At 35.8% G+C, this 57671-nt stretch carries 49 protein-coding genes (2 of these 49 cut by a window edge); 44 read left to right on the top strand and 5 right to left on the bottom strand.

The features are described 5' to 3' along the window. Nucleotides 1–448 carry the final stretch of a DEAD/DEAH box helicase gene (locus AC4BC4_RS10055; RefSeq protein ID WP_490475601.1) on the top strand. The gene continues 905 nt to the left of window position 1, outside the view, so 448 of the gene's 1353 nt are visible here — the last part of the coding sequence; the start codon falls outside the window, past its left edge; it ends in the stop codon at nt 446–448. A 29-nt stretch (nt 449–477) separates the two neighbouring features. Here AC4BC4_RS10055 and AC4BC4_RS10050 read toward each other — a convergent pair whose 3' ends face one another. Continuing rightward, nucleotides 478–822 (bottom strand): GNAT family N-acetyltransferase, encoded by a 345-nt coding sequence (locus AC4BC4_RS10050; RefSeq protein WP_490475600.1) that lies wholly within the window; start codon nt 820–822, stop codon nt 478–480. Between the two features lie 184 nt (nt 823–1006). On the opposite strand from AC4BC4_RS10050, the gene AC4BC4_RS10045 reads away from it, so the two are divergent. The 15 genes from AC4BC4_RS10045 to AC4BC4_RS09975 all read left to right on the top strand — a co-directional run bounded on the left by AC4BC4_RS10045 (nt 1007) and on the right by AC4BC4_RS09975 (nt 22307). Continuing rightward, nucleotides 1007–2113, top strand: coding sequence for a DUF7278 family profilin-like fold-containing protein (locus AC4BC4_RS10045; RefSeq protein WP_490475599.1), 1107 nt, complete (start codon nt 1007–1009; stop codon nt 2111–2113). Between the two features lie 330 nt (nt 2114–2443). After that, entirely contained in the window at nt 2444–5083 is a 2640-nt protein-coding gene (alaS, locus tag AC4BC4_RS10040; protein ID WP_490475598.1) for an alanine--tRNA ligase, read from the top strand. A 475-nt stretch (nt 5084–5558) separates the two neighbouring features. Further along, nucleotides 5559–7463, top strand: a complete 1905-nt coding sequence (gene glgB, locus AC4BC4_RS10035) for a 1,4-alpha-glucan branching protein GlgB (RefSeq protein ID WP_490475597.1) — start codon at nt 5559–5561, stop codon at nt 7461–7463. Between the two features lie 76 nt (nt 7464–7539). After that, nucleotides 7540–8682, top strand: coding sequence for a glucose-1-phosphate adenylyltransferase (locus AC4BC4_RS10030; RefSeq protein ID WP_490475596.1), 1143 nt, complete (start codon nt 7540–7542; stop codon nt 8680–8682). Beyond that, entirely contained in the window at nt 8672–9823 is a 1152-nt protein-coding gene (gene glgD / locus AC4BC4_RS10025) for a glucose-1-phosphate adenylyltransferase subunit GlgD (protein WP_490475595.1), read from the top strand. The genes AC4BC4_RS10030 and glgD overlap by 11 nt, the downstream gene beginning before the upstream one ends. Continuing rightward, nucleotides 9823–11253 carry a glycogen synthase GlgA gene (gene glgA / locus AC4BC4_RS10020; protein ID WP_490475594.1) on the top strand — a complete coding sequence of 477 codons (1431 nt, stop codon included), beginning with the start codon at nt 9823–9825 and terminating at the stop codon, nt 11251–11253. Before glgD ends, glgA begins: the two co-directional genes overlap by 1 nt. A 364-nt stretch (nt 11254–11617) precedes the next feature. Further along, nucleotides 11618–13537: an endonuclease MutS2 gene (locus AC4BC4_RS10015; RefSeq protein ID WP_490475593.1), complete on the top strand. Its 1920-nt coding sequence runs from the start codon at nt 11618–11620 to the stop codon at nt 13535–13537. Between the two features lie 310 nt (nt 13538–13847). Then, nucleotides 13848–14558, top strand: coding sequence for a tRNA (adenine(22)-N(1))-methyltransferase (locus AC4BC4_RS10010; protein ID WP_438756648.1), 711 nt, complete (start codon nt 13848–13850; stop codon nt 14556–14558). After that, a complete protein-coding gene (locus tag AC4BC4_RS10005) occupies nt 14548–15666 on the top strand; it encodes a Nif3-like dinuclear metal center hexameric protein (protein ID WP_438756647.1) in 1119 nt (372 codons plus the stop codon). Before AC4BC4_RS10010 ends, AC4BC4_RS10005 begins: the two co-directional genes overlap by 11 nt. A 22-nt stretch (nt 15667–15688) precedes the next feature. Then, nucleotides 15689–16918 (top strand): peptidase T, encoded by a 1230-nt coding sequence (gene pepT / locus AC4BC4_RS10000; protein ID WP_490475592.1) that lies wholly within the window; start codon nt 15689–15691, stop codon nt 16916–16918. A 132-nt stretch (nt 16919–17050) separates the two neighbouring features. Continuing rightward, a complete protein-coding gene (locus AC4BC4_RS09995; protein WP_490475591.1) occupies nt 17051–17956 on the top strand; it encodes a diacylglycerol/lipid kinase family protein in 906 nt (301 codons plus the stop codon). Between the two features lie 88 nt (nt 17957–18044). Next, nucleotides 18045–18323 (top strand): DUF1294 domain-containing protein, encoded by a 279-nt coding sequence (locus tag AC4BC4_RS09990; protein WP_490475590.1) that lies wholly within the window; start codon nt 18045–18047, stop codon nt 18321–18323. Nucleotides 18324–18353: 30 nt separating this feature from the next. Continuing rightward, entirely contained in the window at nt 18354–19400 is a 1047-nt protein-coding gene (locus AC4BC4_RS09985; protein WP_490475589.1) for a lysylphosphatidylglycerol synthase transmembrane domain-containing protein, read from the top strand. Between the two features lie 323 nt (nt 19401–19723). Further along, nucleotides 19724–21259: a hypothetical protein gene (locus AC4BC4_RS09980; protein ID WP_490475588.1), complete on the top strand. Its 1536-nt coding sequence runs from the start codon at nt 19724–19726 to the stop codon at nt 21257–21259. Between the two features lie 319 nt (nt 21260–21578). Beyond that, nucleotides 21579–22307 (top strand): YcjF family protein, encoded by a 729-nt coding sequence (locus AC4BC4_RS09975; RefSeq protein ID WP_490475587.1) that lies wholly within the window; start codon nt 21579–21581, stop codon nt 22305–22307. 190 nt (nt 22308–22497) lie between these two features. Here the strand turns inward: AC4BC4_RS09975 and AC4BC4_RS09970 are convergent, their stop codons facing one another. After that, nucleotides 22498–22917 (bottom strand): GNAT family N-acetyltransferase, encoded by a 420-nt coding sequence (locus AC4BC4_RS09970; protein WP_490475586.1) that lies wholly within the window; start codon nt 22915–22917, stop codon nt 22498–22500. Between the two features lie 229 nt (nt 22918–23146). Between AC4BC4_RS09970 and AC4BC4_RS09965 the strand changes: the two genes are divergently transcribed. The 13 genes from AC4BC4_RS09965 (at nt 23147) to AC4BC4_RS09905 (ending at nt 39772) form a co-directional block, all read left to right on the top strand. Continuing rightward, the gene (locus AC4BC4_RS09965) at nt 23147–23467 is read left to right on the top strand and encodes a hypothetical protein (protein ID WP_490475585.1); all 321 of its coding nucleotides are present in this window, start codon (nt 23147–23149) and stop codon (nt 23465–23467) included. A 189-nt stretch (nt 23468–23656) separates the two neighbouring features. Beyond that, nucleotides 23657–24181, top strand: coding sequence for an enhanced serine sensitivity protein SseB C-terminal domain-containing protein (locus AC4BC4_RS09960; protein ID WP_490475584.1), 525 nt, complete (start codon nt 23657–23659; stop codon nt 24179–24181). Between the two features lie 245 nt (nt 24182–24426). Then, nucleotides 24427–27192, top strand: a complete 2766-nt coding sequence (locus AC4BC4_RS09955) for a helicase C-terminal domain-containing protein (protein WP_490475583.1) — start codon at nt 24427–24429, stop codon at nt 27190–27192. A 76-nt stretch (nt 27193–27268) separates the two neighbouring features. Further along, nucleotides 27269–27775, top strand: coding sequence for a cell wall elongation regulator TseB-like domain-containing protein (locus AC4BC4_RS09950; protein WP_490475582.1), 507 nt, complete (start codon nt 27269–27271; stop codon nt 27773–27775). Nucleotides 27776–27916: 141 nt separating this feature from the next. Then, nucleotides 27917–29116, top strand: coding sequence for a pyridoxal phosphate-dependent aminotransferase (locus AC4BC4_RS09945; protein WP_490475581.1), 1200 nt, complete (start codon nt 27917–27919; stop codon nt 29114–29116). A 41-nt stretch (nt 29117–29157) separates the two neighbouring features. Beyond that, nucleotides 29158–30456: an asparagine--tRNA ligase gene (asnS, locus tag AC4BC4_RS09940; protein WP_490475580.1), complete on the top strand. Its 1299-nt coding sequence runs from the start codon at nt 29158–29160 to the stop codon at nt 30454–30456. Between the two features lie 183 nt (nt 30457–30639). Next, nucleotides 30640–31545, top strand: a complete 906-nt coding sequence (locus AC4BC4_RS09935) for a hypothetical protein (protein WP_490475579.1) — start codon at nt 30640–30642, stop codon at nt 31543–31545. A 512-nt stretch (nt 31546–32057) separates the two neighbouring features. Beyond that, a complete protein-coding gene (gene murC / locus AC4BC4_RS09930; RefSeq protein ID WP_438756635.1) occupies nt 32058–33395 on the top strand; it encodes a UDP-N-acetylmuramate--L-alanine ligase in 1338 nt (445 codons plus the stop codon). Between the two features lie 134 nt (nt 33396–33529). Next, the gene (locus tag AC4BC4_RS09925) at nt 33530–34012 is read left to right on the top strand and encodes a MaoC family dehydratase (protein WP_438756634.1); all 483 of its coding nucleotides are present in this window, start codon (nt 33530–33532) and stop codon (nt 34010–34012) included. Continuing rightward, nucleotides 34005–34685 (top strand): Bax inhibitor-1/YccA family protein, encoded by a 681-nt coding sequence (locus tag AC4BC4_RS09920; protein ID WP_490475578.1) that lies wholly within the window; start codon nt 34005–34007, stop codon nt 34683–34685. The genes AC4BC4_RS09925 and AC4BC4_RS09920 overlap by 8 nt, the downstream gene beginning before the upstream one ends. 210 nt (nt 34686–34895) lie before the next feature. Further along, nucleotides 34896–36053, top strand: coding sequence for a bifunctional glutamate N-acetyltransferase/amino-acid acetyltransferase ArgJ (gene argJ, locus AC4BC4_RS09915; protein WP_490475577.1), 1158 nt, complete (start codon nt 34896–34898; stop codon nt 36051–36053). A 240-nt stretch (nt 36054–36293) separates the two neighbouring features. After that, nucleotides 36294–38651 carry an ATP-dependent DNA helicase gene (locus tag AC4BC4_RS09910; RefSeq protein WP_490475576.1) on the top strand — a complete coding sequence of 786 codons (2358 nt, stop codon included), beginning with the start codon at nt 36294–36296 and terminating at the stop codon, nt 38649–38651. 155 nt (nt 38652–38806) lie between these two features. Next, the gene (locus tag AC4BC4_RS09905; RefSeq protein WP_490475575.1) at nt 38807–39772 is read left to right on the top strand and encodes an asparaginase; all 966 of its coding nucleotides are present in this window, start codon (nt 38807–38809) and stop codon (nt 39770–39772) included. A 62-nt stretch (nt 39773–39834) separates the two neighbouring features. On the opposite strand, the gene AC4BC4_RS09900 is transcribed toward AC4BC4_RS09905, so the two are convergent. Next, complete coding sequence (locus tag AC4BC4_RS09900; protein ID WP_490475574.1) at nt 39835–40329, bottom strand: YajQ family cyclic di-GMP-binding protein; 495 nt, start codon at nt 40327–40329, stop codon at nt 39835–39837. Nucleotides 40330–40602: 273 nt separating this feature from the next. On the opposite strand from AC4BC4_RS09900, the gene AC4BC4_RS09895 reads away from it, so the two are divergent. From AC4BC4_RS09895 to AC4BC4_RS09830, 14 genes are all read left to right on the top strand, one after another. Continuing rightward, nucleotides 40603–41538: a YitT family protein gene (locus tag AC4BC4_RS09895; RefSeq protein ID WP_438756628.1), complete on the top strand. Its 936-nt coding sequence runs from the start codon at nt 40603–40605 to the stop codon at nt 41536–41538. A 280-nt stretch (nt 41539–41818) separates the two neighbouring features. After that, nucleotides 41819–43435, top strand: coding sequence for an alpha-glucoside-specific PTS transporter subunit IIBC (locus AC4BC4_RS09890; RefSeq protein WP_490475573.1), 1617 nt, complete (start codon nt 41819–41821; stop codon nt 43433–43435). 21 nt (nt 43436–43456) lie between these two features. Beyond that, nucleotides 43457–44788, top strand: coding sequence for a 6-phospho-alpha-glucosidase (locus AC4BC4_RS09885; protein ID WP_490475572.1), 1332 nt, complete (start codon nt 43457–43459; stop codon nt 44786–44788). Between the two features lie 101 nt (nt 44789–44889). Next, complete coding sequence (locus AC4BC4_RS09880; RefSeq protein ID WP_438756625.1) at nt 44890–45663, top strand: MurR/RpiR family transcriptional regulator; 774 nt, start codon at nt 44890–44892, stop codon at nt 45661–45663. After that, nucleotides 45663–46112 carry a hypothetical protein gene (locus AC4BC4_RS09875; protein ID WP_490475571.1) on the top strand — a complete coding sequence of 150 codons (450 nt, stop codon included), beginning with the start codon at nt 45663–45665 and terminating at the stop codon, nt 46110–46112. The genes AC4BC4_RS09880 and AC4BC4_RS09875 overlap by 1 nt, the downstream gene beginning before the upstream one ends. A 215-nt stretch (nt 46113–46327) precedes the next feature. After that, nucleotides 46328–47194 (top strand): class II fructose-bisphosphate aldolase, encoded by an 867-nt coding sequence (locus AC4BC4_RS09870; RefSeq protein WP_010760933.1) that lies wholly within the window; start codon nt 46328–46330, stop codon nt 47192–47194. A 246-nt stretch (nt 47195–47440) separates the two neighbouring features. Next, nucleotides 47441–48718: a UDP-N-acetylglucosamine 1-carboxyvinyltransferase gene (gene murA / locus AC4BC4_RS09865; RefSeq protein WP_438756623.1), complete on the top strand. Its 1278-nt coding sequence runs from the start codon at nt 47441–47443 to the stop codon at nt 48716–48718. Beyond that, complete coding sequence (rho, locus tag AC4BC4_RS09860) at nt 48715–50007, top strand: transcription termination factor Rho (RefSeq protein ID WP_438756622.1); 1293 nt, start codon at nt 48715–48717, stop codon at nt 50005–50007. Before murA ends, rho begins: the two co-directional genes overlap by 4 nt. Before the next feature lie 98 nt (nt 50008–50105). Beyond that, nucleotides 50106–50375 (top strand): type B 50S ribosomal protein L31, encoded by a 270-nt coding sequence (locus AC4BC4_RS09855; RefSeq protein ID WP_438756621.1) that lies wholly within the window; start codon nt 50106–50108, stop codon nt 50373–50375. A gap of 194 nt (nt 50376–50569) precedes the next feature. Beyond that, complete coding sequence (locus AC4BC4_RS09850; protein WP_490475570.1) at nt 50570–51598, top strand: galactose-1-epimerase; 1029 nt, start codon at nt 50570–50572, stop codon at nt 51596–51598. 57 nt (nt 51599–51655) lie between these two features. Continuing rightward, nucleotides 51656–52531, top strand: coding sequence for a fructokinase ScrK (scrK, locus tag AC4BC4_RS09845; protein ID WP_490475569.1), 876 nt, complete (start codon nt 51656–51658; stop codon nt 52529–52531). Between the two features lie 262 nt (nt 52532–52793). Further along, a complete protein-coding gene (locus AC4BC4_RS09840; RefSeq protein ID WP_490475568.1) occupies nt 52794–53393 on the top strand; it encodes an alpha/beta hydrolase in 600 nt (199 codons plus the stop codon). A 98-nt stretch (nt 53394–53491) separates the two neighbouring features. Beyond that, a complete protein-coding gene (locus AC4BC4_RS09835) occupies nt 53492–53746 on the top strand; it encodes a CsbD family protein (RefSeq protein WP_490475567.1) in 255 nt (84 codons plus the stop codon). Between the two features lie 402 nt (nt 53747–54148). Beyond that, nucleotides 54149–54967: a ZIP family metal transporter gene (locus tag AC4BC4_RS09830; RefSeq protein ID WP_438758807.1), complete on the top strand. Its 819-nt coding sequence runs from the start codon at nt 54149–54151 to the stop codon at nt 54965–54967. A 137-nt stretch (nt 54968–55104) separates the two neighbouring features. On the opposite strand, the gene AC4BC4_RS09825 is transcribed toward AC4BC4_RS09830, so the two are convergent. Next, nucleotides 55105–55563 carry an S-ribosylhomocysteine lyase gene (locus AC4BC4_RS09825; RefSeq protein ID WP_438756617.1) on the bottom strand — a complete coding sequence of 153 codons (459 nt, stop codon included), beginning with the start codon at nt 55561–55563 and terminating at the stop codon, nt 55105–55107. A 92-nt stretch (nt 55564–55655) separates the two neighbouring features. Further along, a complete protein-coding gene (locus AC4BC4_RS09820; protein ID WP_490475566.1) occupies nt 55656–57302 on the bottom strand; it encodes an alpha-keto acid decarboxylase family protein in 1647 nt (548 codons plus the stop codon). A gap of 246 nt (nt 57303–57548) precedes the next feature. On the opposite strand from AC4BC4_RS09820, the gene AC4BC4_RS09815 reads away from it, so the two are divergent. Beyond that, nucleotides 57549–57671, top strand: the beginning of a protein-coding gene (locus AC4BC4_RS09815) for an aspartate-semialdehyde dehydrogenase (RefSeq protein ID WP_490475565.1). Its footprint extends 933 nt past the window's final position; only the first 123 of its 1056 coding nucleotides appear in the window; its start codon is at nt 57549–57551; its stop codon lies beyond the right edge, outside the window.

The following is a 57671-nucleotide window of genomic DNA, read 5'->3' as shown; positions in this document are numbered from 1 at the left end:
AGCTGCTCGCGGTATTGATATTGAAGGTGTTTCTCATGTGATCAATGCAGAAGTGCCAAGTGATCTTGACTTCTTTATTCACCGAGTAGGTAGAACGGGAAGAAATGGGTTAGATGGAACAGCAATCACTTTGTATTCACCAGCAGACGAAGAAGCAATCTCTGAAGTGGAACAATTAGGAATCGAGTTTCATCCAAAAGAGATCAAAAATGGTGAGTTGATCGACACGTATGACCGTAATCGCAGAACCAAGCGTGAAAAATCAAAAGATGCGTTAGAAGATCCAACGCTGATTGGTTTAGTTAAAAAGAAAAAGAAAAAAATCAAACCAGGCTACAAAAAGAAAATCGAATGGGCGATTTCAGCTAGTAATAAGCAAAAACGTAAAGTCGAACGTCGTCAGCAAACTCGGACGGCTAAGAAATCTAAAAAGAATAGTTATAAATAAAACGAAGCAGCAAGATGAATCAACTCATCTTAGCTGCTTAATTTTTTGATCATCTCGACACAAACGATGCCATCTTCCAAGTACTCTTCAGAGTTTACGGAGTAATGTAATGATTTGTAAAAAGGTAAAGCTGTTTTTTCTGCAGAGAGTATACTACATTTATACCCGTCGTTTCGTGCTTGATCTTCTAATAGCAAAAGTAATTTCTTTCCGATCCCTCTATTGCGATAGTCTTTTCGAACACAGAAGCGATCAGGTTGGATCGTACGGTTGTCTTTATTTTGATAACGAATCGTTGCAATTGCTAGTGTCCCTTCATAAGCCACAAAGTAATAACGATCTATAGTATCTAATTTATCAAATTCATCGTGCAATGAGATTTCTTGTTACAATACAAAAACCTCATAACGTAAGGCAAAAGCTGCTGCCTGGTTCCATCGTTCATTCCCAAAATGTATGTGCATTTTGAACCTCCAGATAATTTTCTTAATGAAAGAATCATTCAATGGTATACTTAAGCATAACAGATATTTTTGAAATGCACGAGGAGGGAATAGTGTGGATTTATTTGAACAAGTTGAATGGGCAAATTGGAAAAATTTGAAAGATCCAGAAAAAGAAGTGCTTTTACAGCAATTGTTGATGTATTTTGTGCCACCAACTGTTGAAATTAATACGATTCAATTAGTAAATTTTGAACTGTATGGCATTAAATGTCGCACGTTTGAATTAGAGTTTGATGGTGAATTATTTGTGTTCATTCCTGGAAATAGCGAGGCAATTCTTGGTTGGGATTTAGGCGTAGAAGGACTACGTTCACATGAGCTATTAGGATTTGATGTAGAGGATTTGGAAAAAAACACATTCAAAACGACCTTAACAAATGAAGAAATTTTACCTGTATCTGAATGCTTAGAAGAAGAGCCTCAATATGATTTAACGTCATTAGAGGGAATTTCTGATTACATAAACGAGTATACGACGAATCTAAGAAAAGTTGCAATTCCGGCCATGTTCGTTCAAAAATACGCATTACCAGCTGGAACTGAATTTTTAGGAATATTTGACACGGTAACTGGAATCTTTGAAGGGGAAGTAGAACAATTTTTTCCGTATGAAGAGATCATTTGTGCGCAACTTTTTCCTAAATTATCTGCTGAAGAAAGTTTCACCTGGTCATTTCCAAAATCTTTATTGGTAAAAAATGAATGCTATTTAGAGTTCTTACCTGAATCAGATTATTATTTTGTCTATAGCCATAATGATTTCACGCACGAAGAATTAAAGCTTGCGGTCAAAAGGCAAGGGTTTGATTTGTTATCAGAAGATCAGTGGGAGTTTGCTGTTGGTGGGGGAACCCGTCGCTTATTTCGCTGGGGAAATGAATTGCTGATTCAAGATAATGAATCTGGCCGTCAAATTAAAAGTAAAATGGATGGTGCGAACATGTTTGGTCTAGTGATCGACACCGAACAAAATCATTTTGAGCTGACGAATGATTTGGCAAAAAGTAAATTGATCAATCAACTAGTAGAAAAAGAAACGATAATTGAGAAGATGCTGCCGCTATCCACCTATTTCCATCCAAGGCATATGATTTCAGCAGATCAAAAATTAAGTCCAAAAGAGTATCTCTATCGAAAAGTCATTAAAATTGAAAGTTAATTGAAAGCATTGACTTTTTTTCAATCTTTCCTTATAATTTGTAGGGAAACTAAAGGATATGATTCGATTTAGAGTGTTTACAGAAAGTTCTTCATTGTTGAAAGAAGAATAACACAAAAACGTAATTGCTCCCTTTAAATAAATTTTGGTAGAAATATCAACGCGACTCTGCGTTATGGAGTTTAAGAGGTAATGAACGTATGTCAAGCGACTTCATTGCAAACAAGGTGGTACCGCGATTTGTCGTCCTTGTGTTGCAGTGAATGCCGCTTTTTTTGTTGCACAAAATCGAAAACTCATCACTTATTTTTAGAAAGTAGGAATGAAACAATGAAACAACTATCAAGTAGTCAAGTTCGTCAAATGTATTTAGACTTTTTCAAATCAAAAGGGCATTCTGTGGAGCCAAGTGCTTCTCTAGTACCCGTCAATGACCCAACCTTACTGTGGATCAATTCAGGTGTTGCCACATTGAAAAAATATTTTGATGGGTCAGTTGTTCCTGAAAATCCAAGAATCACAAATGCACAAAAATCGATTCGTACAAATGATATCGAAAATGTTGGGAAAACAGCACGTCACCATACAATGTTTGAAATGTTAGGGAATTTTTCGATCGGTGATTATTTTAAAAATGAAGCAATCCACTGGGCGTGGGAGTTTCTAACCTCTCCTGAATGGATGGCATTTGATCCTGAAAAATTATATGTAACAGTTTACCCAAAAGATACAGAAGCAAAACGTATTTGGCATGAAGAGGTTGGTCTATCAATGGATCATATCATTGATATTGAAGACAACTTCTGGGATATTGGTGCGGGTCCATGTGGTCCAGACTCAGAAATTTTTTATGACCGCGGTGAGTCATTCAACGACGTTGCAGAAGATGATCCAGAAAACTATCCTGGTGGAGAAAATGAACGTTATTTGGAAATTTGGAATTTAGTATTTTCTGAGTTTAACCACCAAGCGGATAATACGTATGAGCCACTGCCTCATAAAAATATTGATACGGGTATGGGCTTGGAGCGTATGGTTTCTATCGTTCAAAATGCTCCAACGAACTTTGAAACAGATTTATTTATGCCGATCATTCATGCAGTAGAAAAATTAAGCGGACAAGTAACATATGGTCAATCACCACAAACCGATATTTCATTTAAAGTCATTGCGGACCATATTCGCGCATTGTCATTTGCAATCGGAGATGGAGCATTACCTTCAAATGAAGGCCGTGGCTACGTATTGCGCCGTTTATTACGTCGTGCGGTTATGCATGGGAAAAAATTAGGAATCAACGAAGCTTTCTTATACAAATTAGTTCCAGTAGTTGGTGATGTGATGGTCAGCTATTACCCAGAAGTATTGCAACAAAAAGAATTTATCGAAAAAGTGGTTCGGACAGAAGAAGAGCGTTTCCACGAAACAATCAATGAAGGATTAGATATTTTAAATGAGTTGATCACGAAAGTAAAAGCAGCTAATGAAGCTACTTTAAATGGTAAAGATATTTTCAAATTATATGATACGTATGGCTTCCCAGTTGAATTAACTGAAGAAGTGGCAGAAGATTCTGGCTTAAAAGTTGATCATGCTGGATTTGAAAAAGAAATGGACGCGCAAAGGGAACGTGCTCGTTCAGCTAGAAGTAAAGCTACCTCAATGGGCGTTCAATCAGCTGTTTTGACGGATATTAAAGTTGACAGTAAATTTGTCGGTTATAGCAAGTTAGAAGCTACAAGTAAACTTTTGATCATTTTAAAAGACGAAGAAATCCTTAATGAACTTTCAGAAGGTACAGCACAATTGATTTTCGCTGAAACACCTTTCTATGCTGAAATGGGCGGACAAGTAGCGGACCATGGAACAATCAAAGATGAAAATGGTACGATCGTAGCTCATGTCGAAAATGTGTTAAAAGCACCAAACGGTCAATTTTTACACACGGCTCAAGTGACTGGAAAATTAGTAGAAGGTGCAACGTATGAGCTTCATGTCGATGAAAAAATGCGTAATCGTATCTTGAAAAATCATACTGCGACTCATTTATTACATCGTGCGCTGAAAGATATTTTAGGCGATCATGCCAATCAAGCTGGTTCATTAGTCGCTCCAGGTCACTTACGTTTTGACTTCACTCATTTTGGTCAAGTCACACCAGAAGAATTAGTTCAAATGGAAGCAATCGTCAATGAAAAAATTTGGGAAGCCATTCCAGTTGAAACAGTCGAAACAGATATCGATACAGCAAAAAATATGGGCGCTATGGCTTTATTTGGTGAAAAATACGGCAAAGAAGTTCGCGTCGTGAATATCGGCGGCTACTCGATCGAACTATGTGGTGGAACGCACGTAACAAATACAGAAGATATTGGGATTTTCAAAATCGTGTCTGAATCCGGGATCGGTGCAGGTGTACGTCGGATTGAAGCTGTTACGAGTAAAGAAGCGTATGAGCTAATGAACGAAGAAGAAAAACAATTAAAAATGATTGCAAGTATTGTTAAATCACCTCAACTAAAAGAAGTTGTGTCAAAAACAGAACAATTGCAACAACAATTACGCGATTTACAAAAGGAAAATGAACAACTGGCTGGAAAATTAGCCAATCAACAAGCTGGAGACATTTTTAAAGACATTAAAGAAATCAATGGCACAACATACATTGCTGCACAGGTAAACGTAAAAGATATGAATCAATTACGTCAGTTAGCAGATCAATGGAAACAAAAAGAATTATCAGATGTTTTAGTGTTAGCAACAGCTCAAGACGAAAAAGTCAGCTTATTAGCAACAATGTCTAAAGCAGCAAATGAAAAAGGTCTGAAAGCAGGCGACTTGATCAAAACAATTGCACCAAAAGTAGGCGGCGGTGGCGGTGGCCGTCCAGATATGGCACAAGCTGGCGGTAAAAATCCAGCTGGTATCAACGATGCTTTGAATGAAGTCGGTAACTGGTTGGCACAATAAGTAAAAATGAAGTTAGACTGATACGTTTAATCCTGAAAATCAGGTAGATATTGTGTAACACCAGTCTTTACATCTTCTGAGGTTACAGTCGTTTCGGGTTTAAGGTAGGAAGCAAAAGTAGATTTTACTTTTGCTTCCTACCTATTTTTTTCGTTTTAAAGGTCTATTTCTTTCTTTTTTTTTATTTTGTTGTTAGATTTAAGAAAGAAACACTCATACTTATTTAATAATCTAGTTTTTTAAGAATGGAATAATGAAGAAAAGTTTTAGTACACGGAAGTAGTAAAGGATATTTATTTTATTAAAAGCTTAAAATTAGTTATAGTTTCAGGAATTTTACTGTATTTTCTTTTGCAATACTCAGAAAGGAAAACTATTTTCTGTAACTTTTTTGCTTATAATAAAATAAATTTATTATTATTTTTAATCATCATTAATAAAAAGTCGTTGAGGTTAAGAGAGTGAGGCTAGATGAATGTCTACTGAAAAAAGCCCGGTGAAGCTGTTTCAAACAGGTGAAAATTTCTATAGCCACCATTATTTTGGCTCTCACCAGACAGTTTGCGAGAATCAAGAAGGCATTATTTTTCGAGTATGGGCGCCAAATGCTGAAAAAATTTGGCTAGTGGGTGATTTTAATCACTGGGATCGTTCGATACCTATGAAAAAGGATGATGAATTTGGTGTCTGGGAAATAGTTACAACAGTACCAAAAGAAGGTGATCTGTATAAATATTTGGTGAAACAGTCAGATGGTAGAGAAATTTTTAAAATCGATCCGTTCGCAGTTTTTTTCGAAAAACGCCCTAATAATGCATCTATACTCTACACTGTACCTGAGAAAAAATGGCGTGATGGGCAATGGCTAGGTCAGAGGAAACGACGGGATCATTTTAAAAAACCACTCAATATATACGAGGTCCATGCAAGTTCTTGGAAATTTGAAGAGGATGGAACACCTTTTACCTTTAAAAAATTGAAAGATGTACTGATTCCATATGTTAAAGAAATGGGGTTTTCCCATATTGAGTTTATGCCTTTGATGGAACATCCTTTAGGCGAATCTTGGGGCTATCAATTGATCGGTTATTTTGCACTATGCTCGTATTATGGAACGCCAGTTGAATTTCAAGATTTTGTAGAAGCTTGTCATTTAAATGATATCGGTGTTTTGATTGATTGGGTGCCAGGTCATTTTTGTATCAATGATGATGCATTAGCTTATTATGATGGAACACCGCAATTTGAATATGATGACCCGATTCGAGCAAAAAATGTTCGTTGGGGAGCGCTTAATTTTGATTTAAGTAAACCACAAGTTCAAAGTTTCTTGATTTCCAGTGCATTCTATTGGATCGATGTATTTCATATCGATGGTATTCGAGTTGATGCTGTTTCGAATATCCTTTATCTTGATTATGATGAAGGACCTTCGCTACTTAACCAAGAAGGAGAAAATCGTGATTGGGAAGGGTTTTACTTTCTACAAAAATTAAATGCTGTTATTAAAAATGTACATCCTGATGTAATCATGATCGCAGAAGAAAGTTCCTCAGAGATTAAAATAACTGGAAGTATTGAAAGTAGTAGTCTAGGGTTCGACTACAAATGGAATTTAGGTTGGATGAATGATACCCTTCGTTTTTATGAAATGGATGCGGCCTTTCGAAAATACAACTTTCACCTCCTTACATTTTCATTTATGTATATGATGAATGAAAATTACATTTTGCCACTCTCTCATGATGAGGTCGTCCATGGAAAGAGAAGTTTAATGCATAAAATGTGGGGAGATCGGTATAAACAATTTGCCCAACTTCGCAATCTGTACATTTACTTGATGACACATCCTGGAAAAAAACTCTTATTTATGGGGAGTGAATGGGGGCAATTTTTGGAGTGGAAGTCTGGGGACAGTTTAGAATGGATTGATCTTGAAGATGAAATGAATTGTGCGATGCAACATTTTACAAAAACGCTCAATAGGTTCTATAAAAATGAAAAAGCATTGTGGGAATTTGATCACCTTGCAGAAACAATTGAAATCATTGACGCTGATAATAAGGAGGAAACAGTTTTAAGTTTTATTCGTAAAGGGAAGGTTAAAAAAGATTTTCTGATCATTATTTTGAATTTTTCACCAGTGGAAAGAAAGAATTTTACGATAGGTGTGCCTTTTCCAGGAACGTATGAAGAAGTGTTGAACACGGAGATGAAAGAATTTGGCGGAACTTGGATCGAACCAAATCAAGTAAGTAAAACAAGTAATAAATCGTTTAAACAATTTGAGTATCAAATCCAGACGATCGTACCGTCTCTTGGAGCGATAATTTTGAAACCAAAACAAATCAATACACGAGTAAAAAAAGTAACGAGATAAATAGATAAAATTCTTGATTTTAAAGGAAAAAATAGGCTTTTTGAAAGGGGGCAGGGTGGATTTCCACCCGTAATAGATGGGAACAGAAATGCTTGCAATGATTTTAGCTGGAGGACAAGGAACACGTCTAGGAAAGCTAACGAAGAATATCGCTAAACCTGCGGTACCTTTTGGTGGTAGATATCGAATTATTGATTTTACACTGAGTAATTGTATTAACTCTGGTATCAAAAAAGTCGGTGTCGTCACACAATATCAACCACTTTCGTTGAATAATCACATTGGAAATGGATCAAGCTGGGGATTAGATGGTATTGATTCTGGTGTGACGATTTTACAACCATATTCCAGTTCGGATGGGGAAAAATGGTTTGAAGGAACTGCTCATGCGATTTATCAAAATATTTCTTATATCGATCAGATGGATCCACAATATGTACTGATTTTATCTGGTGATCATATTTATAAAATGAATTATGAAGCAATGCTTGAAGAACATATTGCCAATAATGCTTCATTGACCGTAGCCGTTCTTGAAGTCCCGCTTAAAGAAGCCTCACGTTTTGGTATTATGAACACTGACGAACATGATCGTATTATTGAGTTTGATGAAAAACCCGCAGAACCCAAGAGCAACTTAGCATCAATGGGGATTTATATATTTAATTGGGGGCGGTTACGAAGCGTATTGCTAAACAATTATTCAAAGGATGGTCAAATGCTTGATTTTGGAAAACATGTGATTCCATCTTATTTGGAAGCAGGCGAAAATGTGTATGCCTATCGCTTTAATGGTTATTGGAAAGATGTTGGTACGATTGATTCGTTATGGGAAGCGAGCATGGAATTTATTAGTCTGGAAAATGAGTTGCATATGCGGGATAAAAGATGGCGTATATTTTCAAAAAACACTATTTCACCGCCACATTTTATTACTGAAACAGCATCTGTTAGTCATTCATTGGTGGTTGATGGCTGTTATGTAGCAGGAACAGTTAAAAACAGTATTCTTTCAACTGGTGTTCAAGTAAAGAAAGGCTCAACGATTGAAAGTAGTGTGATCATGCCGGGAGCTACGATTGGAAAAAATGTCAAAATCAAAAATGCGATTATCGGTGAGAATGCGATCATTGGGGATAATACAGTAGTCTATAAAGAAAATGATATTGAAGTAATCGGTTATTCTGAAGTGATAGGAGGAAAAAGCGATGATGACTAAAAAAATGTGTGCTATTTTAGGCAACGTCTCAAAGTTTAAAGGATTGATACCGTTGACAGAAGAGCGACCATTAGACACTTTACCTTTTGATTGTAAATATCGGTTGATCGATTTTCCTCTTTCAAGTATTGCTAATGCCAATATCAATTCAATTTTTATGGTGTTTAACGAAGGAGAAACGAGATCTGTCTTTGATCATATCGCCGGAGGGAAAGAGTGGAATTTAGATTCTCTGCAAAATAGTTATTTTGTCTATTTCTATCAAGATTTTTTAAAGAAAAAAGCACAAGGATTGCCTTATTACGCTGCGATCATCGATTATCTTGAGAAATCAGAATCTGAGTATACGGTTTTTATGGGCAGTAATATGCTCTGTTCTATTGACCTTCGAGCTGTTTTAAAAACGCATCAAAAACAACAAAACAATATGACTGTGGTATACAAACAGATGGAATCCGAAAAATTATTAGGAAAAAATCGGATCATTCAAGTCAACCAAGTAGGCAATGTCGAAAAAGTTCAAACGTTTGATGAGGTTTTAGAAAAAGAGGACCGATTGAATCTTTCTATGGATATCTTTATTGTTCAAACGGAATGGCTGATCGAGCAATTAACGATCGGTCAGATAAATAATAGCCCAACAAGTCTAATTGAATTTATGGGAGAAAAAATAACGCATACTCAAACGACGGCGTATGAATATAAAGGATATTTAAGTAGCATCAATGATGTTGTTTCTTATTATCAAGCGAATATGGATATGTTAGATGAAAAAAACTTCAATGCATTGATGCATACAAAACAAAAGATTTACACAAAACGTAAAAACGAAGTGCCAACCTATTATTCAGAAAGCTCCAGTGTGAAAAATAGTCAATGTGCAACGGGATGTATCATAGAAGGCAGTTTGGACAACAGTTTAGTCTCAAGGAGAACGACAATCAAACAAGGTGCTAAAGTTAAACAAGCGATTATCATGTCAAATGCGCACATTGAAGAAGATGCAGTGATTGAATACGCTATATTGGATAAAAATGTCACAGTTAAAGCGGGTGTGAAAATTTCTGGAACAGCTCAAAATCCTATCGTAATAAGTAAAAATCATTTAGTGGAAGTAGATGTTATTGGAGGACAGGAATGATGAATGTATTATATGCAGCCGCAGAATGTGCGCCTTTTTTTAAAACAGGTGGTTTAGGTGATGTAGCGGGTGCATTACCCAAAGAGTTAGCTAAAAAAGGAACAAAAATGTCTGTTGTTCTTCCATACTTCACTAAAATGCCTGAAGCGTTTAAAATACAGTGTGAAGACCTGACTGACTTTTATGTAGCAGTTGGGTGGAGACAACAACATTGTGGTATCAAACGTTTCGTTATGAATAATCTAACGTATTATTTTATTGAGAATTCGTATTATTTTGATCGTGAAAATCTATATGGATATGATGATGACGGAGAGCGTTTTGCCTTTTTTTCAATTGCAATCGTTGAGATGTTAGAGAAGATAAACTATATACCCAATCTTATCCATATCAATGATTTTCATACAGCGATGATTCCATTTTTATTGAAGGAAAAATACCAGTGGATTGAAGCATACCAAACGATCAATACGGTTTTGACCATTCATAATATTGAATTTCAAGGGATATATAGTCGAGAATTGTTGCCAGATTATTTTGGAATAGCTTTGGATAATTATAGTGCTGCTTATTTTAGAGAGGATCTCAATTATTTAAAGATGGGTATCTTGTATGCTGATCGGGTAAATACAGTTAGTCCATCCTACTCTGAAGAAATAAAAACACCCGATTTTGGTTTTGGTCTAGATGCTATTTTACGAACTGAGCAAGATAAATTAAGTGGGATTATAAATGGAATTGATTACGATATGAATAATCCGGAGACAGATCAATCGATTCCAGTCAATTTTTCGATAAATGAGCTATCAGGAAAAAAGAAAAACAAACAGGTCTTGCAAGAAAAAATGGGCTTGCCAATTCGTGAAGATGTACCGTTGATAGGAGTCGTTAGTCGTTTGACGGTTCAAAAAGGATTTCCTCTGATGCTAGAAGAATTAGCTAAATTACTGGAAAAAGATGTTCAATTAGTATTACTTGGAACTGGTGATCCTGGAATCGAGAATTCCTTCAACCATTTTTCTCAACAGTACGAGACTAAATTTAAAGCGAATATTACGTTTGACGTTGATTTGGCGCAATTGATTTATGCCGGCTCAGATTTGTTCCTGATGCCGTCTGCAACCGAACCATGTGGATTGTCACAAATGATTGCGATGCGTTATGGGACGTTGCCGATCGTCCATGAAATTGGTGGACTCAAAGATACTGTAACGCCATTCAACCCAGTCACAAAAGAAGGAACGGGCTTTGGTTTTTCTGAGTTTAGTTCATATTATTTACTCTATAGTACTAATATGGCGATCGATCTATATTTTAAGGAACCTAAAACCTGGGAGCATTTGATGAGAACCGCCATGACACAGGATTTTAGCTGGGAAAAATCAAGTCAGTTATACTTGAACCTATATCAAGAGTTGGTACGATTGTAACTGCATTTGTTGACCGATTAAAAAAAATGAAGTATACTCTTAACGAGAAATGAATAACCAAAGAAAGCATAGAGGTGTTTTTGTGAGTGTAAGTATCTAACTAAAGGAAATGAATAGCTGAAGAATAAACAACCATTTTTAGATGGCTTCTTTAGCGTACCTATGTTGATACCTATCTTAACTCATATAAAATCACCTGATAGACTGTAGTATATCTATCTTTATTGATTGATTATTGAGGGATGAAGGGACGCTTCATCCCTTTTTTGTGTTCATTTAATCGATAAAACTATATTCAGTTAGAAGGAAATTCTTTGGCCTATTCAAAAAAGATAGGTATCTCTTAAAAGAGAAGGAGATACTAATGAATCAAGAAACATGTAATAAAACGCAATTTAATACTATCAAAGAAAAACTGATGACATACGCGATCAGTTACTATGGAAAAGAGCGAATCAAAGCATTACAGCCAAGTAGCCAACTAGAGGTGGTCAAGAAACGTTTACAAGAAACCTCAGAAGCAAAAGCGCTGCTCCAAGCGAACTTACATGTCCCCTTTATGGGCTTGAATGCTATCGAGCATCTGACAAAACAAGTAGAAAAAGGATTTATTTTAGAGCCGAATGAGTTAGTCAGCTATGCTGATTTCCTAAGAAGTAGCCGTTTGATTCAGTCATTTATGCAAAAAAATCAATTTATTGCCCCACTTTTAGCTAGATATAGTGATTCATTACAATTATTTTCCACTATTGAAGACGAAATCTATCATGTCATACGCAATAATCAAGTAGAAAATGATGCCAGCCGTGAACTTCGTAAAATTCGTCGGGCTATTCAAGAGTGCGAAAAAGAAATTGAATTGAAATTGAACGCATTTCTTAGAAATGGACAAAATAAACCAAAAATTCAAGAAGCAATGGTTGTTAAGAAAAATGATCGTTATACAATACCGATCAAAGCAGCGTATAAAAATCAAATTGCAGGAATGATCATAGATACTTCATCAAAAGGAACGACTGTTTTTGTTGAACCCGCAACAGTTACGAAATTGAATGATAAATTATATCAGCTGAGAATGGAAGAAGCGACAGAAGTTTATCAGATTTTAGCGACATTGACTGGTTTGATTGCAGAACAAATGACTTCGATCCACTCAAATGTGGAAGTCATTGCACAATACGATATGATAGTCGCTAAAGCGAAATTTAGTCGAGAAATCAATGGAATCGAACCAGAAATCAATCAAGAAGGAATCGTTGAATTTGTCAATGTGAAACATACTTTGTTAGGTGAGTCGGCTGTTCCGTTGAATCTATCATTAGGAAAAGATTACCGTGGCTTGACCATCACTGGACCAAATGCGGGAGGAAAAACGGTCGTGCTAAAAACCGTTGCCCTGATTTCGTTGCAAACGATGATCGGTGTACAAATAATTGCTGATCAAGGCACGAACATTGCCATTTTTGACCAGATTTATGTTGATATTGGGGATCAGCAAAGTATTGAGAATGCGCTAAGTACCTTTTCAGGCCACATGCATAATATTTCTGAGATTCTTGCTAAAACGAAACAAAACAGTTTGATTTTACTAGATGAAATCGGCAGTGGAACAGAACCAAATGAAGGAGCAGCCTTAACAATCGCGATTATGGAGGCTTTCTATAAAAAGGGCAGTATCATTATAACAACGACTCATTATGGAGAAATCAAACGTTTTTCTGAGGAACATGAAGACTTTCTGACCGCAGCAATGGCATTTGATACCGTAAATTTATCACCAAAATATCAACTAATATTAGGTGAAACTGGTGAAAGTAATGCCTTTTGGATTGCAAACAAAATGAACTTAGATCAGCATGTCGTTAAACAGGCCCATAACTATTTACACGAGCGCAACTATTCAACTAAAAAAGAAACTTCTCTTCACAAAGTCAAAAAACAAAAAGAGCAAACTATTTTTCCAAATTATGAAAAAGGGGATCGAGTCTTTTGGACGGAGAAAAAGAAAATTGGCTTAATCTATGCAACGATGGAAATGACAGACGATGTAGTGATTTATGTCGAAAAAGAAAAAATAACCGTTCATAAACGTCAATTAAAATTAGACCGTAGTGCAACTGAGCTATATCCGCCAAATTATGATCTGAATTCTTTATTTGAAGACTATCATGACCGTAAAAAAAATCGTGATCTTGAACGAGGATCAAAAAAGGCGTATAAGAAATTGAAAAAAGAAAGTCAAGAAAGACAAGCTAAAAAAAGTCATAGGATAAGAGTTGAGTAGTTTCGATGAATATAAACATTTTTTTATCGTACAATCATGTGTATGAGTGTGAAACAAAAGCAATCTTTCAGCTTATTTTCAAGCTTAAACGCTTATTTACCAGCCTCATTCTATTAGAATCAGAATGAAAAGCTAACTTTAAAGGGAATTTTTGTATAGTGAATTACTAACAAGCAATCATTTTTCCTGTAAAAGACAGATTATTTGTTTTAAGTCTGCTATTATCAATTTATAAAAAGAAAAAATTCCTTCTTTCAAAGTGTTCATCCCGATTTTTCAATGGTATAATAATGATGGAGGAATATGTCGAATGAATGAAACTCAATTATCAAAACGTCTAGCACGCGTGGGAGAATTAGTCCCTGAACAAAGCCGTTTAGCGGATATCGGTTCTGACCATGCCTATTTACCTGTAGCATTAGTTTTACAAAAGAAACTTGATTTTGCGATAGCAGGAGAAGTCGTAAAGGGTCCTTATGAAGCAGCAAAAAAACAAGTGAAAAAAAATGGTTTGACGGATCAAATCATTGTCCGTTTGGCGGATGGCTTAGATGCCGTAGAAGAAACAGACAAGATCACGGCCATCACGATTTGTGGGATGGGTGGTGTCTTGATACGTGATATTTTAGATGCTGGATGGAACAATCAGCGTCTTCAAGGTAATGAACGCTTAGTTTTACAACCAAATATTGGTGAAAAACCATTGCGTGATTGGTTGACCGTTCATGGTTATACTATTGTTGAAGAAGATATTTTAGAAGAAAATAATAAAATTTATGAAATCATTGTAGCTTCAAGGATTGAAAGTCGAATTGCTTATTCAGAAAAAGAAAGGCTTTTCGGTCCAATTCTAATGAAACAACAATCACCGATTTTTCGTGAAAAATGGCAAGGCGAATTGAAACAACGTGAAACTATTTTAGCTCAATTAGCCAAAGCTACTGGTGATCAACAAGGTAGGATCCAACAAATCGAAAAAGAAATCACTGAAATCAAGGAGGTCTTGTCAAATGAGTCTTGACGGCAACGTATTTATTGAACGCTTTGAAGCTTATTGTCCTCAGTGGTTAGCTGAAGAAGGGGACCCTGTAGGTTTACATGTCGGTACATTGAATAAAAAGTTAAATAGAGTGTTAGTAACATTAGATGTCCGTCCAGAAGTTGTGGCAGAAGCAATCGAAAAGCAAGTTGACTTGATTATTGCCAAACATCCACCAATTTTTCGACCATTGAGACGCTTAGACACGGATGATTTACAAACAAAAATGTACGCTGATTTATTAAAGCATGATATCGCCGTTTTTGCAGCCCATACCAACATGGATATTATTGAGAATGGTCTAAACGATTGGTTTTGTGAACTGTTAGGGATTCAAGATACAACTTATCTGACAAAAACGCATACGATTACTTATAAGAAACTAGCTGTTTTTGTCCCTGTAGATGATGCAGCAACTATGCGCAAAGTACTTGGACAAGCAGGCGCAGGCCACCAAGGAGATTATACGAATACAAGTTATTCATTGATTGGGACAGGCAGATTTACTCCAGGAGCGAATGCTGATCCTACAATAGGGACCATTGGTAAAGAAGAAGTTGTCCAAGAAGCAAAAATCGAAGTGATTTTTCCAGAAACAATCCAAGAAAAAGTCATTCAAGCAATGCTTTCAGCACATCCTTATGAAGAACCAGCCTATGATGTCTATCGAATAGAAAATATCACGAAAGAATATGGTTTGGGAAGGGTTGGTCACTTAAATAAAGCACTTCCTTTAAACGATTTTGTGTCTCAAATCAAAGAAACATTTGATTTGGATGGTTTGCGAATCGTAGCCGCAGACGAGACAAAACCGATTCAACGCGTTGCAATCTGTGGCGGTAGTGGCGAAAAATTTTTCCGTGATGCCATCAAAGCACAAGCAGATGTTTATATCACAGGGGATGTCTATTATCATACCGGACATGATATGCTGACAGAAGGCTTACCAGTGATCGATCCAGGGCATTATATCGAACAATTATGTAAACCCAAGTTGGTCGAGCTATTCAATCAATGGAAAAAAGATTATAATTGGACTATAGAATTTATCGAATCAGAGGTAAATACGAATCCATTTAAATTCAGATAAAGCAGAAAGAAGGAATTCAATGATGTATGAAAATTTATTGCCACGTTTTTTACGTTACGTAAAAACAGAAACACGCTCAAATCCTAAAAGTGAAACGACACCTTCAACGCAAACACAGGTTGCGTTTGCACAAACATTGAAAAAAGAGTTGGAAGAAATTGGCATGAGTGATGTAATCTATAATGAAACAAATGGTTTTGTTATCGCTACTTTGTCAAGTAACGTAGATAAAGAGGTTCGCTCGATCGGATTTATCGCTCATATGGATACAGCTGATTTCAATGCAGTGAATGTCAATCCGCAAATTATCGAAAACTATGATGGTGAATCAACAATCAAATTAGATAAAGAAGGCAAATTCACCCTAAATACAACAGATTTTCCTAATCTGAAAAACTATGCCGATCAAACGTTGATCACGACAGATGGTACAACGCTTTTAGGTGCAGATGATAAATCTGGGATTGCTGAAATCATGACAGCTATGGAAATTTTGATCAAAACGCCATCTATCAAACATGGTACGATTCGTGTCGCTTTTGGTCCTGACGAAGAAATCGGTGTTGGTGCGGATAAATTTGACGTAGAACAATTCAACGTTGATTTTGCTTACACGATGGATGGCGGTCCAGTAGGTGAATTACAATATGAGACGTTTAACGCAGCACAGGCAGAAGTGACGATCCAAGGGAAAAATGTACATCCTGGAACAGCGAAAAACACAATGATCAATGCTGTACAATTGGCAAACGATTTTCATAATCAACTGCCACAAGATGAAGTACCAGAGAAGACAGATGGGTATGAAGGATTTTTCCATTTAGCTCAAATGAGCGGAACACCAGAAGAGGCTCATATGACTTATATTATTCGTGATCACGATCATGAACGATTTGAAGCTAGAAAAGCACTGATTCTCAAAATTCAAGAAATCATCAATCAACCATTTGACCAAGAACGTGTGCAAATCGATTTATTTGATCAATACTACAATATGGGTGAAGTCATTGAAAAAGATATGAGCATTATTGAATTAGCAAAGAATGCAATGATTGAGCTTGAAATTGAACCAGTGATTGAACCTGTACGTGGCGGGACAGATGGTTCTAAGATTTCTTATCTAGGTATTCCAACACCTAATATTTTTGCTGGTGGCGAAAATATGCATGGGCGTTTTGAATTTGTTTCATTACAATCAATGGAAAAAGCAACAGATGTCATTGTAAAAATTGCAGAATCAAATGCTAAGTAACGTTTGTGATTATTTATAATTATAAATGTTGAAAAGGGGAAGTAATGTTACAACTAGTGACTTACTTCCTGTTTTTCTGTCAAGACTGGACGAGCTTGTGTCACTCTTAAATTGGAAGGAAACGTGATCGAAATGGAAAAAGTAATGATTCTTTTTAATCAAACATCTGGTCAGGATAAAGGAAAAGAATTAGCAGAGCAGTTTGTAGAGTATGCAAAAGATCATGGTCAGAGCGACACACAATTTTTATTAGAACAAGTGGGACCTGATTGTGATAGTAAAAAAACAGTTGAAAAAGCAAAGAGTGAAAAGATCGATACGCTGATTTTTATTGGTGGAGACGGCACGATCAATCACAATGTGGAAGATTTCAAAGAAGAGTTGCCTCATTTAAATGTTGGCTTATTACCTGGTGGAACGGTCAATAATATGGCAAAAGTTTTGGGTATTCCAGTGAAATTTGAAGATGCGGCTGCTATTATTTTAGGTGGAGTAACCAAAAAAATAGATTATGGTATGATCAATCAAAAAGTGATCATAAGCACAATGACAATTGGGATTTTAGCAGATACAGCCGCTCGGATCAGTCAAGAAGACAAGCAAAAATATGGGAAACTCATTTTTGTGAAAAATTTCTTCAAATTACTCGCTAAGAAAAAACGCTATCGTTTGGAAATAAAAACGGAAGATGAACAATGGCAAGGAAAAACACAATTGGTCACGGTGACAATGACCAATTCTGTCGGTGGTTATACGAATTTTGATGATTCGGCATCGCCAGATGATGGACTGTTTCATTTAACTATTTTACCTAAGCTAAACTTTTTCAAATTAGCGTTTTATCTTCCTAAAATTATTGTAGGTAAAATCTATGAACTTCCTGATATCAAATATATAACTGCTGCTGAAATAACGATCAAAAGCTTAAATGAAAAAAAAGTGGGGACTCGTGTAGACGGTGATCCTAGTGAGGATCTACCTGTTCAAATGAAAGTCATTAAACATGGTTTGAGTGTTTTTGTACCCGAATCTTATTAGCAATTTTTATTAGATTGCCGAACGAACGTTACATAAGTTAGCCTTTCAAGGTAATCTATTGAAGGTATAAATTTTTGGAGGAAAATGAATGACAGGGTTGTTGAAATATTTACCGTTGGTATATTTGTTGATTGTAAATTTTGTTGAGTTTTTTGTGATGTATCTAGATAAACAGCGAGCTAAAAGAAAAAAATGGCGGGTTCCTGAATTTGATCTTTTATTTATAGGATTGATTGGAGGGGGAATCGGTGGTTTAGTAGCTCAGCAACTTTTTCATCACAAAACAAAAAAATTAAGCTTTTATTTTTTCTTTATCTTTGGTACACTTGTGGCTGTTGCTTTTATTTACTTTAGTTATAAGAGATAATCTTGAATACAAATTTAGTGGGGAGAAACTATGATAAGCAATTCTAAAACAAAAGTTTTTCTTAATATAGGTTTGCTGGCAATTATTATCGGCATAATCATCTACGTGATGGATAATTCACTTAGCGATATTTTTGCCCAATTAATGAATACTAGCTGGATTGTTGTGACATTAGTCGTCTTGTTAGGTATCATTTATCAAATCGTCGAAGGTCGTTCGATCAAAGAGATTGTTTCTCATTTTGAAGAAGACTTCAAAACAAAAGATGGTTTTTTCACATCATGTTATGTTGCCTTTTATCGTGTGATTTCATTTGGAACAGGGACACTGCTTTCTGAAATTTATTTTTATAGAAAAAAAGGTCTTGCGGTTTCTCAAGGTGTTGGCGTGACAGCGTTGCACATGATCATGTATAAACTTGCTGTTATTTTTCTGTCGATACTTGGATTGATTTTTCAGTTTTCTTTATTTTATTCTCATGCGCCAAAAATGATTCCATTTATTTTAGTCGGTGTTATCTTGACATTTGTGATTATTTTTTCACTATTGATTCTTTCAAGTAGTATCAGACTTCAACTGATTTTAATAAAATGGACGAATAAACACTTTAAGCGGAAAAAATTACGAGATTGGGTAGATAAATGCAATCTACAAATTTATTCTTTAAGAGAAACAGTTCAAACGATCACTAAAGACCGTTCAGCCATGATTCGAATTTTTGGCTGGAACGTAGCGAAGTTACTTTTTTGGTATGTGATTCCATATGTGGTATTAGTAGAGAATCATCCGAATATTGATTTTCTTTTGGTCCTTTCTTTTACTAGTTTTGCCGTTATTTTGTCGGGTGTATTTCCGACACCTGCTGGAATTGGTCCATTTGAATTTGTTTATTTATTACTATTTAAACCGTTAGTTGGAACTGTTGATGCAGTGTCATCTTTATTATTATATCGCTTCGGCAGCTTTGTTTTACCCTTTTTGATTGGATTTATTTATGTCTTGATTCAAAAAAGACGAGAGATAAAAGTAGGACTTCATGCTGTTAGAGAAGAGAAAAAAGAAGTAGTGGATAAGTAAAAAAACGTTAATGAACCGTTACTATTCGGATTCCTTAAGGCTAGGGTATAACTCGTAGAGTTATGTCTTAGCCTCTCTTTTTTTACAATTGTTTTTGATTTTATTTTTATATCAAGTGATAAATACAGGCTATTTTATAGGATGATCTTTTAGTTTATAAAGTTCAAAAGTGAAATTTGCCTGATGTTTTTCTTTTAATTTCGTATATTTGTAAAAAAATGAGAACATTTTTTTATTTTTATAGGTATAATAGAGTATGAAGTCTGTTTTTTTTTCTAAAAAGATGATACGATTTACACAGGAAAAAAATTGAGGAAGTGAGAATGATTAGTAAGCGAAAACGTCAATCAGAAAAAGAAGAACGATCAACCTACCTTTGTAAAGAAGTTGATCCCGATTATCTTGGCCGTGAAATTTATGCCGATAATGTAGACACGCCGTATTCATTTTATCTAGTGCGAAAGTTAAACTTAGCAAAAGATTATCAAAACTTAGCTGAAGGAGAAGCGTTTTTTGACGCAATTTGTGATAGCTGGGATGAATCAGAGGAATTTGAAGCTTTAGTCGTTAAAAAGATTTATATGTATGTTGAAACGGAAGTTATGTACTATACATTACTGATGGGAAGCTTTGAACCGACTAGAAGAGATCTTCGCATAAACTTAAAGCAATGGTTTGAGGATATTACTCTTGAAAAAGAGGACCGAGCGCTTGTTTCTCGAGGAGAATCAACATTGGAATCTGAGGAAATACAAGGGATGATGAAGCAAATGCTTGAAACATCCAATGAGATTTTCCGCTTACGCAAAATGATCAGTGATTTAACAGAGACGATCAATCATGGGAAAATCGAAATGTATACACCTAAAAGTAATCCCATCATTTCTAGAAGCATCCAGACGATCCATCTTAAGAGAGCGCAACCTTTAATGGTCGAAGAAGAAAAATCAGAAAAAGCATTCGTTGAGACTTCTGATTTTGATGAAACTGAAACAATAGAAGATGAGCTGGTCGATGAAGCTATGACAGAAGAATCTGTAGAGTCAGAAATGCCAGAAGAAGTCGAAGCAGAAGTAGTCGAAGAAAATGTAGGGGAAGAAACAGAAAAAAAGTCGGAGCACGAATTGGCGAAAAAACCAATTCAAGACGATTTCCAAGCAGAAGAAGAACCTACAATTTTAGCAATCAAAAAGGTAGAAAATAATCTAGAATCAAAAAAAGAACGTTCATCAATCAAGTTAAAACGTAAACAAATCGAGATAGAAAAAGCGACTGAGATCGTTGAACCGGATACGAAGGAAGAAATAGTACCGGAAAATACGAAATCTGAACCTGTAGATCTTACGTTGCTAGTCTTTAAGAAAAGAAAAACAAAAAAAGCGACGCCAAGCAACTGGCCACGATTTTCAAAACAATTAAAAGCTTGTAAAATCTTTGAAGCTCCTGCAAAAGTACCGAATTTTACTAAAAGTGAGATGGAGAACTTAGAAGATGAGATCTATTTGTGTTTTATGAATAAACGTATGCGATTAGGGAGTAAAAAGGCCGCAGTTCAAAAGAAAAGCGTTTTACGGTCTGATCTACTTGCACAAATCAGTCAAGCAGAATATTTAAATTATTCATGGGGGCAAGTATTAAGACAACGAAAAGAAGATGTCTTGATTTGCGGTCGTTTAAGTTGCGGTGGATTAGTCTCTTCCTTAGATGAGTTCCTGCAGGAAATGCGGGAAATTGCATACAGCCGTTCGTTATTCGGCAAAAAAGTCCGTTGCTCGGTTGATTTACTGCGCCGTTTAGAAGGGTATATTTTAATGGATCAATATATGCAAAATCTAAGCTTAATGCCAGTTGAGAACTAATTAGAAGTAACAAAAAAATGCTATATTTTACCAGACTGATACGAAACGTAAATCGTTTTGTCTCAGTCTATTTTTTATAGTCTAATTGAAAACAATTTGAGAAATGATGCTACACAACAGTCAATACAATTAAGAGTAAGAAAAACTTTAATAAAATAAAATAGGATAGTATTAGTTCATTATCTACTGGTTATTTATCCTGTATTCTCGTTTGAAAAGTGATGTCCTTTGGTTAAATAAGATTTTTCATGTATGATAAAACGAAAGAATAATAATTAAAACAATTGCAAGATATACATAGCTTATGGAGGGAATACACATGAAAAAAATTTTCAGAAAGAAAGCTGCGGACAAAAAGAAATCAGATCTAAAAAAAGCAATCAAAAGCGAGCAACAAAAAGAAAGTAAACGGTCAATTACAGCAAATAAAGCAGAAGAAAAAGAATTTGACTCTTTTTTTTCTGAAGTCATAAAAAAATTCCCGAAAAAAACATCTTCAATTATTCTTAGTAGTTATGGGAAATCAAAAGAGCAAGCGGAAAAAGTCTTAGCTAAAAGTAAACGCCAATTTGATGGTATATTTGATGAATTTTTAGAAGGTGTAGATGAAGATACACGAAAAAAGTGTCACCAAACGGTTCATGCGGCATCCTTAACTGCCGCAATAGTAGGGTGTTCACCAATCCCTTTTTCAGATGCTCTTTTACTTGTCCCGATTCAATTGACAATGATGGCTCGTTTACATAAACTATTTGGGCAATCATGGTCTGAAAGCATGGGGAAAAGTGTTGGAAAAGAAATTGTGGTTGTTGGCTTAGGGAAAAGTGCCGTTGGTAATATCATCAAATTTCTTCCAGGTATAGGAACAGTTGCCGGTGCTGCAATCAATGCTAGTGTTGCCAGTACCATTACAGAGACTCTTGGCTGGGTAACTGTAAAAATGTTGAACGATGGAGAAGATATTTTCGAGCAGACAATGTCTTTTAAAGGTCAATTTCAAACACTATTCAATATGGTACAACAGTCTAGTAAACATTCAAAAAAATAGTAAGAATCCTATAACTGTTGAAATGGGTTGGTAAATTAGTTTCTCGGAGTTAAAGGCTTCTGTTCCAAGCTCATTTTTTTCAGACTGCTTTTCGTAGTATGATGGTACCGGTGAAATTTAAATTGTCTATACTAAAATGTGAGCATAGTAAGTTTTAGTTTATTTCTTATTCAGTATTGGCTGCTCTTAGTTAAACAGTCCAATCTGAAGGGGAAGGATTTTTGGGTAATTTTACATAACCCCTGGGATCATGGCAAAAGCCCAATTTACTATAATAATCTTTAGCCAATTCAGAAGCAAGTAAAACGATATGTATCTCTGTGCCTACTAATTCAATTACTTGGTTCATTAGTTCTCTACCAATCCCGTTATCCCAATAGTCTTTGTCAACAGCCAAATCTGCTACGTATGCTACATCGCCGTAATCTGTTAAAACCCTAATATAACCAACTATTTTGTCTTGGTCCCATGCAGAAATCAATAATGTTGAATGATTGATCATGTTTTCTAATTTTTGATCATTGTCCGTTTGTCGATGAATGCCCGATCTACAAATGATTGTTTTAAGCTGTTCAATTGATAGTTTTTTTTGTTTATACTTAATATTCATAAAAAACTCACCTTCTATAGTATATTTTGAAATACAAGTATATTATAATAAAAATCAATGTTAATGAATAATTTTGACCAGTGAAGCGACATCTTTTTGAAGTTAGGAATTTTAGTGTTTCATTTGTTCATATCTAATTTCCAACATTGAAGAAGAACCTAAAGCGATTTGCAAAAATACGTATGAAGCAGATATCGTCAAACAAAGACCAGAAAAAGGATGTACATTCATGAATGATATAAAAGTCATTACGTTATGTGGCTCAACAAAGTTTATAAAAGAGTTCAGAGAAAGTGAAGCAATGCTTACTAGAAAAGGATTTGCAGTAATAAGCCCATTGCTTTTTGAACAAGATAAAAGCCGTGAAATTTCGAAAGAAGAAGCTACGTTATTCGGAAGGATTCATTTCAAAAAAATAGCTATATCCGATGAAATCTTTGTGATCGATGTTGATGGCTATATTGGAGAAAGTACAAAAAAAGAAATTGCTTACGCTAAACGGAACAATAAAAATATAAAGTATTATTCTAACAAAGAAACGACAGGCTAATAGTTGCTTAATGTAAATAAATAAGAGAAAGCTAGGTAAAAAGAAGTTGTTTTTTAATATGTTAAAAAAAATAAACCCAAAAATTATTTTGATTTTCCACGAAATGAAGAAAGTATTCACAAAATTGTCGAGTGGCTTAAAAATTCTTCTGGTCTGATGATTGATGTGAATTCAAATAATAAATTAAGTGTGTCAGTAACAACACAAGGAGAACAGTTTCTTATAGCATATACAGATGTTTTTCAGAGAATTCCATCTTATAAAAAAAGTGACAGTTTTCTAACAATTGATTACAATGGCTTGGTCGAGTTATTTGAAACAAATAATGTAATCGATTATATCTGGATAAATCCTCATTCCGATAGCGTTACACTTAACCGTACAGTATTTACAGCACAATATACTATAAAAGAGAACACCGCGATCCAAATAGGTCAACCAGAGATACCACCTAAAGTAATAATTGATTTTCTCGTTGAATATGCTGAAAAAGAGCCATCAATAGACCAAGTTTTTCTAGCATTGATGAAGAATCAAAATGAATTTAGTTACGTTGTTTTTGTTGATAGTGCAGAAAATAAAGCAATTGTAAAAAAAATCGGTCCTAGAATAAGTGAGCTCTATTTAAAAAACGACATACGATTTCCTGTTTATTTTGTCTACGATGACCTCATTAAAGAGTCGAAGTATTTAATTTATTCGAAAAATGAATAAAATAAATGAATAAAGAATTAAATAGATAAATCTTTTTAAAACAGAGTAGTCATTCTGATAATAAATAAAGAGTGATTACTTTTTTGTTGAATAGAAAAAGGGATCGTATAAGAAAATAAGTAGAATGAACGTACATAAAAGCAGTCATTGAAATTTCTTTATCAAATATCGATTCAAACTAATACTAAAAAAATAGTTGATTTTGTAGTATACTTTTCAAGGATAGAGGAAAGGCGGGAATGTCCATGAAAGATAAGCAGATATATGCAGTAGTTGATCTAGAAACAACCGGAACCGATCCAATGGTGGACCGGATTATTCAATTCGGCTGTGTATTGATCCAAGAAGGAGTGATCATTTCCCGTTTTGCAACTGATATCAATCCGAATCAAGCTATTTCCAAACAGATCCAGCAACTAACTGGGATCAGTAATTCTCGCGTACAAAAAGCACCTTATTTTGAAGATGTAGCGCTGACGATTTATAATCTATTAGCGGATACTGTATTTGTTGCACATAATATTTACTTTGATTATTCCTTTTTAACGCAAGAACTGTTCCGTTGTGGCACACCTAAATTAAAGATTCCAGGAATTGACACAGTCGAGTTGGCTCAGATATTTTTACCGACAGAAAAAAGTTTCCGTCTAGGTGACTTGTCTGAAAGCTTAGGTCTGATTCATGATAATCCTCACCAAGCAGATAGTGATGCGCAAGTCACAGCAGAACTTCTATTGTTGATCGAAGCAAAAATGCGTCGTTTACCACTGATCACGATGGAAATGATCGATCAGTTGAGCCAACAAACCGGAATGGATACGAGTACCTATATCCATCACATATATAAAGAAATGAAAACAGATATTCAACCTTTAGCAAATGAACAACATGTCGTTTCTGGGATTGCCTTGAGAAAAAAAGTGGTGCCGCTGTATGAAGAAAAGCTATACGGAAAACCAATTTTCCCACAAAAGAAAAAGACAAAAGAAAAAGTCTTTGCAGATAAAATCGGCTATCGTTCAGAACAGAGCCGAATGATGAACTTAGTTTATGAGCATTTTACGAATGATGAAAATAAAAATTTATTTATTGAAGCTGCTACCGGAACTGGAAAAACGCTTGGCTATTTATTCCCTTTAAGTTATTTGGCAACACCTGAAAATCCAGTTATTATCAGTACTGTTTCTATTGTTTTGCAAAATCAATTAATAGAAAAAGATATTCCATTAGCCAATCGAATTTGTCCTAAACCGTTGCATGCGACAATTATTAAAAGTCACCGCCATTATATAGATCTACAGCGATTTAAAGCCACTTTGAAAAATCCGATACCGCAAAAACAATATGCTCTTTATCAAATGGGTGTTTTAGTTTGGCTAGTAGAAACAGATACAGGTGATCTTGATGAACTACAATTAACGAATTTCAATCATGTTTTTTGGCGGGATGTTGCTCATCGAGGTATTGATTTTTTATCTGATCAAGATTCATTGTATCAAGAGGATTTTGTGCGTTTTCTCTATAAAAAAGTTAGACAAAGTAATGTTTTGATTGTTAATCATGCTTTTTTATCTCAAGAGACGCTAAGAGAAATCCCACTGTTACCTAAAAGTTCCTATTTAATCATTGATGAAGCACATCATCTACCTGATATCGCTGGAAAGATTGCTAATCGACAATTTAATTATGTTTCCTTTAAAAAACAGGCAACTCTTTATTTGGAAGACGATCAGTTATTTGATCAAATTAACCAAATTTTCGAATCAGGTTCACAAGAACAGCGCTTAGTCCGTATTTATTCTAAGGCATTAAATGATTTAGTCGAAGAATTTAGCGATTTCTTTTATGAAATAGACCAACTGCTTAAAAATGATAAGCAACAAATTACAGATGCGGTTTTATTGACCAAGCCATTGTTTGATCAGTTATCATTAAATGGAGAGGATTCAATCCAAAAGATCGAGATTCTCTTGACTGAAATGCAAGAAATTCAAAATAGATTGCAGCAGTCGATTGTGAATCAGTTGGAAAAATATACGACAACTGAGCGGATCATATTTGTTAGTTTACTGCAGTTTTTTGAACGAATCAAAACAATCTACAGCTGTTTTGATATTTATGTTAATGAATGGCATCCACATTGGATCAAAGAGTACACGCCCGCACCTCAAGGCTATGGTTTGCTTGCAATCAATGATTTAGAAGCGAGCATTTTACCAGAGACAACCTGGTATGACCGTTACCAGAGGATTTTGTATACAGGTGGTACCTTGAAATTTGGTAACGATAAGAAGTATTTACCAAATAAACTAGGCTTGAAAGATGTTTTATTTAAAACGCTACCTGATCCTTATGACTATGAACAAAATGCTCGTTTATATATTCCAAAAGAAGCGATCACGATTAGTCAGGCAAATACTGCAGAATTTTCAGCTTATATCGCATCAGTGATTCAAGAATTGTCACAACAAGATCGTTCAATGTTGGTTCTATTCACGTCACATGAGATTTTAACTAGTGTTTACTATCGTTTGCATCCGCAGTTTTTAAATGAAAGTAGAGAGCTTTTAGCGCAAGGTATCAGCGGTAGTCGAGAAAAAATATTGAAACGGTTTGCCCATTCTAAAAACAGTGTTTTATTAGGCGCTGACAGTTTTTGGGAAGGAGTGGATCTGCCGGGAGAAGCATTATCGCTTTTGATCGTAACCCGACTACCCTTTGAAAATCCCAAAAGGCCTTTTGTCAAAGCACGTTATGACTATCTTGAAGAAAAGGGAGTCAATCCGTTCACTCATGAAGCTTTACCCAAAGCAGCTTTACGTTTACGCCAAGCTTTAGGTCGTTTGATTCGTTCCGACGGTGATAAAGGAGCGCTAGTTGTTTTAGATAGGCGTTTAGTGACTGCTAAGTATGGTAAACGTATGTTAAAAGCCTTGCCAAAAAATTTACCAGTCAAAGAAGAATCACTAAGGGAAATAACTATGGAACTAAAAGAATTTTTAAATAAATAAATTTATCTGCTATCTATTAAATTTGATTGATTTTCTGCTATAATAGTAGCCAGTAAGTTTGGAAAGGGCGAGTCGATTGCAAGAACAAGAAGATCAAAATGAATCAAGAAAAATCAAAATCTTAGTCGGCATAATTGCGAGTTTATTAGTGATCATTGTGATGATTAGTATTTTCTATATTCGCTCAACGCAACCAAGAAGACAAGCGGAAAAAGAAGCAACGGAAATCGCAAAGGAACAGGCACATTTAGAAACAGTCGATCATTTTTATTGGTTTACCAGAAAAAAAACATACTTCAGCGTGACAGGTAAAGACGATAAAGGAGAATCATTAGCTGTGATTATTCCAAAATCCGGTGAAAACGTGACAGTCTTAAATCAAAAAGATGGTGTGGTAGAAGACAATATCCGCCAGATCATTGAAACCGACTATAAAGAAAAAAATATCCAAAAAATCAGCTTAGGTCTTTATAATGACAAACCCACTTGGGAGGTCGTGACAAAAGGGGATGACGGATCATTAAATTATTATCTACTGTCATTTGAAAATGCCGAAGAAATCATGGTCATTAAAAATGTCTGACGAAATAGGGTTAAAATGATAGGTGACAAAATAAGCATAATAAGAAGTATTTGATGAAATAAGCTAATGATTGTCAAAAATCATCGAATTTATTGGTGCTGAACAGTACTATTTCTGATAAAAAATGAATGGAGCGATACTATGGACATATCGAGACGTGCACAAAAATTAGAACCCTCTGTTACGCTGGCAGCGGCAGCGAAAGCCAATGCCTTAAAAGCTGAAGGGAAAGATATTTTAAGCTTAACAGTTGGTGAACCGGATTTTACCACGCCTAAAAATATCCAGCAAGCTGCAATTAACGCCATCAAAAGTGGAAAAGCAAGTTATTACACGCCTTCTGCGGGTATCAAAGAATTGCGAGAAGCAGTTGTAAAACATATTGAAACCTACTATCAGTTGCGTTATCAGACAAAAAATGTGATCATAACCGATGGTGCTAAATTTGCCTTATATCTTCTTTTTCAAGCTGTATTGAATCCGAATGATGAAGTGATCATCCCAGTTCCATATTGGGTAAGTTACGGTGAACAAGTTAAATTAGCTGAAGGTGTCCCTGTGTTCATCTCATGTGCTCAGGAAAAAGAATTTAAAGTGACTGTTGAGCAATTAGAAGAGGCAAAAACTGAAAAAACGAAATTATTGATTTTAAATTCACCATCTAATCCAACAGGAATGATTTATTCTGAAGCAGAATTACGTAAAATTGGCGAATGGGCAGTCTTAAACAATGTCCTGATCGTATCAGATGATATATACGGTAGACTGGTTTATAATGGAGCTGACTTTACGCCGATCGCAACTTTATCTGAAGCGATTCAAAAACAAACGATCATAATCAATGGGGTTTCTAAAAGTTATGCCATGACAGGTTGGCGTATTGGATATGCAGTCGGGGCAGAGGCGATTATTTCAGCAATGAATGATATTGCGTCACAATCAACCAGTAATCCTACGGCAGTCAGTCAATATGCTGCAATAGAAGCATTGGTCGGTGAACAAGACACTGTTGAATTCATGAGACAAGCTTTTGAAGCACGTTTAAATGAAATTTATCCGCTATTTGCAGCATTGCCAGGTTTCAAATTGGAAAAACCTCATGGTGCGTTTTACCTATTTCCAAATATCAAAGAAACATTAACGATGTGCGGATATACAGATGTTACTAAGTGGGTGGATGATTTACTAGCTGAAGCGCAAGTTGCACTTGTGACGGGGGCTGGATTTGGAGCACCAGAAAATATTCGAATTAGTTACGCTACTGATTTAGAGACTTTAAAAGAAGCAGCTAAACGAATGGCACTATTTATTGAGAAAAAATCAACAAGAGCAATATCTTAATTCGGGATAGGTAAAAGAATAGAATGAATGGAGAGACGATCGTGGAACAAATTCAAATTATTGATTCAAAAAATCATATAGGTGAAACAGTAAAAATAGGTGCTTGGATCGCGAATAAACGTTCAAGCGGAAAAATCGCTTTTCTACAATTACGTGATGGAACAGCTTATTTCCAAGGTATTGTAGTGAAAAGTGAAGTGCCGGAAGAAGTCTTTCAATTAGCTAAAAGCTTAACACAAGAAACATCTGTTTGGATCACTGGTGAAATCAGAGAAGATAGCCGTTCAAAATTCGGTTATGAGATCGGTGTAACAGGGATCGAAGTCATTGGTGAAAGTCATGATTATCCAATTACACCAAAAGAGCACGGGACTGACTTTTTGATGGATCATCGTCACTTATGGCTACGTTCGTCTCGTCAGCATGCAATCATGCAGATCCGTAACGAAATTATCCGTGCGACGTATGAATTTTTCAATAACAACAACTTTGTAAAAATCGATCCGCCTATTCTAACTGCCAGTACAGCAGAAGGTACGACCGATTTATTTGAAACAAACTATTTTGATCAAAAAGCCTACCTTTCTCAAAGCGGACAATTGTACATGGAAGCAGCCGCATTAGCATTTGGTAAGGTATTCTCATTTGGTCCAACGTTTAGAGCAGAAAAATCAAAAACACGTCGTCATTTGATTGAATTTTGGATGATCGAACCAGAAATGGCGTTTATGCACCAAGAAGAAAGTTTAGAAGTACAAGAGCAATATGTATCATTTTTAGTCCAAAATGTATTAGATAATTGTGATCATGCTTTAGATATTTTAGAACGTGACAGAGAAGTCCTTAAAAAATACACACAACTACCATTTCCTCGTATTTCATATGATGAAGCGGTTGAGTTGTTGAAGAAAAATGGTTTTGACGATATTGAGTGGGGAGATGATTTTGGCTCACCGCATGAAACGTTTATTGCCAATTCATTTGACCGTCCTGTCTTCATTTTAAACTATCCAAAAGCAATCAAAGCATTCTACATGAAACCACATCCTACACGTGATGACGTTGTGATTTGTGCGGATATGATTGCACCAGAGGGGTATGGCGAAATCATCGGGGGTTCTGAAAGAGCAATCGATCATGATTACCTGCTAGAACAAATTCGTAACCATGATCTAGATGAAAAAGAATATTCTTGGTATTTAGATTTACGCCGTTACGGTTCTGTTCCGCATTCAGGCTTTGGTCTAGGGTTAGAACGTACGGTTACTTGGTTAGCTGGAATTGAGCATGTTCGTGAAGCAAGCCCATTCCCACGTTTATTAAATCGTATCTACCCATAGTAACTAAATAGTAAAATAGTCGTTGAAAGAAGTTTTATACTTCGTTTCAACGACTATTTTTATATGGATTGAGAAATTTTGATAAAATTACAACGAGAAAAAAGAAAAAGTAGGGTAATTTGTTTAGAATTCCACTATTTTATGGTAGAATTGACAATAAAGTAGAATAAAGGAATGACTTGAATGGGAAACCCAACACAAATAAAAAGAAAACATTTTCGTTTTCCGGCGTATGATGACGAGGTAGGCGTAAAATTAGTTTCTGAAAATAAACGCACATTGTTTCAAGAAGAGCCAATGCTCAATAAGATGAGCACTCAAGCCCAAACGCAGCAAAGTACACCAATCATAGAACCAATAAGCGCTCAGCCGGTGCCTCAAAAACAACCGACGAAAACCAACAATCAACATGTTTCTCATAGTCAGGAACAAGTAGATGAATTAGCCCGTCATAAATCTAATTTGCCAAATTATATGATGACGCATAATAAAACAGCATCACCAAAGCAAAAGAATAATTTATTTGGTAATATGCCTAAAAGAAGTTCGTACGGTTTTGGTTCTCAGCACACTTCTAACAAAAATAGAACAGCATTCTCAAAGGATTTTACCTATGATACTCGCTCCTATTTTGTACCGAAATATATTCCAGCTTCTGTCATTCCAGAAGAAAAAACACCCACTTTGACAGAACAAGAATTAACGGAAGCGATGAGAAAAGACAAAAATTCTTATTTACTTTTTGACGATGAACCAGTAGCATTTCAAGTGAAAGGAAATGAAGACCCAACAGTTCAAAAATTCAATATTCCTAAAGATTCACCTGAAATACCAGTAACAAGACGTCAATACCAACAAATCAAACCAGATATGGAACGCTTTGGTAAAGAAGAAGATATCAGCCATACATTACCACGCTCTCGAAAAGAACTGAAGACTGCGAAAGAAAATGCCAAAAGCCAAACTGCCTATGGTCAAAAAGTAGCTGAAGCAGAACATGAGAAAAAACGAGGTATCTTAGATAAGTCCTTAAGTGGTATTATTGAAGATTCAAGCATGGAGCTAGAAAACAGCCAGTATTTTAAATAGGAAAATGTATGTTAACACCTCGCAAAGTTGTGTCAGTGTACTTCAAAAACTCTATCAATTGTTTTTTGTCTCGATTGATAGGAGCTTGAAAATGGTAAATAGAATAACTAACTGATTGGTTAGTATGATTTTGGTATTGAGCCGAAAGTCATACTAGCCCTTTTTTGTAGAATAATAATACATTATATCTGTGGTGCTATGCTAAAAGAGGGGGAGTAAAAATGACTAAACATTGGTTCAACACCAGCTCTTTCGAAAGTAAATTGAAATTATCGTGAAATTCAGTCGCAGTTCCTACCTATCAATATGAGCTAAAGAAACTTACTGTAAGTAGCTACTGTATTGAAATTTTCAGTGACTGATATTTAATGGAGTCTCTTCTTTTCTTAGAAAATTATCTAACTGTTTTGGGTTGATTATTTTTTGAATTTGTAAGATAATGGGAATCGTACGATTTTTATAAAATAATGAAATTAATTTTTACATATAGCCAGTAAGAGAAGAGGATTATCATGAAAAAGCAAGAAAACGTATTGTACCATTTTGTTGGAATCAAAGGCTCAGGAATGAGCTCATTAGCACTTGTATTGTTTGAAAAAGGATTAACTGTGCAAGGTTCTGATGTGGAAGAGTATTTCTTTACACAACGTGATTTAGAAAAAGCTGGTATTACTATTTTACCTTTCGATAAAGAAAATATCACAAAAGAAATGATCGTGATAGCTGGGAATGCATTTCCTGATACGCATGAGGAATTGGTTCGTGCAAAAGAATTAGGGGCAGAAATTATTCGCTATCATGATTTTATTGGTCGTTTCATCGAGCCTTACACAAGTGTAGCTGTGACAGGCTCGCATGGGAAAACAAGTACAACTGGCTTACTTTCTCACGTATTGACTGGGATCGCGCCAACAAGTTACTTGATTGGTGACGGAACAGGACATGGTGATCCAAATGCTGAATTTTTTGCTTTTGAAGCTTGTGAGTATCGTCGTCATTTCTTAGCTTATTCACCAGATTATGCGATCATGACCAATATTGATTTTGATCATCCAGATTATTTTAAGAGTATTGAAGATGTATTTTCTGCTTTTCAAACAATGGCGAAACAAGTGAAAAAAGGAATTTTTGCTTATGGTGATGATAAATATTTACGCCAGTTAAACACAGATGTTCCAGTTTACTATTATGGACTAGCAGATGACGATGATATACAAGCTAAAAATATCGAACGAACTACACAAGGTTCTTCTTTTGATGTTTATCATGATGAAAAATTTGTTGGCCACTTTGTTTTACCGGCGTTTGGTCAACACAATATCATGAATGCATTAGGCGTGATTGCGGTAGCTTATTTTGAAAACTTAGACATGAAAAAAGTGGCAGAAGAGATGCTGACCTTTGAAGGCGTAAAACGCCGCTTTACAGAGAAAAAAGTTTCTGACATGATCATTGTTGATGATTATGCTCACCACCCAACAGAAATCATAGCGACAATCGATGGCGCTCGTCAAAAATATCCGGATAAAGAGATTATTGCTGTCTTTCAACCGCACACCTTTACACGTACAATTGCGTTGATGGATGAATTTGCTGAAGCCTTGAATTTGGCGGATGCTGTTTACCTTTGTGATATCTTTGGCTCTGCTAGAGAACAAAAAGGTGATGTGAAAATCGAAGATCTAGGGAACAAAATTCAAAAAGGCGGACAAGTTATTAAAGAAGAGAATGTATCTCCGCTTTTAGATCATGAAAATGCTGTAATGGTCTTTATGGGAGCAGGCGATGTTCAGAAATTTGAACAAGCTTATGAAACGTTATTAAGTAATACAACTAGAAGTGTTTTATAAAAAAGAGAAAAAATAATCTTGAAGAAGGAGTCTCAATAGCATATTCTTGTGTTTTGTTGAAGCTTCTTCTTTTTAACTTGCCTTTTAGCGTCATTTTGGTACAATTATCTTATCATTAGTGGAGGTGTACTAATTTGAATATCGGAAAACCGAGAAAATTAGGCAAAACCATCGAAGATATTGAGGAAGGCGATTCGTTGTCTTTAACCGAATCGATCGAAGATAAAGAGTTACTTCTTTATTTGGGCTTGACAAACGATGCCAACCCCTTATATATCCAACATGATTATGCCCAAAAAACAGAATATGGCAAACCAATCGTACCATCGATCATGCTGATGGGAATTATTACTAGTGCTATTTCAAAGCATTTACCAGGGCCTGGATCTCATGTGGTCAATTTTTCTGTGAATTTTGTGGAGCCAGTTTTTCATTATGAAACACTGACTTTTCAATTTGAAGTGATCAAAGTAGATAAAATGAAAGATGTTGTGACGATTTCGATCGAAGCCGTGAATGAGGAAGAGGATCGTGTCCTTGATGCGGTCGTAATGGTTCAGCCCCCTCAAGTTACATTAGTAGATTTAGAAGAGAAAGAAGGAAAAATAGATGAATAATGGAACAGTAGCCAATGTTGGCTTGAATAAGTTTTATTCAAAGATTTACGCATTTTTAGCGATGGGAATTGGAGTCAGTGCCTTAGTATCCTATTTGATTTTAACAGTTTATCCTAATGTTTTGATGACATTATTACATTCTACAGCTTTATTTTTTGGTTTATGGATTTTACAAATTGGCTTGGTTTTTTTCTTAGGATTTAAAGCACAAAAAAATCCTAGCTTAGCGGTCAGTGGCTTCTTATTGTATTCCATTTTAAATGGCGTGACAATTTCAGCTACTCTACTTCTATACGCTCAAGCGACAGTGGTGAGTGCTTTTGTAAGTGCTGCGGCAACATTTGGTGCAATGTCATTAGTTGGGATGTTTACAAAGAAAGACTTATCTGCAATGGGTCACGCCGCATATAGCGCGTTGATCGGGATCATCATTGCGATGATCGTTAATTTCTTTTTCTTACGTAGCGATGCGGTATCATTTTTCATTTCAATCTTGATGGTTTTGATCTTTGCTGGTATTACAGCATATGACAATCAGAGAATTCGCCTAGCCTACAATGAAACAGGCGGGCAAGCAGGAACAGGTATCGCAGTGTTCTTCGCCTTACAATTATATCTTGACTTTATCAACTTATTCTTAGCATTTTTACGTATTTTTGGTAAAAACAACTAAGTCGACAAAAATAAAAAAACAGTATCTGGAGAATTCTAGATACTGTTTTTTTATGCAATTAATATTCATTTAATACATAATTTTGAATTAAAATCCTGAATTTAGCTAATAAATGATATAAAATACATTGACTAACCTTCCGCTTTGATTTATACTTTTATAAAATTAGTGAAATACAGATGATTATGAATATACGGGATGGTGTAAGTGATGGAAGTGTATGAAAAAGGGCCAATGGGGTTTAAATTTTACGGAATGCATATTGGGATAAAGAAAAAGAGAAAAGATTTTGGATTGATCGTAGCAGATGAAGTTTGTCATGCTGCAGCTGTTTTTACAAAGAATACATTTTGCGGTGAATGTATCCCGATCGGTAAAGAGCACGTGAAAAATGCTGAATTACAAGCAGTGGTAGTGACAAGTGGGATCGCTAACGTTGCAACAGGCAAAACGGGTAGAGAAAATGAATACAAAATCTTGGAAAAACTTTCAACAAAACTGATGATTGAAAAAGAAAATATTCTCCCGTCTTCTACAGGTGTGATCGGACCACAATTACCCATCGCAATGATTGAAGAATTTTTAGATGTAGAAACGATCGAGTTGAAAGAAAACTATGAAGATTTTGCTCATGCTATTTTGACGACAGATCAACGAATTAAAGTTCGAAGTCTAAAAGTTGGTGAGGCGACGATTTTAGGGATCGTGAAAGGATCGGGAATGATTGAGCCAAACATGGCGACAATGTTAGCTTATATATTGACCGATGCCAAAATAGAGAAAAAAGAAATTTATCCTCTGTTGAAAAATTCAGTTGATCAATCTTTCAATACGATCAGCATCGATACGGATACCAGCACTAGTGATACTGTAGCGTTTTTAGCTAGTGGTCATTATACAGTTGAAAAAAAAGCATTCGAAACAGCGCTGAATCAAATCTGTAAAGATTTAGCATTGGATGTTGTAAAAGATGCAGAAGGTGCGACTAAGACCATGTTTGTCACCGTTAAAAATGCTGAAAGTAAAGAACAAGCAAAAAATGCGGGCAAATCGATCATCAATTCACCTTTGGTAAAGACAGCGTTGTTTGGACATGATCCTAACTGGGGACGTATTGCGATGGCTCTTGGCAAAACAAAAGGGTTGATTTTTGATCAGAATAAAGTAGAGATTTTTTATGGTAAGTATCCAATTTTTTCAAATAACCATGAAGAAAAACAAAACATCAATAAAATTGCTAAATACATTGAAGAAAATGAAGACATTTACTTAACCGTTGATTTAAATCAAGGGTCAGAAAATTTTGAAGTGATCGGTTGCGATTTAAGTTATGAATATGTCAAAATAAATAGTGATTATTCTACTTGATTTGTCTTTTGAAATTGAAGTAATAGTGATTGAATAAATCATTACGTTTTATATATAATTCAAGATAGAGGCGATTGGTTATGAGAAATGAGGGTGACATTCATGAAAATTGTTTTGCCGATTTTTGTGAATTCTCCTTCATTTGTAAAGTAGTTCCTTCTGATATCATTGTTTATCAAGTCCCTCTTTTATTTTGCGAATGTATGTTCTATAATAAGGAGAGGATAGGTGGGATCGAACATGCAGAGTACGCAAAGAATCGCAGTCCGCAGGTTAGTGGAATTTATTTTAAGAAGAGGGAGCATCGATGCTAGGCACACGAGTGAACATACAGCGTTAGAAGGAGCCAAAATCCATCGGAAGCTTCAGAAAAGTGCTGGAGAAAATTATCAAAAAGAAATCAAACTAGCTATCAACATAGAATTAAATCAGCAAACATACATAATCGAAGGCCGCGCAGACGGTATTTTCATTGATGATAAAAAAAGAACTGTGATTGATGAAATCAAAACTTCGGAACCTTTATTTTCAGATTTGCTGGAAGAACAAGTAGAGATGTATTGGTATCAAGTAATGTGTTATGGACATATTTATTGCCAACAAGAAGATTTAGATGAAATCACTTTACAATTGACTTATTATCAGACGACGACCGAACAAATCACGAGACAGGAAAAAGAGTATACCAAAGATGAACTAAAAATATTCTTTGATGATCTGACACAAAAATATGAACAATGGCTGATTTTTAAAGCGAATTGGCGTAAAACTCGGAATCGATCATTACAAAAATTACCGTTCCCGTATGGCGATTATCGAGCTGGTCAAAGAGAACTATCGGTTGCCGTGTACAAAACGATTTTAAGTAATCAAAAACTGTTTGTAGAAGCACCAACGGGAACGGGGAAGACGATTTCGACCCTATTTCCCACACTAAAAGCTATTGGGGAAGAAAAAGCAGAACGTGCTTTTTACCTGACGGCTAAAACGATCACGCGTCAAGTAGCTGAAGATGCTGTGGAAGCGATGAAAAATAAGGAGCTACAGCTAAAGAGTGTCACTTTAACTGCGAAAGATAAAATTTGTTTCTTAACAGAACGCAATTGTACGCCAGAAGCTTGTCCTTTTGCCAATGGTTATTATGATCGTTTGAATGAAGGATTATGGGATTTACTAAATAATGAAAATCAGTTTACCCGTGAGGTTATTGAGATTTATGCTCGTAAACACAGCTTATGTCCTTTTGAATTGTCTTTAGATGTTAGTTTGTGGTGTGATTTAGTGATTTGCGACTATAATTACTTATTTGATCCAGTTGTTTACTTAAGGCGTTTTTTTGAAGAGCAGACGGAACCCAAAGAAAATGTTTTTTTAGTAGATGAAGTGCATAATCTAGTCAATCGTTCAAGAGAAATGTATTCAGCTATTTTATCCAAAAATAAACTATCTGAGCTAAAACAATTGCTTGATAAAAAACAAACAAAGCTAATCCGAGCGCTCAATAAAATCGAAAAAGAATTCGACAAGATCAAACAAGTTTGTGATGAGGAAGAAACAGATTTTTTACACCAAAATGCACCGATTGATTCGCTTGTCAAAGTAGCGTATTCGCTTGCTGAAAAAATAAAAGAATGGCTACCAGAAAATCAAGATCATACTGAGCTTAATCAGATTTTACCTGTTTACTTTGAATTGTTGAATTATACTAAAATCAGTGAAGGGTATGATGATCATTATTGTACCTATGTAGACTGTCAGAATTATGACATTATCGTGAAGCAATTTTGTATTGATCCGAGCTATCTTTTACAACAAAAACTAGAAAAAGGCAAAGCAAGTATTTTATTTTCAGCAAGTTTAACGCCGCTCGATTACTATCAGGAAATTTTGGGTGGCGGCAAGGAAAGTTTGCGTTATCGAATCCCAAGTCCTTTTCCAAAAGAAAACCAACTATTAGTTATCGAAAAGTATATTCAGACGACATATAAAGAACGAGTGAATAGTTATGAAAAAATCATTGAAAGCCTGACGAATATGATCCAGCAAAAGAAAGGAAATTATATAGTTTTCTTTCCTTCCTATTCATATATGGCTATTATTTATGAACGCTTTCGACAAAAAAATCCTCAAATCAAAACTAAAATTCAAGCAAGCAAAATGAATGAAATAGAACGAGAAGCTTTTTTGGCTGAATTTATGTTTGAACCGACAGAAACATTGGTAGGCTTTTGTGTGTTAGGAGGAATTTTTTCAGAAGGAATTGATTTAAAAGGCAGTCGCTTGATCGGTACAGCGATTGTTGGTGTTGGTTTACCACAAATCAACCATGAACAAGAGTTGATCAAAAAATACTATGATCAAGAAAAAAATCAAGGATTCCAATTTGCATACCAAATTCCTGGTATGAATAAAGTCTTACAGGCCGCAGGCAGAGTTATCAGGGATACAGATGATAGAGGAATTGTTTTGCTTTTGGATCAACGTTTTTCAACAACAGGTGTTCAACGTTTTTTCCCACCTCATTGGGATCAGGTTCAAACCTCTTATTCACATGAACGGACAAAACAACTGATACAACAATTTTGGCAATCGAATTAAACAGATAGTGATAGGAAAAAATGCTTTCTACTGGTATACTAAAAAAAGTATTTTAAGACAAATGACGATAAAAGGCCGAAGTTTTTGATCCTCGGCTCTTTTTTGAGCAGAACATTCATAGTTTATCTATAAAAAAGATCACTGGAGGACAAAAGATGAAAACAATTTTAGTGCTACATACGGGCGGTACGATTTCAATGTCAAAAGAAGCAGATGGAAATGTGACAACAAATAGCATGAATCCCTTGCTTGACCAAGAAGAATTGTTAGCAGGAAAAGCTGAGTTGATCGTAGAATCGATTTTTAATATCCCTTCTCCTCATATGACCTTAGAACGAATGCTGGAATTGAAGCAGCGCATCCAGAAAGCGTATACTGAAAACATCGATGGTGTAGTGATTACACATGGAACGGATACGCTCGAGGAGACCGCTTATTTTTTAGATATTACGTTAGAAAATAAAATTCCTATCGTCTTAACAGGTGCCATGCGTTCAAGTAACGAAATCGGGACAGATGGATTATATAATTTTATTAGTGCAGTTTTTACGGCATGTTCAGATGAATCTTATGGTAAGGGTGTCCTTGTTGTGATGAATGATGAAATCCATACGGCGCGCTATGTGACAAAAACCCATACCACAAACGTAGCCACATTTCGAACGCCCACATTTGGCCCAATCGGGATGATTGCCAAAGAACGAACGTTTTTTGCCAGTGAAGTACGTCCGCAAGAAATTTGTGATGTTCAAGATGTCGCAGGTGAAGTCTATGTAATCAAAGCTTATGCAGGAATGGACGGAAGTTTGTTTGATTTAGTGGATAATGACAAAACAGATGGTATCGTAATAGAAGCATTAGGTGCTGGCAATCTTCCGCCAGAAACGCTGCCTGCGCTTCGACGACTCTTAGAAAGAAAGATTCCTATCGTGTTAGTTTCTCGCTGTTCTAACGGAATCGCTGAAGATATTTATGACTATGAAGGCGGCGGCGTTAATTTAAAGAAAATGGGGATTATTTTTTCTAGGGGATTAAATGGACCAAAAGCCCGAATTCGCTTGATCGTTGGTTTAAACAGTGGAAAAGATTCCCATGAACTATCTGATTTTTTGAGTGAATGAACGAAATAAAAAAGCATAACTAGCTGATAAATGAACGTTTACAACTAGTTATGCCTTTTTTATTAACGGAAATTCGTAAATTGTAATTCTACTGGTAAATCTAAATTTCTAAGCAATGTGATGACTTTTTGTAAATCGTCACGGCTTTTTCCAGTAACTCTGATCTGATCCTCTTGAATTTGTGATTTGACTTTAATACCAGAGTTTTTAATGGCAACATTGATTTTTTTTGCATTCTCTTTGTCGATACCACTAATTAAATCACCGTATTGACGGGCAGAACCGCCGAGGGCTTTTTCACTCGTTGAGAAGTGGATATTTTTAATAGGTACTGCTCGTTTTACTAACTTACTAAATAGGACATCCTTGACCTGTTCGATTTTGTAGTCGTCTTCTGCAACTACGACTAATTTGTTATTTTCTAGCTTTATATCTGCAATTGACCCTTTAAAGTCAAAGCGATTTTTGATTTCTTTCAATGCAATTTGAATCGAGTTTTTGACTTCTTCCATGTTCAATTCAGATGTTACATCAAAGCTGGCTTCTTTTGCCGCCATTTGATCCTCTCCCCTCGTTATTTCTTACTTTTATAGTACCATTAAATAGGGAAGAAACAAGTAAAAATACGTTTTTCCAGCAATAATTGAGTCAAGAAACGAAATTTTTTTGACCGGCTACCAGATAAGAATAAAATAATCCTCATTTTCTACTTTTTTTCTTTTCTTTTTTTGAATCAGCTGTTATCCTAATTCGAGGGATTTTTATCTAAATAGTACTATACAAAACGGTAAAAAATGTTGGCGGTTTTTAGATGAATGGGAGGTTTTTGGATGAATAAAATGGTTATGTCATATAAACAAAGTGAGACATTAAAGAAGTTTGCAGTGATTTTTGTTACCGGAATCTTAGTCGCTATCAGTTTGAACTTTTTTTTGATTCCAGCAAAAGTTTTTTCTGCTGGAATGAATGGGGTGGCGCAGATCATTGCAACATTATTGCATACGCATCTTGGAATTACGATTGATACAGGTCTTTTTATTTTGTTATTAAATATTCCAATATTTGTTTTGGGATTTATGAAGCTAGGAAAAGAATCAACTATTTATAGCTTTTTAAATGTAGCTTGGATTTCCTTGACAACTATTTTGATCCCGATCGAAGTGATTACGACCAATCCTTTGATGAATGCGATCATGGGTGGCGTGTTGATTGGCATCGGTGCTGGTTTGTCACTTAAAATGGGGTTTACAACTGGCGGAATGGATGTTATTTCACTGGTTCTATCGAAAACTACTGGGAAAACTGTCGGTAATTATATGTTTATGCTAAATGGTATCATTGTGGCGATTGCGGGTTTTGTTTTTGATTGGGAAAGTGCGTTGTATACGATCATTTCGATTTATTGTATGACTCAAGTCGTTGACACGATCCACACAAGTCATCAAAAAATCACAGCAATGATCGTGACCGTCCAGCCAGAAATTGTGACACAAGCGATTTCAAAACAAATGATAAGAGGAATGACCTTATTGCCATCTATGGGTGGTTATTCTGGTGTTGAAGGCCGAATGATCATGATGGTGATCACACGTTATGAATTATATGATTTGGAGCAAATCGTTTATGAAGTTGATGAAAATGCCTTTATGAACATTATTCCTACTCATTCAGTCTTAGGACGATTTGCGAATGAAGATGAGCAAAGGATATTTAAAAGTACAGGAAGCTTTCCAGAGATGAAGAAACGTAAAAAAAAGCAAAACTAGAGATAGTTTTTAAAGAGATTACCATAAGGCTGTGACAGAAGCGTTTATTCAGATTTATTAAGGCTAGGATATGACTCGTAGAGTTAGGTCTCAGCCTTTTTTGATGTTCTGATTTGTCTTGCAGTCGGGAAATATTTATTTGGTAAATTTCCCAAAGATTGACACTTTTTCTCAATCATACGACTGACTTCCCAAAAACCCGAAGAATGATTGATAGCGCATTCATACAATGGTATAACTAACGTGTAAAACAATTTAATAGAAGGAGGGTGTTTCACTAGTGATGGAGAAAGTGCAGCGGTTTGGAGGAGCAATGTTCACCCCGGTATTACTATTTTCATTTTCTGGAATTATGGTAGCGCTTGCGATTATATTTAAAAATCCGATGATCGTGGGAAGTATCGCAAATGAAGGAACGGTTTGGTATGGCGTTTGGTCTGTGTTAGAAAATGGTGCATGGACGGTATTCAATCAAATGGAATTATTGTTTGTTATTGGTTTACCGATTGGACTAGCTAAAAAAGCCAACGCTCGTGCTGCGATGGAAGCTTTTGTTATTTATCTAACGTGTAATTATTTTATCAGCAGCATGTTGGAGTATTTTGGTCCATTCTTTGGTGTTGATTTTAGCCAAGAAGTCGGCGGAGAAAGTGGAATGAAACTGATTGCAGGAATCAAAACCTTAGACACAGGCATTATAGGAGCCATTTTTATTTCAGCAATCGTCGTTTGGTTACACAACCGCTATTTTGATACGAAATTGCCAGACTTTTTAGGCATTTTCCAAGGCTCTTCGTTGGTTGTCATTTTAGGATTTTTCGCGATGTTGCCGATTGCGTTTCTAATTTGTCTTATTTGGCCCAAAATTCAAATGGGTATTGGATCGATGCAAACTTTCTTAGCAAATGCAGGAACTTTTGGCGTTTGGCTGTATACGTTTTTAGAAAGAATCTTGATTCCTACAGGATTGCATCATTTCATCTATACACCATTTGTCTTTGGACCAGCAGTTGTTGAAAATGGGATCACCAAATATTGGATGGCGCATTTAAATGAATATGCGCGCACAACAACGCCACTCAAACAGTTATTTCCACAAGGCGGTTTTGCATTGCATGGAAATTCTAAAATATTTGCCTCACCAGGAATCGCAGCAGCCTTTTATTTTACTGCTAAACCTGATAAGCGCAAAAAAGTATTAGCCATTTTGATTCCAGTTACATTGACTGCTGTATTGGCTGGCATCACAGAACCGTTGGAATTTACATTCTTGTTTGTGGCGCCTCCGCTATTTGTTCTCCATGCTATTCTTGCTGCAACAATGGCAGCAACGATGTATTTCTTTGGTGTTGTAGGGGATATGGGCGGTGGATTTATCGATTTATTGGCGAAAAATTGGATTCCATTATTTGCCAATCATAAAGGAATGATTTTCACACAATTGATTATTGGTTTATCCTTCACGTTGATCTATTTCGTTGTTTTTCGGGCATTGATCTTGAAATTTAATTTTGCCACACCAGGAAGAGAAGAGGAGGATCAAGAAGTTAAATTATATAGCAAAAAAGAATACAAAGAAGCGAAAAAAGCTGGAACTTTAGGGGATATTGCTATTGCAAACGCGAACCAGTATACAGAACAAGCAGCAGTCTATTTGGAAGCTTTCGGTGGCAGTGACAATATTGAAAAAGTCAACAATTGTGCGACTCGTTTGAGAATTACCGTAAAAGATGAAGGGATCGTTTCACCTGACAGTGCATTTAAAGAAGGCGGTGCACATGGCGTAGTGAGAAGTGGTACTGCCTTTCAAGTAATCGTTGGTTTAGATGTACCTCAAGTGAGAGAGCAATTTGAAAACTTATTAACATTAGGAACTGAAAATCAAGTAAATGAATAAAAATGAAGGAGCTGGAAAAAAATGAAGAAATTTTCAATTGTAATTGCAGGCGGAGGAAGTACATTTACCCCAGGAATTGTTTTAATGTTATTGGATAATTTGGAAAAATTTCCAATCAGACAAATCAAATTTTATGACAATAATCCAGAAAGACAAAAACAAATTGCAGATGCTTGCGAAATTATTATCAAAGAACAAGCTCCAGAGATTCAATTTTTAGCAACAACTGATCCCAAAACGGCCTTTACAGATATTGACTTTGTAATGGCGCATATCCGTGTTGGACTTTATGCCATGCGGGAAAAAGATGAGAAAATTCCTTTGAAATATGGTGTGATTGGACAAGAAACTTGCGGACCAGGAGGAATTGCTTATGGGATGCGTTCTATCGGTGGTGTTTTAGAATTAATTGATTATATGGAGAAATACTCACCAGATGCGTGGATGCTGAATTATTCCAATCCAGCTGCTATTGTCGCTGAGGCGACAAGAAAGTTACGTCCTAACACCAAAATCATCAATATTTGTGATATGCCAGTCGGTATTGAAGAACGTATGGCGAAATCAGTTGGCCTAAATTCAAGAAAAGATATGGTGGTACGTTATTATGGCTTGAATCATTTCGGATGGTGGACAGATATCAGAGATAAAGAAGGCAATAATCTAATGCCAAAAATCAAAGAACATGTGAAAGATTTTGGTTATTCATTGAAAGAAGAAATTGAGGAATCCCAACATACAGATGCCAGTTGGATGCATACTTTTTCTAAAGCCAAAGAAGTTTACGCAGTTGATCCCACAACATTGCCGAATACGTATTTAAAATATTATTTTTATCCTCAAGATGAAGTAGCACATGCAAATCCAGAATATACACGAGCGAATGAAGTCATGGCTGGGCGTGAAAAACATGTTTTTGGTGAATGTAACCGAATCACAAAAGCTGGCACAGCCAAAGGAACTACACTAGAAGTTGATGAACATGCTTCTTATATCGTTGATCTAGCAAGAGCGATTGCTTATAACACCCATGAAAGAATGTTATTAATCATTGAAAATCAAGGAGCTGTCGTCAATTTTGATGAAACGGCAATGGTAGAAGTCCCATGTATTGTGGGAAGTAGAGGACCAGAACCAATCGTTCAAGGAAAGATTCCGCGTTTCCAAAAAGGATTGATGGAACAACAAGTTGCTGTTGAAAAGTTAGTTGTTGAAGCTTGGACAGAAGGTTCTTATCAAAAATTATGGCAAGCATTGATGCTGTCAAGAATCGTACCAAATGCCCGCATTGCGCAAGAGATTTTAGATGATTTGATAGAAGTAAACAAAGAATTTTGGCCAAAACTGTCTTAAAAGGTTTAGGTATTGTTTTCCTTAGCAAATTCCCTTAGTATCGTTTTGAATTTTCATCCTTTATACTAAGGGAAGAACACTAAGGAGATGAGGGGTCAAATATGAATTTAGAAACATTGATGCAAAAACACCAAAAGCATTTAAGTGAAATGGATTGGGCAATTTTAGGGTATATTTTAGAAAATGAACGCGATGTTATGCAGCTGAGTATTATTGAATTGGGTGAAAAAGTTCATAGTTCTAAATCATCTATTTTACGATTGACTAAAAAATTAGGTTTTTCTGGTTATTCTGAATTTAAGTATTTTATGCGCCAGTCTAAACAAAATAATAGTGGTACGACAGAAACAGATTTAGTAGATCTGCAAACAAAAGATATTGAAAACACAGTCAAATTAGCACAACAAACCGATTTTACGTCATTAAGTAAAGCAATCCAAAAAGCGAATACTGTTTATTGTTATGCGACTGGGTATTCTCAAAGAAAAGTGATTGAAGAGTTTTCCAAGATGCTGATGGTTTGTGACAAACGTTCGATCATTATCCCGGTTAAAACAGAATTGGATATTAGTATGTCCATGATCACGAAAGAAGACATCGTTTTAATAGTATCGTTAAGTGGAGAAACAGATGCCATCAAAGAAAATATTTTATCTCTTAATGCACGGAAAATTCCAGTCGTCTCAATTACTGCATTTTCTCATAATTTTTTTGCAGAACATGCCCAATATGCGTACTTTTATTATTCCACGGCGTTCATAGTGTCAGGGAAAGAACATATCGCACAGTCCCTAGTTGGATTAAGTGTATTGGTCGATTTGATTTATAGAAAATATGTTACGTATTTGAATAATGAATTTGAGGAGGAAACGTGATGACAGCATTTTTTCACCCAGTTAAAATGAAGAAAATATTATTTGGCTATTGGCTGACGATTCCGCTGTTATTTGGTTTATATAGTTTGATTCTAGCAGCAGTTAAAAATGTTCCGATACTTACCATTTTTATGAACATTCCTAGTTTGGCTTTAACAAGTATTGTTGTTTTGTTACTGATTTTTCAACTTTTTGGTTTGTACATTTTGGGTCGATCAAGTGACTGTCGTCATTCCTTATTAGGCTTTTATTTGAAATTCAATTTGATTCAGCAATTATTTACAGTCAATGTCCCTGGATTTCTTTTATGTTTATTCTTTTATCTAAGTTTGATAGATGCTAAAGAGCAGACAGATGTTTCAAAGCAAGAAAAATGGTTGATTTATGGGTTAATCGGTTTTATCAGTTTGATCACTATTTTAGTTACATGGGTGAGATTATCATTATAATATTATGAAGAATGGAACGAGGTTAATTAGCCAGTTCCTTCTTTTTTTGGACAAAAAGCAGTAAGTGTCTACAGTTTTGTGAAACTCTGGACAAAAGTTTTCTGAAAAAGTTAATTTTAGTAGAAAAGTACTAAAAAGTCTGCTAAAATATAACTGTTGGTTAAGGATAAGCCTTAACAAATACAGTTTTTTTAAAACTTAGGAGGAATTTTATTATGCCATTAGTATCAGGAACTGAATTTCTTAAAGCAGCTCGCAAAGGCGGCTACGGTGTCGGAGGATTCAACACAAACAACCTAGAATGGACAAAAGCGATTCTTGAAGCTGCAGAAGCTAAAAAAGCGCCAGTTTTGATCCAAACTTCTATGGGTGCGGCTAAATACATGGGCGGATATCAAGTATGTTACGATTTGGTAAAAGACTTAATCGATTCAATGGGTATTACTGTACCTGTAGCACTTCACTTAGATCATGGTGAATACGAAGATGCATTAGAATGTATCGAAATCGGCTACACTTCAGTAATGTTTGATGGATCTCACTTACCATTCGAAGAAAACATCGAAAAAGCAAAAGATGTTGTTGCTAAAGCTCACGCTAAAGGTGTTTCAGTAGAATGTGAAGTTGGTTCGATCGGCGGCGAAGAAGACGGAATCATCGGTTCTGGCGAATTAGCTGACGTTCAAGAATGTGTACAAATGGTTGCAACTGGTATTGATTACCTAGCATGCGGAATCGGTAATATCCACGGTTCATACCCAGACAATTGGACTGGATTAGCATTTGACCACTTACAAGAAATTGCTGACGCTGTTGGTGACATTCCATTAGTATTACACGGTGGATCAGGTATTCCTTTAGAACAAGTTCAAAAAGCAATCTCAATGGGCGTTTCTAAAATAAATGTAAACACTGAGTGTCAAGAAGTGTTTGCAGCAGCAACACGCAAATACATTGAAGAAGGCAAAGATCTTGAAGGTAAAGGATTTGACCCTCGTAAATTATTAGCACCAGGAACAAAAGCTGTTACTGAATTAGTTGAACAACGCATCGAATGGTTCGGTTCTGCTAATAAAGCATAATGATAAACAGCCCGAGACAAAACTGATTTATAGTTTGTCTCGGGCTATTTTTATAGTCAAAAAACATTTATAAAACTATTTTGTTCAAAAATGAACAAAAACTGATTAGAAAACAATAAATCATTAAAAATAACTCAAAGCGAATGGTTGTTGGCTTTTTTATTATCTCTTAATGTGTTAAAATGATTTGGGTATATTACAAAAAAATAAAACTATTTGTTTTACATAGATAGGTGAGAATAATAAATGAAAAAAATCGTAATCAATGGCAATCGTCCATTAACAGGAGAAGTATCTATCAGTGGGGCAAAAAACAGTGCAGTGGCACTGATCCCAGCGGCTATTCTAGCTGATTCACCAGTAACATTAGATGGTGTGCCTGATATTCAAGATGTACATTCATTAATTGAAATTTTAGAAATTATGGGTGCTAAAACAACTTTTAGCAATAATACGTTAGTCATCGATCCAACTGAAATCGTTTCTGTTCCAATGCCTAAAGGTAAAATCAATAGTCTTCGTGCTTCCTACTACTTTATGGGTTCTTTATTAGGCAAATTTGGTGAAGGAGTTGTAGGGCTTCCAGGTGGCTGTTATTTAGGTCCGCGTCCAATCGATCTTCACATAAAAGGATTTGAAGCTTTAGGCGCCAAAGTGACCAATGAACATGGTGCGATGTATTTAAGAACGGAAGAAGGACTTCGTGGAACGCGAATTTTTATGGATATGGTTTCGATTGGTGCTACAATCAATGTAATGTTAGCAGCCGTTAAAGCACAAGGTAAAACAATCATCGAAAATGCCGCTCGTGAACCCGAAATTATCGATGTTGCAACTTTATTGAATAATATGGGGGCAAACATCCGAGGTGCAGGAACGGATATTATCAGAATCGAAGGGGTTGAAAAATTACATGGCTGCCGCCATTCAATTATTCCTGACCGAATCGAAGCTGGGACATACTTAGCTCTAGCTGCTGCAATGGGTGAAGGGGTAAAAGTTCGTAACGTAATTTATGAACACTTAGAAAGTTTTATTGCTAAATTACAAGAAATGGGCGTTAAAATGACGATTGAAGAAGATATGATCGAAGTACACCCATCTCATGATTTAAAGATGACAACTGTTAAAACCTATCCTTATCCAGGTTTTGCGACAGATTTACAACAGCCCATCACACCTTTGATGTTAAAAGCTAAAGGAACTGGTGAGGTTATTGACAGTATCTACGCACAACGGACAAAACATATTCCAGAACTCGTGAGGATGGGAGCGGATGCCTCGATTGAAGGAAATATGATCATCATCAATGGTCCAGCACAATTACATGGTGCAGAAGTCGTGGCTTCAGATCTTCGAGCGGGTGCTTGTTTAGTGATCGCAGGATTGATGGCATCAGGTACAACAACAATTTATAATGTAGAGTACATCTTACGCGGCTATGACCACATTATCGAAAAACTGACAGCCCTTGGTGCTGATATCCAAATGATTGAAACGGAAGAGATTGAGGTGGCTAAATGAGCGACTATTTAACAATGGCAGAACTTGAAAATAGTACATTAAAAGATATTTATTCTTATGCTAAAGAGTTCAAGATTCCATATTATAGTCAAATGAACAAAAAAGAGTTGTCTTTAGCTGTTATTAGAGCACAAGCTGAGAAACAAGGATTCTTCTTGATGGAAGGGATTTTGGATATTGTTTCTCAAGATGGTTATGGTTTTTTACGTCCCATTAATTATGGACCTAGTGCTGAAGATATTTATATCTCTTCTTCCCAAATTCGTCGATTTGGGTTACGAAACGGTGATAAAGTTGCTGGAAAAGCACGTCCTCCTAAAGAATCAGAACGTTATTATGGGTTGATGCATGTTGAAAGTGTCAATGGAAAAAATCCTGAAGAAGCAAAAGAACGTCCACATTTCCCAGCATTAACGCCACTTTACCCCGAAAATCAAATCAAATTAGAGACAACTCCTGGTAGACTATCAACGCGCATGATTGATATCTTTTCTCCTGTTGGTTTTGGACAGCGCGGGTTGATCGTTGCACCGCCAAAAGCAGGTAAGACCAGTGTGTTAAAAGAAATTGCTAATGGTATTTCAGAAAATTATCCAGATGTAGAATTGATATTACTATTGATCGATGAACGACCAGAAGAGGTGACTGATCTTGAGCGTAGTGTTAAAGGGGATGTCGTCTCTTCAACATTTGATCAACAACCACAAAATCACACCCGTGTGTCTGAATTAGTGTTAGAACGCGCAATGCGTTTGGTTGAAGATAAGCGTGATGTCGTGATTTTGATGGATAGTATCACGCGTCTAGCTCGTGCTTATAACCTAGTGATCCCTGCAAGCGGTCGAACGCTGAGTGGGGGGATCGATCCAGCTGCCTTTTATAAACCGAAGCGTTTCTTTGGTGCTGCTAGAAATATTGAAGAAGGTGGCAGTTTGACGATTCTTGCTACCGCTTTGGTGGATACAGGAAGTCGAATGGACGATGTTATTTTTGAAGAATTTAAAGGAACCGGGAATATGGAACTTCACTTGTCACGTGATTTGGCAGATCGTCGTATTTTCCCAGCAATCGACATCAAAAAATCTGGTACTCGTAAAGAAGATTTGCTAATGTCATCAGAACAGTTAGAAGAAACATGGAAGTTGCGTAATCACATGACAGGTGATTCTTTAGAATATACCGAACAGTTTGTCAAATTTTTACGTAAAACGAAAAATAATCAAAAATTCTTTGAAGATTTTCATGATGTTTCTTTTGGTAGACAAGCGAAAAAAAATATTAAAAGATAATTGCATCGATAAACGAATCATGCTATTATATTAGTGTTGTATATCGACAAATAAACTCTGGTGCAGCAAATGGATCAGGGCAAAGGAGCGAAAAGACTATGAAACAAGATATCCATCCAGAATATCACCCAGTCGTATTTATGGACTCAACAACTGGTTTTAAATTTTTATCAGGTTCAACTAAGCACTCTGATGAAACAGTTGAATGGGAAGACGGAAATACTTATCCAGTAATCCGTGTCGAAGTTACATCTGACTCTCATCCATTTTACACTGGACGTCAAAAATTTACACAAGCAGACGGACGTGTGGACCGTTTCAACAAAAAGTATGGTATCAAAGATGCCAACGCCAATCCAGACGCTTAATTCAAACAGCAATGGTTATAAGACCTTTCTCAGTAATGAGTTGGGTCTTATTTTTTATAAAATCAAAAGTGCAACTTGACAGAATTATTGTAAAATCAAACAAAAGTACTATAAAATGATAAAATAAAGATTAAAATGAATCAAAAAATGATAAAATAGTTATTAGTTTGAGTAATTGGAAAGGGATGGGATATTTGAAGGTCAGTAAAAAAAAGTTTGGACAGACAGCTATTTTGTATTCGCTTACGAATGATTCAGGTATAACAATGAATGTGACTGATTTAGGCGCAAGAATCGTAGATCTGATCGTGCCTGTGAATGGAAAAGAACGAAATATCGTTTTAGGATTTGATACTGAACAGGAATATCATACTAAAGATATGTACTTCGGTGCAACGATTGGACGAGTTGCTGGCAGAATCAGAAATGGCTCATTTTCAATCGATGATGAGAACTATCAATTGCCAGTTTCTCCTGAAAATGGGCACACGTTGCATGGTGGAGAAGCCAGTTTTGAGGCGAAAATCTGGGATGCCAAAATAGAACAAAGCAGCGACCAAGTTTCGGTGATATTTTCGTATGTGAGTCCTGATAAAGAAAACGGTTTTCCAGGAGAATTAAACGCTCGTGTAAGTTATTCACTAACGAACAAAAATGAATGGATCATTGATTATCAAGCAGAGACAGATCAAGCAACGCTTTATAATCCAACCAATCACGTTTATTTTAATTTAACAGGGGACGTGACACAATCGGTTGATGCGCATGAATTAGTTGTAGAAGCTGACCGATTTGCGGTGGTCAATGAGGATACAACCGTTACAGGTGAATTACGTTCAGTCAGTGAGACACCTTTTGATTTTAGACAATCTAAGACTATGAAACAAGTATTCGAAACGAATTATGAACAAAATAGTTTAGTGAATGGATTGGATCATCCTTTTATTTTGAATCATACAGGTTTTGTTAAGCCTCAAGCGATCATCACTGCACCAGATAAAGAACTTTCTATTGAAATGTATACGGATCGTCCTGCGGTTGTTATTTTTACAGCGCAGTTTGAAGAGGGTCCTGAGATTCGAGGAAAGAAACTTGTTCATCATGGTGGGATCACTTTAGAGACGCAAGTCAGTCCAGGAGCAGTTGAATTTGATGGATTTGGTGATATTGTTTTATATCCAGAGACGACGTATCAAAGTAGAACAATGTATAAAATCAATTAATTTTAAACGATTTGAATTGAATTATAGTAACAGAAAAAATAGCAAGGAGTGGCAAAGATGACAGAACAATTATTAGGCAGTATCGAAGCTGGAGGAACAAAATTTGTATGTGGTGTCGGAAATGAAAATCTTGAGATTATTGAAAGAGTCAGTTTCCCTACGACAACACCAGAAGAAACAATGGCTTTAGTAATTGAGTTTTTTAAGCAATACAAGCTGAAAGCTATCGGAATCGGCTCGTTTGGACCGATTGACATTCATAAAGATTCTCCGACTTATGGCCATATTACTTCTACACCAAAATTAGCTTGGCAAGATTATGATTTTGTTGGGGCGATGAAAAGTAGATTTGATGTGCCAATTGCGTTTACAACGGATGTTAATGCGGCGGCTTATGGAGAATATGTTTCTGGAAGTGGAAAAGGATTATCTAGTTGTGTCTACTATACGATTGGCACAGGTGTAGGTGCGGGAGTTATTCAAGATGGACGCTTTATCGAAGGGTTCAGTCATCCAGAGATGGGACATATGATCGTGAAGCGCCACCCTGAAGATCGATTTAAGGGAAGTTGTCCTTTTCATAGTGATTGTTTGGAAGGGATGGCTGCAGGACCAGCGATTGAAAAACGAGCTGGGAAAAAAGGGCAAGAGCTAGCGGAAGAAGACCCGATTTGGGCTATTGAAGCGTACTATATTGCACAAGCGGCCTACAATACAACATTGATACTTGCACCCGATGTAATTATTTTGGGCGGGGGCGTGATGAAACAGCGTCAAATGTTAGCAAAAGTTCATCATGAATTTAAAAAACTCCTCAATGGTTATGTAAAAACACCACCTTTAGAAAACTACATTGTTACACCTGAATTAGAAGATGATCCAGGGACAATCGGTTGTTTGGCATTAGCTAAAAAAGAATTGGAAAAACGTTAAAAATAAAGGTGTGGAACAAAAGTGACTGTCACTTTTGTTCCACACCTTTAAATGAAATCGTTCAAGGAATTCTTTGCGAAAAAATCTGCACTTTTTATTATAGTAACAATAATAAAAAAAGTTATCTGAATCATTTACTTTTCAATCGAAGTGTCAGAAGATGACAATTGGAAAGAAAGATGCTAAAATAAATTTACGCTTACTAAAAGTAAGTTTATAAAGATTTAGTCATTATGCCAAATAAGAAAAAAGAGGATCAAAAATGAAGTATATAATCGAAAAAGGTAGTCCAAACGGAAAAAAGTTACTGCTGCTTCACGGCACTGGTGGGGATGAAACCTCATTGCTCGAAATTGCTCGTTTTTTGAATGAAGAAGCTACACTCCTATCATTTCGAGGAACAGTTCAAGAATCTGGTATGAATCGTTTTTTTAAACGAAATGGGTTGAATCAATTTGATTTAGTGAGCTTAGAAGAAGAAAGTGATCGACTAATAAAAGCTATTACTTCTATCAGCGAAGAAGAAGCAATACCTTTGGAAGATTGGATCATTGTAGGGTATTCAAACGGTGCTAACATAGCTGCCCATATTTTGTTGGAACGTAAAATTACCATTAAACATGCGCTTTTATTTCATCCAATGTCGCTAGGGGTGGATACGCAACGGTTTTCACTCTCTAATAAGGCACTGTGGTTATCCGTGGGTAAAAATGATCCTATCGTTTCTGAAGAAGCATCAGACCAATTGGTTCAGCAATTAAAAAGTAGGCAGGCAGAAGTTACGGTCACAACCACCAATTCAGGTCATCAAATAACTATGGACGAAATCAATCAAGCGAAACAATGGTTGAACGAACACTAAACAGCTCAACGTTAAAAAACAAAGCAAATCGTTTGAAGCCTTTGTAAAATGATGCTATGCTAGTTATGTAATATAAATTAACTAGGAGGTATTTTCACATGGCAGATTTAGATGGACGCGTAAATGATGCAAAAGACAAAGTTGAAGGAAAAGCAAAAGAAGTGCAAGGCAAAGTAACAGACGATAAAGGCAAAGAAGTTGAAGGAAAAGCACAATCAGCGTTTGGTGATGCAAAAGAAAAAGCTCGTGATGCTGGTGATGATATCAAAGATGGCGCTGAAAAATTAGGCGATAAAATCAAAGAAGGCTTTGAAGATATCAAAGAAAAATTCCATAAAGATGACAATAAATAAATAAAATAGAAAAAAAGTAGATGCGCTATAATTGCATCTGCTTTTTTTTAGTTTTTTCAAAATAGATTCATTAACCAGATTATTTTTTTTAACGACTAGATCTTCATTTTTTTGAATTATACACCATTTCCTCAATAGAAAACCAGCGAGCAATTTTAAATTTTAGCTTCAATAATAGTAGAACATACACTTCTTAGTTCACTTATTCAAATTAGCTTATTTTGGAATAGTAAAGTTTGTAGCGTTAAGTAATTCATCGAGTATACTGAAATTCGTACCCTATAAATTAATATCAAATTTTTTGTTTACTCCCTCCTTGTTTTACTTTAAACGTGGTTATAAAATTGTTGGTATGATAAAGTAAAGTTATGGAAAGTACTTTTGAGAGATGGGGTGTTTAGAATAATTGATTGGTTGTTATCTTTGGAAGCTTGGCAACAAGCACTAGTAGGGACGGGGTTCACATATTTTATGACAGCTTTGGGGGCTGGCTTGGTTTTCTTTTTCAAGGAAATAAAAAAAGATATTCTTAATATGATGCTTGGTTTTGCATCAGGTGTGATGATTGCAGCAAGCTTTTGGTCTTTGCTAGATCCTGCAATTAAACAAGCAGAAGAAAATGGCAGCATTGCATGGTTGGTAGTCAGTTTTGGCTTTGGTTTAGGCGGCTTATTTTTGTATGTGGCTGATAAGACATTGCCCCACATGCATTTTGGGCCCAACCACGAGAAAGAAGGATTGCCTAGTCATTTAAAGCGAACGATTTTGTTAGTTTTTTCGATTACCTTACATAATATCCCCGAAGGTTTGGCTGTTGGGGTAGCGTTTGGTGCAGCAAGCTCAGCAGATGATCCGAAAAAAGCAGTATTAGCTGCAATTTCTGTAGCTTTGGGAATTGGGATCCAAAATTTTCCGGAAGGTGCAGCAGTTTCGATTCCATTAAGACAAGAAAATTTAAGTCGAAAAAAAGCGTTTCTATACGGACAAGCTTCGGGCATCGTCGAACCGATTGCTGGGATTATTGGAGCGGTCTTAGTGACAAAAGTTAGTTTGTTATTGCCATATGCTTTGGCATTTGCAGCTGGTGCGATGATTTATGTGGTAGTGGAGGAATTGATTCCAGAAGCACAGCAGACCGTGACAAGTAAACGACACTTTGCAGTTTTCGGTGTGATGCTGGGGTTCATTATTATGATGATTTTAGATGTTGCATTAGGATAATTAAAAGGGTGTGAAACAAAAGCAATGTTCACTTTTGTTTCACACCCTAAATACGACTAAACAGTCGAAGCAAAGGCAATCTGATCTTATTTATCAGGGCTAAACACTTCAATTCCGACTACTTTCATTGAAATCTCTTATAAAACTCGTTCAAAAGGATCTAAACTGATTCCTTTTTCTAAAACAATTTTCGCATATTCTTGTGCAGAAAATAAAGAATGGTCTTTATAATTTCCGCATTCCTTAGCAGAGACTGCAGGAACGAAATCTGTTTCGGCAATGAAGTTCAAGACGTTCACTAACGCATCACGAATTTCTTTTGCAGAATGTTCATTCCACATGATCATGTAAAAACCAGTTCGGCAACCCATAGGAGAAATATCAATGATTCCTTCTAGATGGTCACGTAAATTAACGGCTAATAAATGTTCTAATGTATGAACAGCAGCTGTTGGCAATTCATCTTCATTTGGTTGTAGGAAACGTAGATCATATTTTTCAATCAATACATCCCCATTTTTTTCAGTACCCGCTAAACGAACATAAGGGGCTTTCACTGTATTGTGGTCTAACTCAAAACTTTCAACACGAGCCATATTATTCACTCCTTCAAATTAGGTAAATATCGCTTTTAACTATAACAAATTACTTTGGAAAGTCAATAGATTCAATCGCAACAATGATCGGTTTAAGAATTTTGTTTTGCAAATACCTTCGCTAGTTTTTTTAATAACTCAGGAGCATCCTCTTGATCCATCACGACTTCAATCCATTGCAATCGTCTCGTATCTTTTCTTGCTACCGTCATGACTTGATCTAATTCCATTTCTGTGGTGACCTTATGTGTGGCTACAGTCTGATCAGTGCCTCCAAATACGAGCGGTAGCTGTTGATAATCCCACATTGGAATATCATTGTAGGGTTCTGTTGCACCATGAATTTCCCGCTCAACAGTATAGCCATTATTATTGATCACAAAAACAATTGGTGTCAGCTGTTCTCTTATGGCAGTACCTAATTCTTGAACGGTCAGCTGCAATGAACCATCACCTATAAACAACAAATGACGACTATTTTTCATTGCAATTTGGCTACCTAATGCTGAAGGAAATGTATACCCGATCGAACCCCATAAAGGTTGGCCGATAAAGCGCATATCTTTTTTCAACGGAACACTCGTCAAGCCAAAGAAAGAAGTGCCTTGCTCCCCGATCACAGTATCCCCTTGCATAATAAAAGCTTCCACCATTTTCCAAAACTGTTTCTGAGTTAATTTCTTATCTGTAATTTGTAGGTTTGATGATCGTTTGACAGGAACTATTTCATCTGTAAATTTAGAAACAGATAGGGTGCTCAATTCAGAAACAAAACGATCTAGCTGAATACCTGCATATTTTTCTCCATAAAACAGAACTTCAGTCATTCCAATTGAAATCATTTGCTTGTCCGTAAAGCCGAAACTAAAACCAGATGTGGCTGAATCTGTCAATTTTGCTCCTAAAAGTAAAACTAGATCAGCAGTATCAACACGACTTTTTAGAGGTTCAACCGTTGTTGATCCGGTGTAAGTTCCTAGATAATGGGAATCCTCTTCATTAAATGCGCCTTTTCCAAAAGGTAAAGTTGTTACTGGTAGATTAAATTTTTGAATGAACTCATTTAAATGCTGTTCAATATGATAGCTTAAAATTTCATGTCCAGCGATAATGACTGGATTTTGGGCGTGCTGTAATGCTTTTTCCACTTTCTTTAATAGCTCAAGCTCAATAGTAGCGAGCTTTTCTTGTGATTGTTTTAAAGAATCTTTTGGTTTATTTACTTTCATTTCAGAAATGTCGATCGGTAAATTAATATAAACTGGGCGTTTTTCGCTCAAAGCAATAGCCAGTACACGGTCAATCTCAGATGTAGCATTTTGGGCGTCCAAATGGGCAATCGCTGCGGTCACTTCTTTATGCATTCTTTCAAAACGAAGGAAATCACCATCGCCCATTGTATGATGAACAAGTTTTTTATTATTTTGAACAGTTGTGGTAGGTGAACCAATAATTTCGATAACTGGTACATTTTCCGCATAGCTTCCAGCTAAACCATTGACTGCACTTAGTTCACCTACGCCAAATGTTGTCACAAATGCTGAAATTCCCTTCGCACGTGCATAACCATCGGCCATATAAGCAGCGTTCAACTCGTTTGCATTGCCAATCCACGTAAGATCTTTTCTTGCTGTAATGTGGTCTAAAAATTGTAAATTATAATCTCCAGGAACCCCGAAAATTTCATCGACCTCTAACTCCTTTAAGCGATCAAGCAAATAATCTGCTACTGTGTACATCTAATCATCCTCTCAAAATGTGTGGCTAAATCAGTATAAATCTGCAAAAAAAATTAGTCGACTAAGTTGCACAGATCCTAAGAATGCCATTAAAAAATGATTTGAAAGGTTAGGATTCAAAATTTTCCTATTCTTTTTTGACAAAATTAAAGCAAAATCACTTTACTTCCTATGTAGTAAAAGACAATATTATGGTAAAATAGGAAAAGCAACTTTCTTCAGTAATTTGAGAGGAGATCAATAAGTATGAAAAAAATGTATAATGTTGCCGTGGTAGGCGCAACTGGTGCTGTTGGTACAAAAATGATTGAGATGTTGGAAGAAACATCTTTACCAATAAATCAGGTAAAACTTTTAGCTTCAAAACGT

It is taken from the genome of Enterococcus sp. AMC1086 (assembly GCF_058216575.1).
Note: the sequence above shows the minus strand (reverse complement) of the source record. Positions and strands in the feature narration are given on the sequence as shown.

Excerpts from the sequence above, each read along its gene's own strand:
- AC4BC4_RS09920 (WP_490475578.1), top strand. The coding sequence starts at position 34,005 with ATGAATAATGGAACAGTAGCCAATGTTGGCTTGAATAAGTTTTATTCA.
- AC4BC4_RS10010 (WP_438756648.1), top strand. The coding sequence starts at position 13,848 with ATGAATGAAACTCAATTATCAAAACGTCTAGCACGCGTGGGAGAATTA.
- glgB (WP_490475597.1), top strand. The coding sequence starts at position 5,559 with ATGTCTACTGAAAAAAGCCCGGTGAAGCTGTTTCAAACAGGTGAAAAT.
- AC4BC4_RS09835 (WP_490475567.1), top strand. The coding sequence starts at position 53,492 with ATGGCAGATTTAGATGGACGCGTAAATGATGCAAAAGACAAAGTTGAA.
- AC4BC4_RS09910 (WP_490475576.1), top strand. The coding sequence starts at position 36,294 with ATGCAGAGTACGCAAAGAATCGCAGTCCGCAGGTTAGTGGAATTTATT.
- glgA (WP_490475594.1), top strand. The coding sequence starts at position 9,823 with ATGAATGTATTATATGCAGCCGCAGAATGTGCGCCTTTTTTTAAAACA.
- glgD (WP_490475595.1), top strand. The coding sequence starts at position 8,672 with ATGATGACTAAAAAAATGTGTGCTATTTTAGGCAACGTCTCAAAGTTT.
- AC4BC4_RS10030 (WP_490475596.1), top strand. The coding sequence starts at position 7,540 with ATGGGAACAGAAATGCTTGCAATGATTTTAGCTGGAGGACAAGGAACA.
- AC4BC4_RS09895 (WP_438756628.1), top strand. The coding sequence starts at position 40,603 with ATGAATAAAATGGTTATGTCATATAAACAAAGTGAGACATTAAAGAAG.
- AC4BC4_RS09855 (WP_438756621.1), top strand. The coding sequence starts at position 50,106 with ATGAAACAAGATATCCATCCAGAATATCACCCAGTCGTATTTATGGAC.
- AC4BC4_RS09905 (WP_490475575.1), top strand. The coding sequence starts at position 38,807 with ATGAAAACAATTTTAGTGCTACATACGGGCGGTACGATTTCAATGTCA.
- alaS (WP_490475598.1), top strand. The coding sequence starts at position 2,444 with ATGAAACAACTATCAAGTAGTCAAGTTCGTCAAATGTATTTAGACTTT.
- AC4BC4_RS09840 (WP_490475568.1), top strand. The coding sequence starts at position 52,794 with ATGAAGTATATAATCGAAAAAGGTAGTCCAAACGGAAAAAAGTTACTG.
- murC (WP_438756635.1), top strand. The coding sequence starts at position 32,058 with ATGAAAAAGCAAGAAAACGTATTGTACCATTTTGTTGGAATCAAAGGC.
- AC4BC4_RS09870 (WP_010760933.1), top strand. The coding sequence starts at position 46,328 with ATGCCATTAGTATCAGGAACTGAATTTCTTAAAGCAGCTCGCAAAGGC.
- AC4BC4_RS10005 (WP_438756647.1), top strand. The coding sequence starts at position 14,548 with ATGAGTCTTGACGGCAACGTATTTATTGAACGCTTTGAAGCTTATTGT.
- rho (WP_438756622.1), top strand. The coding sequence starts at position 48,715 with ATGAGCGACTATTTAACAATGGCAGAACTTGAAAATAGTACATTAAAA.
- AC4BC4_RS09825 (WP_438756617.1), bottom strand. The coding sequence starts at position 55,563 with ATGGCTCGTGTTGAAAGTTTTGAGTTAGACCACAATACAGTGAAAGCC.
- AC4BC4_RS09965 (WP_490475585.1), top strand. The coding sequence starts at position 23,147 with ATGAATGATATAAAAGTCATTACGTTATGTGGCTCAACAAAGTTTATA.
- AC4BC4_RS09955 (WP_490475583.1), top strand. The coding sequence starts at position 24,427 with ATGAAAGATAAGCAGATATATGCAGTAGTTGATCTAGAAACAACCGGA.
- AC4BC4_RS09995 (WP_490475591.1), top strand. The coding sequence starts at position 17,051 with ATGGAAAAAGTAATGATTCTTTTTAATCAAACATCTGGTCAGGATAAA.
- AC4BC4_RS09875 (WP_490475571.1), top strand. The coding sequence starts at position 45,663 with ATGACAGCATTTTTTCACCCAGTTAAAATGAAGAAAATATTATTTGGC.
- AC4BC4_RS09985 (WP_490475589.1), top strand. The coding sequence starts at position 18,354 with ATGATAAGCAATTCTAAAACAAAAGTTTTTCTTAATATAGGTTTGCTG.
- AC4BC4_RS09880 (WP_438756625.1), top strand. The coding sequence starts at position 44,890 with ATGAATTTAGAAACATTGATGCAAAAACACCAAAAGCATTTAAGTGAA.
- AC4BC4_RS09935 (WP_490475579.1), top strand. The coding sequence starts at position 30,640 with ATGGGAAACCCAACACAAATAAAAAGAAAACATTTTCGTTTTCCGGCG.
- AC4BC4_RS09975 (WP_490475587.1), top strand. The coding sequence starts at position 21,579 with ATGAAAAAAATTTTCAGAAAGAAAGCTGCGGACAAAAAGAAATCAGAT.
- AC4BC4_RS09900 (WP_490475574.1), bottom strand. The coding sequence starts at position 40,329 with ATGGCGGCAAAAGAAGCCAGCTTTGATGTAACATCTGAATTGAACATG.
- AC4BC4_RS10015 (WP_490475593.1), top strand. The coding sequence starts at position 11,618 with ATGAATCAAGAAACATGTAATAAAACGCAATTTAATACTATCAAAGAA.
- AC4BC4_RS09820 (WP_490475566.1), bottom strand. The coding sequence starts at position 57,302 with ATGTACACAGTAGCAGATTATTTGCTTGATCGCTTAAAGGAGTTAGAG.
- AC4BC4_RS09885 (WP_490475572.1), top strand. The coding sequence starts at position 43,457 with ATGAAGAAATTTTCAATTGTAATTGCAGGCGGAGGAAGTACATTTACC.
- AC4BC4_RS09980 (WP_490475588.1), top strand. The coding sequence starts at position 19,724 with ATGATTAGTAAGCGAAAACGTCAATCAGAAAAAGAAGAACGATCAACC.
- AC4BC4_RS09945 (WP_490475581.1), top strand. The coding sequence starts at position 27,917 with ATGGACATATCGAGACGTGCACAAAAATTAGAACCCTCTGTTACGCTG.
- pepT (WP_490475592.1), top strand. The coding sequence starts at position 15,689 with ATGTATGAAAATTTATTGCCACGTTTTTTACGTTACGTAAAAACAGAA.
- murA (WP_438756623.1), top strand. The coding sequence starts at position 47,441 with ATGAAAAAAATCGTAATCAATGGCAATCGTCCATTAACAGGAGAAGTA.
- argJ (WP_490475577.1), top strand. The coding sequence starts at position 34,896 with ATGGAAGTGTATGAAAAAGGGCCAATGGGGTTTAAATTTTACGGAATG.
- AC4BC4_RS09970 (WP_490475586.1), bottom strand. The coding sequence starts at position 22,917 with ATGAATATTAAGTATAAACAAAAAAAACTATCAATTGAACAGCTTAAA.
- AC4BC4_RS09990 (WP_490475590.1), top strand. The coding sequence starts at position 18,045 with ATGACAGGGTTGTTGAAATATTTACCGTTGGTATATTTGTTGATTGTA.
- scrK (WP_490475569.1), top strand. The coding sequence starts at position 51,656 with ATGACAGAACAATTATTAGGCAGTATCGAAGCTGGAGGAACAAAATTT.